Genomic DNA, 56,289 nt, shown 5'->3' on the forward strand with positions numbered 1-56,289 from the left:
CCAAGGGCAAAGCCATCGGGACAATTGCCGTCGTGCAGACGACTTCAAACCCGCAGAGCAGCCAGCGCATCGCGGCTTTGAACGAAAGCAACGGCTATCCTGTGATGATCCGTGGGCTTGTCGACGGCAAGCCATCCGAAACGGAACATCAGGCGAAGGGCGTTACCGCTGCCTATTCCGCACATCACGACTGGGCGGCGATTCTCGACCTCGGTGCCAGCGTCGATGTGATCCTCTCCAACACCGGCGACAAGGGCTACGAACTCGACAGAAGCGATGACAGCTCGCTTCTTGCGAACCCGGATGCCTTGCCGAAGAGTTTTCCAGCCAAACTTCTGGTGCTCCTACATCACCGCTGGCAGCACAATCCCGATGCGCCATTGTCGCTGTTTCCCTGCGAGCTGATCTCGCGCAATGGCGACAGGTTGCGCTCGATCCTCATCGATCTTGCCCATGACTGGAAACTGCCGGACGGTTTCGTGCAATGGCTCGAAACCCGATGCATTTTTGCCAACAGCCTTGTCGACCGCATCGTTTCCGAACCCATCGAGCCAATCGGCGCCATCGCCGAGCCCTATGCGCTCTGGGCAATCGAGAAGGCCGATGGCCTGACGCTTCCTTGCGAACACGAAGATATCGTCGTCACCGACGATCTTGCGCGCTATGAGCATTTGAAACTCTACTTGCTCAACCTTGGCCACACATTCATCGCGGAACAATGGCTCAAGGGCAGCCGTCCGAAAGACGAGATCGTACTGGAAGCCATGCAGGACGAAACGATCCGGAATGAACTGGAAGCGGTATGGCGCGAGGAAGTCCTGCCGGTATTTGCTGCGGACGGCCTTGGCGAACAGGCCGAAGCTTACGTGGCTTCGGTGCGGGAGCGGTTTCTCAACCCTTTCCTCAAGCATCGCATCGCAGACATTGCTTCCAACCATGACGAAAAAAAGCGGCGTCGCTTCGCTCCGGTCATCGCCCTTGCGTCGGAACTCGGCCTCAATCTCGCACAGAGCCGTTTGAAGGCAGCTGTCGGCTAAGCCATTCGTTCAGTTCGATTTCTGCGCGTTCCAGCGCACTGTAATTCAGTAGTTTGCGCAAAAGCGCTACCGTCACGGCACGAGCCCGGAGGTTGAAACGCCCTTCCTCCGGCTCACCTTTTTCCTGATAAACGCCAAGTTTTTCATAGAGTTGCTGCAATCTGTTCTGAACGCTTCTCAGCGACAGATTGCGGCGGCGCGCAATAACGCGATCCGTAAGCCCCAGCGCGATATCGACCAGAATTTCATACTCACTTTCGCTGAAACCGCTGGCATGACCGAGGCTCTTTTGCTGCAGGCCGCGCACCTCGCGGTCGATGACGCATTGTGCTTCGACAAAGATACTGCGCAATGCCAGCCGCAGCTTATCGTCGGACGCCGATTTCAGCACATAGCCATAAGCCGCCCCTTCCGGCACGATGCGCGACACACCGCGCACATAGGCTTCGTCGGCATAGTTCGACCAGAACAGGATGCGCGTTTCAGGATTCTCCTTCCAGATGGTGCGGGCGGCCTCAATACCATTGCGCCCGCTCATCTGCAGGTCCATGACAATATGGGCTGCGCGGTGCTGACGGGCCAGCTTCTCACCTGCCGAGCCGTTGTCGGCTTCCAGCACATCGCTACATTCAGGCAATGCCGCAAGCACAGCCTCGCCAAGATAGGCGCGATGCAATGGATCATCTTCCACGATCAGAACATGCATTTTACCCTCCCGTCTCCCGGCACATTTCCACAGGCAGATGGATCGTCACGCTGGTGCCACCGCCTTCCCCATTTTTCCTGATAGCAAAACTTGCAGAAATCAACCGCGCGCGCGTGCGCATATTGTCGATCCCATGTCCGACGCCATGCCCGTCACTAGAACGTTGCACCTGGCGATCCATGCCGATACCATTGTCAGCGACTTCGACGTGCAGGCGACCGCCCTTGTCGCGAAACGTAACCCGCAACCGGCTGGCATGAGCATGGCGGATCGTATTGTTGATCGCTTCCTGCACGATGCGGAACAGCGAAGTCGCAACTGTTTCCTCCAGCCGATCGGCCATGCCGTCGCTGCGGTCGTCCAGCGTCCACTCGATGGACGATCCACTGTCGCGCACCGAACGGTCAAGATGGTTTTCCGTCGCTTGCACAAAACCGAACAGCTGAAGAATTGAAGGCTTAGCTTCTTCAATGATTTGCCTGAGATCGTGCATGCAATGCTGCAGCCCGCGAAACAGCGGTTCAAGCTGCTCGCCCGAGAGGTCCGGTGCATGGGTAAGCCGCTCCACGTGACGCGCAAGGCGTGTCAGGTCGGCCAGCGTCTGATCATGCAAATCCATACCGATGCGATGGCGCTCTGTCTCCAGCGCTTCGGTCAGCTTCAACGCGCCGAAACGCAAGCCTTCCTCGCGAGCGCGCGCTTCCGTTTCCACGATAGCGGAACGCTTGGCCTGTTCCGCCGCGCGGATCGCAAAAAAATATGGTGCAAGCAGATCGGCAATCGACTGGGCGTTTTCCACGTCCCGCATGGTGTAGCAGGCGGGCGCGAGACTGGAGCAGCTGAGCGCACCGATAATATCGCCCTGCGCCTTCAAGGGCACATGCAGGCGGCCTTTCAGATCATGCTCGATGATCGGACTGGAAAAGGAACCATCAAAGTGAAAACGCTGATCGGTGCGCGCATCGTCGGTCAGTAGATGATCGACTTCGCCGGAGAGCACCGTTCGAATGGGACTGCCCGACAACAGGGCGGGAGGATTACGACTCCAGGCCGTCGATATGCCGCTCTCATAGGCGATGTGGAACTTGCCATCGACCATCTTGATGCAAACGTCCAGATGATCATAGGGCACGATATGCGTGATTTCCGCCGCCACCGCCTGAATAATGGAATCGAAGTCGAGCTGTCCCGCCAGCAATCTGGAAATATTCAGATAGTGGTCGAGCAACCTCTGGGGCACGAGTTCGGCCAAGCGTTTCTCCTCCAAACGCAAATTGCTCCTGAAGCACTATAATACGCCGTCACATCCTCGGCGCGTCTTGCGGGTTCCCGCAATTTTGCTGCGGGAACCCGCAAGACAGTTGCTTCATTCGGCCTTCACAGAAGGCTTGTCTTCTTTCATCCTCGCTTCACCAGAAAATTGCCCGCAAGACAAGAGCGTAAAATCGCGTCAGGTGCAGACTGGTGCCGTTGAGGAGCGGCGGTGCGGGAGGCTCGCATCATAATCAATTCAGACGATCCGAAGTGCCGGGGCGCTGCGGGTCGTACACTGGCAACCGGGAGGAAAGAATGAAACTCGCAAGAATCCTTTTCGCATCCGCAGCACTGGCAGGCGTTCTCGCCGCTGGCAGCGCGATGGCTGACACATCGTCGAAGAAGATTGCATTCTCCAACAATTATGCTGGCAACTCATGGCGCCAGGCCATGCTGCAAAGCTGGGACAAGATCACCAAGGAAGCCGTGAAGGCCGGTGTGGTCGCTGCGGCTGACCCGTTCACGACGGCTGAAAATCAGGCCACAGAGCAGGCCGCACAGATCCAGAACATGATCCTGCAAGGCTATGATGCCATCGTCATCAATGCCGCTTCGCCAACCGCTTTGAACGGTGCAATCAAGGAAGCCTGCGATGCGGGCATCACGGTCGTTTCCTTTGACGGCACCGTCACGGAGCCTTGCGCATGGCGCATCGCGGTCGATTTCAAGGCAATGGGCGAAGGCCAGATCGATTATCTCGCAAAGCGCTTCCCCGATGGCGGCAACCTGCTTGAAATTCGCGGTCTTGCCGGTGTTTCGGTCGATGACAATATCCATGCTGGCATCGAAGAAGGCGTGAAGAAGCATCCGAAATTCAAGATCGTCGGCTCCGTCAATGGCGACTGGGCGGCGGACGTGGCACAGCGTGCCGTCGCTGGCATCCTCCCAAGCCTGCCGAAAATCGACGCAGTCGTGACGCAGGGCGGCGACGGTTATGGTGCTGCGCAGGCCTTCGCCGCCGCCAAGCGCGAAACGCCGATCATCATCATGGGCAACCGTGAAGACGAACTGCAGTGGTGGAAGCAACAGAAGGACGCCAATGGCTACGAAACCATGTCGGTTTCGATTGCACCCGGCGTTTCAACGCTTGCTTTCTGGGTTGCCCAGCAGATTCTCGACGGCAAGGACGTGAAGAAGGACCTCGTGGTTCCGTTCCTCAGCGTCAGCCAGGAATCGCTCGACAAGGATCTGGCCAACACCCAGAAGGGTGGCGTCGCCAATGTCGAATATTCGCTGGAAGACGCGCAGAAGGTCATCGACGCGGCCAAGTAAGCCGGGCCTCACATAATCGAGCGATTGGGGCGGGTTTCGTTCCCGCCCTTTTCCATCGTCTATTCTTCAGCATTTCCAGCAATCAGTTGAGCGTATGACAGAAACAGCAGAGAAACGGGAGGTCGTCGCCGCGCGCAATATTCGCGTGCAGTTCGGTGCGGTGAAAGCACTGGATGGCGCTGAGCTCGTGATCCGCGAAGGTGAATGCGTCGGGCTGGTCGGCCACAATGGCGCGGGCAAATCCACCATCGTCAATGTCATCAATGGCGGGTTGTCGCCACATGAAGGCAGCGTTTCCTATCATGAGGAAGCAGGACACGGCGTAGCGATGGCGCGCAAGCACGGCGTGCGCTGCGTCTTTCAGGAATTGTCGCTGTTTCCGAACCTGACCATTGCCGAAAATGTCCGCATCATGCAGCGCGATCTGACCGGCGCTGGCTGGCGCGGCAAGGCCGTCGAACTGATTTCCAAAAAGCTCGACGAGATTTTCCCCGGTCACAAGATCGACAGCGGCGCCACCATCGACGAGCTTTCCATCGCCGAGCGGCAGATGGTCGAAATCGCCATCAACTTTACCGCGCCCGGCACTGCGCCAAAACTGGTTATTCTCGATGAGCCGACCTCTTCGCTTGATGCAGGCATTGCCGCGCAGCTCATGGCCTATGTGCGCCGTTTTGTCAGCACCGGCGGCGCCGTTATCCTGATTTCGCATATGTTGGGTGAAATCCTCTCAACCTCCGACCGCATCGTGGTGATGAAGGACGGAAAGGTGGTCGCCAACCGCGCTGCGGGCGATTTCACCAATCGCAGCCTCGTCGAAGCCATGGGCAGCGTCGAGCGCGAAAAGGCTGCGCGCCGCGTTGCAAAGACCGACACGAGCGGCACGCCCGTTCTGTCCTTTGCCAAGCGCGCCAGCGACATCAAGCCGTTTGAGGCATTCAGGGGCGAAGTCATCGGCCTCGCCGGGCTGGCCGGACACGGACAGACCAGGATGCTGCTCGATCTCTACTATGCGCGGCGACCGAACTGGGTTCCGGCACGCAATTGCGAAATCGCCTTCGTTGCTGGCGACCGCAGCCTCAACGGCACCTTCCCGCTGTGGAGCATCCTGCACAATCTCACCATCGGCTCGCTGGACCGGCTGTCGTCGCTGAAACTCGTGGACCAGAAGCGGGAAGATGTCCTCGGCAGCGACTGGAAAGACCGTATCCAGATACGCACGCCGGATATGGGTAACCGCATCCTGTCACTGTCGGGTGGCAACCAGCAGAAAGTGCTTTTCGCCCGCGCACTGGCAACCAGCGCCAACACTATTTTGATGGACGATCCAATGCGTGGCGTCGATGTCGGCACCAAGCAGGAAGTCTATGAAATCCTGCGCCATGAGGCTGACAACGGACGCACCTTCGTCTGGTACTCCACCGAAATGGACGAAATCGAACTTTGCGACCGTGTCTATGTTTTCCGCGACGGCGCTATCGTTGCGGAACTGACCGGCGAAGACATTACGGAAAAGAACGTGCTTGCAGCATCATTTGAGGGAGGTCACGAATAATGCGCCTTTCCTCTTCCTCCATCCGCCTGCTGACGCCGGTTTTCTCGCTGGTTCTGCTGCTTGCCGCCGTCTTCTACATGCAACCACGCGCCATGAGCTATACCGGGCTGAATCTGCTGTTCAATCTGGCCGTCCCCATTGCGCTAGCGACCATCGCCCAGATGCTCATCATGGCGGTCAACGACCTCGACCTCTCGATGGGCACCTTCGTGAGTTTCGTGGTCTGTGTTGCCGCAACCTATCTCAACACTGCGCCCATCATCGGAATGCTGATCCTTGCCGCAGCCATTGCAGCTTATGCGGCGCTTGGCGCGCTGATCCACCTGCGCAATCTGCCTTCCATCGTCGTCACGCTTGGCATGAGCTTCGTCTGGGGCGGGTTTGCCGTTCTGCTGCTGCCCTCGCCCGGCGGACAGGCGCCGGACTGGGCGCGCTGGATCATGACCGCCAAGCCGCCTTTCATGCCGATGGCCATTGTCGCCAGCATCCTGATCGCGGTCGTCACGCATTTCATCGTCATGCGTTCGACCTTCGGCGTGCTGATGCGTGGCGCGGGCGGTAACAGCCGTTCCATAGAACGTGCGGGCTGGTCTGTGACCATGATCCGCGCCGGAACCTATGCACTGGCGGCCTTCTTCGCAGTGCTGGCCGGGATTGCACTCGTCGGTCTCACCACATCGGCCGATGCCAATATCGCGTTACGTTATACGCTTCTGTCTATCGCAGGCGTTATTCTCGGCGGTGGTGAATTCGTCGGCGGACGCGTATCGCCTATCGGAGCCGTCATCGGCGCACTGACGCTGACGCTTGCCGGATCGTTCCTCTCCTTCATGCGCATTTCGCCGGACTGGCAGATCGGTGCACAAGGCGGCATTCTCATCGTGGTGCTGGCATTGCGCCTCTTCCTCAATCGCCTCGAAAAGAGGGAGAAAAAGCAATGAGCGGTCTCACCATCCTGACCAACCGTCCGTGGATATGGTCGTTCATCGCCACTGCCGTCGTCTGGATCATCACCATCCTCTTTACCGGCGGCGCTGGCGCGCACGGGCTCTCCCACGCAGCTTTCACTTTCGCGTCCTTTTCGGTGATTGTCGGCCTCGGCCAGATGTTCGTCATCACGCTCGGACCCGGCAATATCGATCTGTCGGTCCCGGCCAATATGACGCTCGCCGCAACACTGGCGCTCAAGCTCATGGATACGCAGGACGGCATGGTGCTTGCGGGGCTTGGTGTTGCCATTCTGGTTGGTGTTGCCATTGGCATCTGCAATTATACACTGATCAAGCTTCTGCGCATTCCGCCCATCATCGCCACCTTGTCGATGAGCTTCCTGATCCAGTCCACCGCCATCTGGAGCAATCGCGGCCTGCGCGTGAAACCGCCGGAAAGCCTAGCGCAGTTCACGACATCCTCCACGCTTGGCGTTCCCAATGTCGCCCTCGTGGCGCTGATCCTGTCAGTCATTGGCTGGGTACTGTTGAAGAAGAGCATCTATGGACGCTGGATTTCGGCAATTGGCCAGAATCCTTTCGCTGCGCGCATGGCGGGCGTTCCGGTCGATGGCACCCGCTTCATCACCTATCTGCTCTGTGCAGTGCTCGCTTCGCTATGCGGCTTCCTGCTTGCCTGCTTCTCGGGAGGCGCAGCGCTGAACATGGGCGCGGAATATCTTTTGATGTCGATTGCCGTCGTCATCATCGGCGGCACGGCGGTTGCAGGTGGTGATTCCAACATCCCTGGTATTTGGGGTGCCGCCCTCTTCATGTTCCTCATAGTTTCGATGCTCAACACCTACGGCTTCGGCGCCGGTGTCCGTCTTGTCCTGACTGGCCTCACCATCATTGCGGTGATCGTCCTCGCCAGTGGTCGACGCGCCGAGCGCTAATTATCTTCGGAGTATCTCCCTTGTCTCAGACTGTTTCGATTTACGAAATCCACGACGAACGCTTCAAGCAGATGATCGTGCCGAGCGCCGATCTGGACGAACTTTATAGCGGCTGCCGCTGGGCGGAAGGCCCGGTGTGGTTCGGTGACCAGAACTGCCTTTTGTGGAGTGACATTCCGAACCAGCGCATCCTGCGCTGGGTCCCAGATGGCGGCGTTTCAGTGTTCCGCCAGCCCTCCAATTTCTCCAACGGCAACACCCGTGATCGTGAAGGACGCCTCGTCACCTGCGAGCATGGCGGTCGCCGCGTCACCCGCACGGAACCAGATGGCAGCATCACTGTGCTGGCGGACAGCTATCAGGGCAAGAAGCTCAATGCGCCTAACGACGTCATCGTGCGCTCGGATGGAACAATCTGGTTCACCGATCCCACCTACGGCATCATGGCCGATTACGAAGGCTACAAGGCTGAGCCGGAACAGCCGTCGCGCAATGTCTATCGCCTCGACCCGAAGACCGGCAACATCGATGCGGTCATAACTGACTTCCACCAGCCGAATGGTCTCGCCTTTTCACCGGACGAAACAAAACTCTACGTCGCCGACAGCGCCTATAGCCACAATGAGGATGCGCCCCGTCACATCCGCGTCTTCGACGTTGTGGATGGCGGTAAGCGCCTGACGGGCGGCACGGTTTTCTGCACCATCGACATGGGCCTGCCGGATGGCTTTCGTTTCGATACGGACGGGAACTTGTGGACCAGTGCTGGTGATGGTGTGCACTGCTTTTCGCCGGAAGGGGCGCTTCTCGGCAAGATCAGGACGCCGCAAACGGTCGCCAATGTGACTTTCGGCGGTCCACGCCGCAATCGGCTGTTCATCACAGCAACGAAGTCGCTTTATGCGGTCTATCTCACCGTCACCGGTGCCCAATATCCTTGATAAAACAACGGCGGCTTTCCAAAACGAAAAGCCGCCGCTCTTTATAAGTATAATAATTCATTGAAAAAACTGCATTCGCCGCAAGTCGCATTCATGCGAACCTGCCAATAAGGTTTCTTTATTTAAAACGGATCTTCCCGGCCCAAAAACCGGAGCGACCCGCATATCAGAACCGTGAATGACGGAACAAATCAAAGAATGATCTCTTCTGTCCTTCAGCCTGCACTCAGCAAGAAAGGCCGCAGCCTTACAAGTGAATGCATGCCCTGATGCGCTGAGGTTGTATAGCGCAACCGTCAACGCGATGGAAACAGTTTGTCAACAAAATCACTCACATTACTGTGAGTAAACTCTGAAAAAGCTACAACTTTTCATGATGTTACCCGAAATCATCAATCTTAATATTAGTAATACCTATTTCATGATCCTATTTATTTCCCGTTTATTAGAAGTACCGCAGCAACCGAAACAATGACTTGCAGCCTGACCGATCATGCAGAATGTCTGAGTTCCAACGGGCGCTGGCCCGGAGCACGATAGCGGATGTGACAGCCGCTGATGCCCTGATATTCGACGTCGACATCGACACCGAAGACTTCGGCGATGCGCTCTGCCCGCAACACCTCTCGCGGTGTGCCGAGCGCGACGAGATTGCCCTTGTCCATCACCGCGATTCGGTCGCAGAACATCGCGGCATGGTTCAGGTCATGCAAGGCGGCCACGACTGTCAGTTTTTGGCGGCTGACAAGATCAAGCAACCCGATCTGGTGCCCGATATCGAGATGATTGGTCGGTTCGTCCAGAAGCAAAATCCGCGGCTCCTGCGCCAGGGCGCGCGCTATATGCAGGCGCTGCCGCTCTCCGCCGGAAAGCGTGTGCCAATAGCGGTCAGCCAGATGGACCATATCGACATTGACCAGCGCCTGGTCAACGATTGCATCGTCTTCCGCCGACCATGGCGACAGGGCCCCAAGATAGGGCGTTCGCCCGAGTTCGACCGCCTGACGCGCCGTAATGCGCTCGGTTGTTCCCGCCTGTTGCTCGACCAGCGCCAGTTGGCGCGCAATCTCGCGACGACTAAAACTGTCGATGGATGCACCGCAGAGGTTCACTTCGCCAACGCGGCATCTACGAACACCGGAAAGCAAAGACAGAAAGCTGGTCTTTCCCGAACCATTCGGCCCTATGATGCCAAGAAACTCACCTTCCGCCACTTCCAGCGAAACATCGCGCAAGATTTCGACACTGCCCGTCGACCAGCCGATATTGCATGCTGAGAGGATCATGACGACGCCCTCCTTTGTCCAAGCAACAGGGCGAAGGCCGGCGCACCGAACAACGCCGTGATAACCCCGATCGGCAGAACCTGACCCGGAATAATGATACGCGACAGAATATCCGCAACGATCATGAAGATTGCTCCGATAAGGGCCGCCGCGGGCAACAACCTGCCGTGCCGAACTCCGACCACCATTCGCGCCGCATGGGGAATGACGAGGCCTATGAAGCCGACAGAGCCGACGATGGAAACCATGACCGCCGTCATCATGGCGCTGACGCCGATCAGCACCGCGTAGACGCGGCGCACCGGTATGCCGAGAGAAGCTGCGGATTCCGTTCCGAAGGTGAAGGCATCGAGCGCACGCGCATGCCACAGACAGATGGCAAGACCGATCAAACAGGCAGGCAAAGCGAGTGTTACGTCCGGCCAGCGCACGCCGGAAAGGTTGCCAAGGAGCCAGAACATGATACCGCGCGCCTGTTCGGCATTTGCTGCTTTGGTGACGATGAATGACGTCAACGCGTTGAAAAGCTGTGAACCGGCAATACCCGCCAGAATGATAGCGCTGCTGCCTCGCCCCGCCCGCAGCGCCAGCAGGGACACGAGACAGAAAGCAACAATAGCGCCAATGAACGCACCCAGCGAGAGTGTCAGCACGCCAGCGCCGATGCCAAGAATGGCAACGGCGACGGCTCCAGTCGAAGCGCCGGCGGAAATGCCCAGAATGTAAGGATCGGCGAGCGAGTTTCGGAGCAGCGACTGCAGAATGACGCCGGATATTGCGAGAGACGCGCCGCAACATGCAGCGATAACCGCACGGCTGAGGCGATAGCTCCAGACAATCCCTTCATCGATGGGTTCGAGCGGATATCCGGCATTCCACACCCGATTGGCTACGGTTTTCGCAACCACATCGAGTGGTATCGCCGTTTCGCCTATCGCCGCTCCGAGCCAAAGGGCAAGAAGAAGCAGGACAAGCGAAAAGGCCAGGAAGAACACGCCGGAGCGGGTCCTTCCCTTCTGTTTGAAGCCTGTTGTCGCTACCCGCGCCGTCACTTGTTCAGGCCCGAGGCGGCGATATCGGCTGCAAGTGTTTCGATGCCTTCGATCACGCGAAGCGACGTGCTCATCGACTGCGCATCCATGTCGAAGACATGCTTGCCCTTAACCGCAGGCATCAGCTTCGTGACCGCATCGTTCTCGAGAAACTGGTGCTTGACGGCAATGTCGTCAGCCGGATAGCGGCGGCGATCCAGCTTTGCAGCCACGATCATCGAAGGGTTCGATTTCGCAATCGTTTCCCATCCGACCGTCGGCCATTCTTCCTCGCTGTTGATCACATTCTTGATGCCGAGTGCCGAAAGAATATAGGCGGGTGCGCCGAACTTGCCTGCGACGTAAGGATCGGCATCGACCTGCGTGCTGGAGAACCAGACAACGGCAGACAGCTTGCCGCCAGCAGACCCAATTTTTTCGCGCGCGGCCGCTTCGCGCGCCTTCAGGTCGGCGACGAGTTTCTCGCCGCGATCCTGCACATTGAAGATTTCCGCCAGTTCGGTGATTTCCTGATAGACGATATCCATCTTGAAGGCTGCCGTACGAACACCGTCGCCACCGCCGGAATTGTCCTTGCCAACGCAATCGGAAGGCGATGTATAGGCCGGAATGCCCAGTTCCTCGAATTGTTCAGGCTTCGCAACAATGCCGGTCGGGCCGACATGCCACTGAAAATCCGCCGTTACGATATCCGGCTTCTGCGCCAGAACGCTTTCGAAGCTCGGATCGTTATCGGCGAGCCGCTTTACCTTGGCATTCACCTCCTCAAAACCTTTGAGAACAGGCCCGAACCACACTGCCGTGCCGACGACCCTGTCGCTGAGACCAAGGCTGTAAAGAATTTCTGCGCTGCTCTGGCCGACCGCAACCGCGCGGCTCGGTGCCTGCTTGAAGGTAACGTCACGACCGCAATTTTTCAGCGTCAGCGGATATTGCGTTTCCGCTGCCTGTGCAGCCAAACCGCCTGCGAGAAATGCAACCGCACAGAGGGCGGCGCGAAACGGCATCTTGCCGAGAATATTCATGAAAGTCCCCGAAATGATGAGAAAAAGACGCCCTGTCAGCTGGCGGAAAAAATCCGATACGGAAGACGGACAGGCATATCCGGGGACATGTCGAAATCATGCGATGACGATGGAAGGATGCGTCCTGCGACGCGGAAATCTGTCATAACCGGCTCCTGCTCCGGGCATCCCCGCCCGTGACAATGGACAACACTAAACGGCAGGTCTCCTGGCTCACGAATATCTGCTGTTCATCTGCCTTCCCGCGCTTCTCCGGCACAGTGGCATGACGCTTTCAACGTCACGAGGATGAACGGCAATCCGCTTACAGTTGCGGGGGCAGCCACGGTCTTGGCCCCTTTTCGGGTCGTCCTCACCGTGTTCCCTATTAATCCCCTTCGCTCTCGGTCGGGGAACCGTCGTTACACTATTACGTTGACCCGATGTCGCCGTCAAGCAGGTCTCGATGGCTATTTCCAACGCACGGTTTTCAAGCGATTCGAAAGCCCGTTATTTAAATTGCGGCCAAACTATCGTCGCATGCGCTGGCCTATTGAATTTGTTTTCGCTAATCTCCATGTAGTTTTCTCCCGCTAGAGGAGCGGGACTTTGGGGAGGTCCGCCGGGAGGCGGCATACATTCTATTTGGGAGGACATATGCGTAGATTTATTCTGGCCCTGACGTCGGTAGCGGCGTTGGCTATGGCAGGCTCTGCTTCCGCAGAAGACTACAAGGTGCTGGCGCCTGCGGCTCCGGGCGGCGGCTGGGACCAGACGGCGCGCACGATGCAGAGCGCGCTTCAGGACGAAAAGATTTCCGGCAGCGTGCAGGTCATCAACGTTCCGGGCGCTGGTGGCACTATCGGCCTTGCCCAGTTCGTGAACCAGAACAAGGGCGACCCGAGCCAACTCATCGTCGGTGGCTATGTCATGGTCGGCGCTATCCTGACCAACAAATCGCCGGTTACGCTCGACGCCATCACGCCGATTGCACGCCTCACCGGTGAATATGAAGCCATCGTCGTGCCTGCTTCTTCCGACATCCAGAACCTTGGCGACCTTGCGGCAAAGCTGAAGGCTGATCCAGGCTCCGTTTCGTGGGGCGGCGGTTCTGCGGGCGGCACCGATCACATCACCGCTGGCCTCTTTGCCAAGGCAGCAGGCGTCGACCCGACCAAGGTCAATTACATCGCCTTCTCGGGCGGCGGCGAAGCACTGGCAGCCATTCTCGGCAATCAGGTAACCGTCGGCATTTCCGGCTATGGCGAATTCGACGCCCAGATCAAAGCCGGTACGCTGCGCATCATTGGCATTTCGAGCGACGAGCGCGTGGAAGGCATCGACGCACCGACCTTCAAGGAAGGTGGCGTGGACGTTTCTATCCAGAACTGGCGCATGGTGGCCGCTGCTCCCGGCATCACTGCCGAACAGGAAGCTGCCATCAATGCCGATATCGAGAAAATGGTGAAGTCGGAATCCTGGCAGAAGGCTCTGAAAGACAAGGGCTGGGCGGATACTTATCTCGCCGGCCCGGCGTTTAAGGAGCAGCTTGCCAAGGACGTCGCTGCGACTGAAACCATCCTCAAGGAAATCGGCCTCGTCAAATGACAGGAACAGAACCGCAGGAAAAGCGCCGCCCGGAAGGGGCGGCGCCAGATTTCGCCGCTCTTGTCATCGCCCTTGTTCTTGCCGCTGTCGCCATCGCCATTGCCTGGTCGACAACCTATGGAAACGACGTGACGAGCTACTCGCCGGTCGGCCCGAAAACCGTTCCCTATGTCGTCGCAGCCGGATTGTTCGGCCTTGCCATCTGGACCGTATTCGAGGCGCTTCGCGGTGATTTTCCAGAGCGAGAGCATCAGGAGATCGCCCCGATGGCATGGATCATCGGCGGTCTGGCCATCCAGATGCTGACGATGAAGACTGTCGGCTTTTCCTTGTCCACCGGCCTGCTTTTCGCAGCAACCGCACGTGGCTTCGGCTATCGCAAATTCTGGATCAGCGTTCCCGTCGGCATCGTCTTCGCCTTCGTGATCTGGTTCATCTTTGCACGCGGCCTGCAGCTATCGCTGCCGTCCGGCTGGCTCGAACAATTCGTTTAGAGCATTCCCAGTTTTGACTGAAACATTGGAAATGCTCTAAGTCCTTGTTTTGTCGCATTATCCTACGCAAAACCGCTTCGCATTTTTGCTGGAAATGCTTTAAAGGCTCAGTGCCATCATGGATACTGTCGCACTTCTCGCCAACGGACTTCTGGTGGCGCTTGAACCATCGAACCTTCTTTACGCGCTGATCGGTGTCACGCTCGGCACCGCCGTCGGTGTTTTGCCCGGCATTGGCCCGGCGCTGACCGTCGCGCTCCTCCTGCCCGTTACCTACAAGCTGGATCCATCCGGCTCACTCATCATGTTCGCGGGCATTTATTATGGCGGCATGTATGGCGGGTCGACCACGTCGATCCTGCTCAATACGCCGGGAGAAAGCGCCTCCATCGTCACCGCGTTGGAGGGCAACAAGATGGCCCGGGCCGGGCGTGGCGGACCAGCGCTTGCAACGGCGGCCATCGGCTCGTTCATCGCAGGCCTGCTCGCCACTCTGGCGCTTGCCTTCGTCGCACCATGGGTCGTGAAATTCGCCCTGTCCTTCGGACCGTCCGAATATTTCGCGCTCATGCTTCTGGCCTTCATGACGGTCTCGGCAGCATTCGGCGATTCCACGCTTCGCGGATTGACGTCCCTGTTCATCGGACTGGCGCTCGGCCTGATCGGCATCGATCAGCTGACGGGTCAGGCACGTCTCGTCATCGGAACGCCGAACCTGCTCGACGGGATCAATGTCACGACATTGGCGGTGGCGCTGTTCGCCATCGGTGAAACCCTTGCGGTCGTGTCGAAGAAGCTTCGACCGGAAGATGAAGTCATCGCCGTCAAGGGTTCCGTCTGGATGACCAAGAATGACTGGAAACGCTCATGGATGCCGTGGTTGCGCGGCACCGCCATCGGCTTTCCAATCGGAGCCATGCCTGCAGGCGGCGCCGACGTGTCGAGCTTCCTTTCCTATTCGGCGGAACGGCAGTTCTCGAAACATCCGGAAGAATTCGGCAAAGGCGCCATCGAAGGCGTTGCGGGACCGGAGGCGGCCAATAACGCTTCGGCTGCGGGCACCCTCGTGCCGCTTCTGACGCTCGGCCTGCCAACCACGGCAACGGCAGCAATCATGCTTGCCGGTTTCCAGCAGTTCGGCCTGCAGCCCGGCCCTCTCCTGTTCGTGACCAATGCCACGCTGGTATGGGGTCTGGTGGCGAGCCTTCTCGTGGCCAATCTGATGCTGCTGGTTCTCAACCTGCCGCTGATCGGCCTGTGGGTGAAGATGCTCACCATCCCGCGCCACTGGCTCTATGCAGGTATTCTGGTTTTCGCAACGCTTGGCACAATCGGTGCGAATGCCTCCACCTCGATGCTGTTCGGCCTGCCGGTCTCATTCGAGCTCGGCCTGCTACTGGCATTCGGTGTGCTGGGCTATGTGCTGCGACGCTTCTCATATCCCATCGCGCCGGTTGTTGTTGGCCTGATCCTCGGGCCAATGGCAGAAAAGAGCCTGCGTCAGGCATTGCAGATCAGTCAGGGCAACCCGATGGCTCTGGTGCATTCCTGGGTATCGATCGTGCTGATCGCACTGGCGATTGCAGCAGTCGTTGTGCCGATGATCATGCGCCAGCGCGGCAAGGGTGCCCTGCTGAGCCAGATGGCAACGGACGAAGACTAAAAACAAAAGCCCCGGAAATCCGGGGCTTTTTTACTCAGATACGCATACGCTTACTTGATTGCTCAACCCTGAATACGACGGAACTGGTCAACGTCGATGCCAAGCGTCTCAAGGTCCTGGGCAGTAGGCTTCTGACCAGCGCGCACAGCAGCAGAGGCACGAACGGCGCTGCCGAATTGCGCGAATGCACGACCGAAACGATTATTGAAGCGGGTAAACATTTTTCTCTCCATCACGGACACTTCATTGGTCCGTGCCCATGAGATGGGGATCGCACTGACAACTTAGAAGATCGGCATTTGCATGCCAGCCATGCAGTTTCCGCATATTCCTTTCCGCTCAACTTGATCGCGATCAATGCCTTTGGCTCGCTGGCTTGCGAAGCTCTTTTCAACAAAGGAAGGAGCTAAAGAATGTCGAACACCCCCCATACACTTGGAGAAGAGTTTCCCGGCCAGCTCGACGCCATTCACGCATTGAAGGCAAAGGATGCGCATTTTGCCCGCATTCTGGAAGAATACGATTCCGTCAATGACCGCATCCACCGCGCTGAAACGAAGATTGCGCCAGTAAGCCAGGAAGAAGAAACAAACCTGCGCAAACAGCGCCTTGCCCTGAAGGACAGCATCGCCGAAGCGCTCGCCGACGTTTGATCCGTCACTCCGGCAAACTGTTGGCTCGGTAACAGCTCAGGAGCTTTTGTCCTCGACTTTGCTGTTGTCCGGGCCAACCGAGTTTTCCATCCTGCCCACTACGACCAGAACCGTGACGGCAATCAATGTCGCCATGATTGCGATATGCCAGAGGCCCAGACCACTGGCGAGCCCCACTGAGGCTGCAAGCCACATGCCGGCGCCGGTCGTGATGCCGGTTATTTTTCCGCGTGCGAAGATGATGAACCCCGCCGCCAGAAAGGCGACCCCGCTGGTGATTGCTTCAACGAGCCGCGAAGGGTCCATCCGGATATTCTGATCGTTGAATACCGGCACATTGACCAGTTCCAGCGAAACAATCGTGAAGGTAGCGGAGGCGAGACAGACGAGCATATGGGTTTTCAACCCGGCCGGTCGCCGACGCCATTCCCGCTCCAGACCGATAATGGAACCGAGCAGTGTTGCCAGCAGCATCCGCGCCAGAACCACCGGCAAACTGATTACATTCTCATGCGTAAATTCAGCCCAGAATTGTTCCATGCTTCACAACGGGCACCATTGGGTTTGGTTCCGCTATAGACGAATGTACCAACGACGCGCACTCGCAAGCAAACGATCATTTCGCCGACGCCGGTGGGACCGATTCCGTCGTGGCGGGTGGCAGGGAGTTCTCGCCATTAGGCGTATTCTCATCGGGAGAAATAACGGTGCCGTAGATTTCGACCAGCACCCACACGACCAGTGCCGCCGCGATACTGACCAGCAGCACGATGAGAACGGGCTTGCCTTCGCGCCCCTGCCTTGCCTCAGTCGGGTTGACCTGTTTCATGGATCAAATCCTCCTGTTGGTTTCAGCGGCATAAGATTTGCCGCTACAGACCTAATGGCAGGGTAGGCTATTGGTTCCAATTAAAGCATCAAGCGCGCTATCGCATTCCTGCAATTCGCATTAAACTGTTGTTTTTATGAATTTTTCGCAGCTCGACGAACCAGCGTTTTATCGTTGATTTAAACTCGCAACGAATATATGAGAGACAATGGTACGGTCGGTTGGAGTTGAACCAACGACCTCAGGAGCCACAATCCTGCGCTCTAACCAACTGAGCTACGACCGCGTACCTTTGTGTCGGCTGCGTAACGCTCTGGCGTCGCCGACAGGGGGTCACATACGGAGAATCGATCCATATTGCAAGTGATTATAGCTCTCTTTTTTGAGAAATTCCCAATTGCGGGATTCAATATCAAATCCTGCTGTTAACGGTCACCGGCTGGTAACCATTATAGGTGACCGGCTGTGCACAACCCGGATATTGGCCCGAGCCTGTAAAATTGCCTTTCCCGTATTAACTAATGAAACAGAAAATGCAGCCCATACCAAATGGCAATGTGGACCCGCGCCCATAAGAGGCTTATTAACAGGGTGTTAACGAGCACTGCGGGCGGTCGAAAGAACAGGTAAGGACAGGTATGTCAGGATCATACCCCTTCATCGATATTGCCGCGCTGGATTCTATCCGCGAGGGCTTTGCAAAGGGCGATGCGCAGCTCGTGCTGACGCACGACCTGTCGGCAGTGCTTTGGGTCAACGGCCCCGGCGCGAAGCTTTTCGGCTTCGATCGCGTGGAAGACATGATCGGCGGCGGCCTTGATCTGCCCATCGCCACACGCCGGCAGATCGCCTCTTCGAACAGCAATGCGGAGGGTGAAACCCGAACCGTTTCCGTTCGCCTCGGCGGCGGACTGCGTTCCGACCTTACCCGGTTCAGCGTGTCACATATTACGCTTCCCGACGGCGTGTCCGGGCTGCTGCTGACTGCCGATGGCAAGGACGCAGAAGCTGAAGACATCATTTCCGGCCTCAGCGACGACAGCACGCATATTGCGCTGATCGACGCGAACAGCCGGGTGATTGCCGCGAGCCCGCGTTTTGCTGCACTCGACATTTCCTCCACGACGCTGGAAGACCTTGTCATTGAAGCTGCAGATGCGACTGACCGTATCGTCAAGCGCCGCATCCGCGCCGGAAAGCATTCCGTGCCGGGAGCGATTGCGCGACTGACCGATACGCCGCCCATGCATCTTCTTTGCATCATCGGTGATGCTCCCGTCGCGACATTGGAAGCACCCGCCGCTCTGCAGGGTGAGGCCGAAGAAATTCTGGAAGAGATACTTCCAGAGCCCGTGGAGAGCGCAAATACTGAAGATGCTTCCACCGATCAGCAGAAGCCCCGTAGCTTTGTGTTCGAACAGGATGCTCCGCCCGCGCGCTTCATCTGGAAGGTGGGACCGGACGGCACATTCAGCGAAATATCGCCGGACCTTGCCGCGACGATTGGGCCGAATGCGGCTGATGTCGTCGGGCGTCGCTTTGCCGATGTGGCCAATGTCTTCGGCTTCGATCCCGATGGCAGTATTGCGGCACTGCTGGACAAGCGTGACACATGGTCGGGAAAACGGTTGATGTGGCCGGTAGAGGGCACGGATTTGCGCGTGCCGGTCGAGCTTGCCGCCCTGCCCGTTTATTCGCGCGATCGGGAATTTACCGGTTTCCGCGGCTTTGGCCTGGTGCGTCCGGCTGAGGCCGAAAAGGACCCGGAAGAAATCGGGCTGGTGCTTGCAGGCGGCATTCCGCAGGCGCGCAAGCCCGTCAGCGAACCGGTCGAAACGGCAACACCTGTCGAAGACGACGATGTTCTGGCGCTAGGCGAAGAAGTTGCCAATGACGACAGCCCTGTCGCAACGCTGCCCAAGCCGCCGCTGGATATCGCGCCGACACCGGGACGTCGGGAATCCGATAAGGTGATCAGCTTACTGAACGCTTGCGCAGAAGAGAAAGTGGCTGCGGACCAGGCGCGGATGCTGAAGGAACGGGAGCGCGAAGAGCGTCCCGAAGGCGGGCTGACCAAGACCGAGCGCAACGCATTCCGCGAAATTGCTGATCGTCTGCGCAAGCAGGGTCTTGCCAATTCGCGCGCCGAAACCGAAACGGTCGCCATATCGGACGAGCCTGTTATTGACAGCTCGCAGCCGGTCGAAAAGACCGAAGTGAAAGCGTCGCTCATCGACGAAGTTACCGCCGACGAAGCATCACTTCCGTCATCCGGAATGGCCTATGGAGATGAAACGGCCCTGCTGGCCAATCTGCCTGTGCCGGTCATCATTCATTCGGGCGATAAGATCCATTACGTCAATCAGGCCTTGCTCGATCTCACCGGCTATGAATCGCTTGATGATATTCGCGGTGCGGGTGGCGTCGATGTGCTGTTCAACAGCGAAAGCGACGATGGCGAAACGCGACAGGGCATGGTGTTGCGCCGCGCCAATGGCAGCGAAGAACCTGTCGATGCGCATCTCAACGCCATTTCCTGGCGCGAAGGCCGCGCACTCATGCTGAGCCTGATGCCGGTGGCAGCTGCACCGGTATCCGTTGAAGCCGTTGCCGCCCCGGCTGAAGCGCCGGTTGCGATCGACAAGGACGACGAGAAGCAGGCACTTGCGGATCATGTCGAGGAACTGAAGACCATTCTCGACACGGCGACGGATGGCGTTGTCCTTATTGACCCTGAAGGCCGCATCCGCTCGATGAACCATTCGGCCTCGGCTCTCTTCGGCTATGAACGCGACGAGACGGAAGGCAAGTTCTTTTCTATGCTGTTTGCCATCGAAAGCCAGCGCGCCGCCATGGACTATCTGCACGGCCTTTCCGGCAACGGCGTTCTGAGTGTCCTCAATGATGGGCGCGAAGTGATCGGCCGCGAAGCCAAGGGCGGCTTTATTCCGCTGTTCATGACCATCGGCAAACTGCCGCACACGCGTGGGTTCTGCGCCGTCCTGCGGGACATCACGCAGTGGAAACGCACCGAGGAAGAACTAACCAATGCGCGCAAGGAAGCTGAACGCGCTTCAAGCCAGAAAACAGAGTTTCTGGCACGCATCAGCCACGAAATCCGCACGCCGCTCAATGCAATCATCGGTTTTTCCGAGCTGATGGCCGACGAGAAGTTCGGCTCCATCGGCAATGATCGCTACCGGGATTACCTGCGCGACATTAACCGTTCCGGCAATCACGTGCTGGCATTGGTCAACGATCTGCTCGACATTTCAAAGATCGAAGCTGGTGCTCTCGACATGCAGTTTGAAGCGGTCTCACTCAACGATGCCATTGCCGAAGCCATCGCACTGATGCAACCGCAGGCCAATCGCGAGCGTGTCATCATCCGTTCGAGCTTCCAATCCAACCTGCCCGACATCGTTGCCGATACGCGTTCGATCAAGCAGGTGGCCCTGAACCTTCTGTCCAACGCTGTGCGCTTCACAGCTCCGGGCGGTCAGGTGATCGTGTCGACAAGCTATGAAATGAACGGCGATGTCGTGATGCGGGTGCGCGATACCGGCATCGGCATGACCAAATCCGAGGTCGAGCAGGCACTGAAACCATTCCGGCAGGTCAACGCGCTGGAACGCCGCAAGGCCGAGACCGCGAAGGACTGGCGCAGCGAAGGCACCGGGCTGGGCCTGCCCCTGACAAAAGCCATGGTAGAAGCCAATCGGGCGCAATTTGCCATCGATTCCACTCCGGGACACGGAACGGTGGTCGAGATTGCCTTCCCGCCGACACGCGTACTGGCTGACTGATCGGCACCTTGAAAGGCTAAAGAACCTCCCCTTGCGGGAGGTTTTTTCATGTCCTTGTTCAAGCTCAAAAAAAAGCGCCGGACGAACCGGCGCTATCAGAATCTCAGAGACAAAGGACACAAAAGCAATTCGCAATGGAGCACCGGAAACGGCAGCTCGATCATCACTCAGTGTTGCATTCCTTATCGCGTGAAGCCGGTTAACGACGCCTTAAGTTCTTCGTTCAGAATTTACGCATTAGTAGCGACTGTAAAATCAGGGTTAATTTCCGCGCAGCAATTGATTAACCATAGGAAAGAAGCAGCGCTGTTGATTTGATTCCGTTCTCTGCAACCGTAGACGACTTATCATAAAACTAGCGTCTTTGCTTTGACCCATTGCTGGTTTACAGCTTGAAATATGTCGCGCAAAAGTGCTCAGCAATTTTGCGATAACGATATGCAAAAAAACGAATACCAGAGGCGCGGCGCGAAGAAAAAACGTGGCGTGTTTCTATGAAACTTCACTGATTGGACGGTTGATGCGCTGGCCCCGATTTACGCGCCTCATAATTGCGCTCGTCATTCTCTGCGCCGCGGCTGCAGCAACCTTGCTGGCCGTGGTACCTTTTATTGTCTCTACCGATGCCATCCGTATCCGCGTTGCACAGGAAATCAGCGCCTGGACCGGCTATAGCGTTGAACTGCGACAAGCCCCTCGCCTGAAGGTGTTCCCCGTTCTGCGCGCATCGTTGAACGGCGTGACGCTCAGCAAACTTACCGATCAGGGTCAGAAACCACTCATGAGCGCTGATCGCATCGATGTGGAGCTTTCTCCGCTCGATGCTATCATGGGACATATCTCGTTTTCCGAAACGCAGATCGTCCGTCCGCATGTAAACCTCGACGGACCGATTTCGAATTTCTCACAGCTCCTCGATGCCATCGCCAATTCCAACGGACGCCTCGGCACCGCGATCCGTGCGCAGCGCGCCCTGCAGAAAGACGGTTCCGGGGATAATGCACAGGCAACGCAGCAGGCTTCACAACCGTTTGGCCGTGTCGTGGTTCGTGATGGGACGATTGCCTTCAACCGTCCGGATAGCGAGCCGGAAATCACCAGTGACGAGCAGATAACCGATGTCAACGCAACACTGGAATGGCCGCGCACATCAAGCGCCGCAACGCTGAAGGGCAGCGCCAAATGGCGCGAAGAGACCTCCCAGTTCAGCCTGACTGCCGCACAAGCGCTGCCGCTTCTGGCGGGCGGCACATCGGATGTGACCGCAAGCCTGACCGCCAATCCGCTAAGCCTCACATTTCAGGGCAAGGCGAATATTTCCAAGGATCGTTTTTTCGAAGGCGATCTGACTGCCAAAACCCCGTCACTCAGCGGCGCGGTACGCTGGCTCAGCCTTCCGCCAATTGCGGGCAGCGCCGAAATTGGTGCATTCTCGCTGGAATCCACCATAACCGCGACACCGAAACGGCTGAAATTCGCCGATGTGGAAATGACCGCCAGCGACAGCCCGGCCAAGGGCGTGATCGAGATCGGTCTGGAACAGGAACAGCCTGCGGTAACCGGAACACTGGCTTTCGACAAGCTTGACCTTGGTCGCCTGTTTTCAGCCTTCATTCCACTGCCCGATAGCGGCGCGCGCTCGCCGAACGAGCGCAACAATCACGACCGCGACGTGGTCGATACGAGCTTCATTGATCGCGCAGAAGTCGACCTTCGCCTTTCCGCGCAGAGTGCCACGGCGGGCCCGGTGAACATGACGGGTGTAGCTGCTGCGGTTCAGATACGAGGCGGACGTGCCATCTTCGACATCGGCGACGCCAAAGCCTTCAACGGCATCATGCAAGCCAATGTGCAGATCGTGCGTGACCTGAAAAGTGCGAGCGGCGAATTGCGTTTCAACGCCTCGGATATCGACAGTTCGCAGTTCTTTACGGCACTTGGCTTCGACAAGCCTTTCGTAAGCGGCAAAGGCAATGTTTCCCTGTTCATGAAAGGTCCGGCCAATCGCTGGTCCGGCCTTTTGACCAACGCGCAGGGCAATGTTTCCATCCAGCTCAACAATGGTCAGATGCAGGGCTTTGCCGTGCAGGATTTTCTGACCAAGGCGCAGAGCCAGCGCTTCTTCGCTCTGGAGCGAAAGGAAAACGTCGCGCTTGCCTTCAATCGTCTGGATGTGAAAGCCAATCTGTCCGATGGTGTGGCGACGCTGGAAAATGCGCGTCTCGACACTTCCGATGGCACGCTGACGCTGGCAGGCATTGTGCCTTTCGTGGATCGCAGTCTGGCGCTGAGTGGTGAAGTCGTTTTCCCGAACAGCCAGCCGCAGCAGCCACAGGAAGGCAGCACAGACGGTCAGGATAGCCAGCCGCCAGCCGAAACTCCGCCCGCCAAGCCGCCGCTCAATTTCTTCGTCGGCGGCTCGTGGGATCGGCCATTTATTTCACCGTCATCCATGGAAACGGGGCAGTAAGCCCCGTTTTTCATTATCCCATACGGAATGCCGCCTGCTCGTCGCGGCGGCGCTGCACTTCACGACGCTTGTTGACGACCGAGGCGATGATGACACCGATCGTCACCAGCGCGATCAGGATTGTACAGACAGCGTTGATTTCCGGCGTCACACCAAGGCGCACCTGGCTGTAGATCTTCATCGGCAGCGTGGTTGCGCCCGGACCAGAGGTAAAGCTTGCAATCACCAGATCGTCGAGCGACAGGGTGAATGCAAGCATCCAGCCCGAAACCACCGCAGGCAGGATGACCGGCAGAGTTACCTTCATGAACGTCGTGACCGGCGGCGCGCCCAGATCCATTGCCGCTTCTTCCAGCGAACGATCAAAGCTCACCAGACGCGACTGCACGACGACCGCCACGAAACACATCGAAAAGGTGATGTGCGCAAGCGTCACCGTCCAGAAGCCACGGTCGAAATTCATCGCCACGAACAGCAGCAGCAATGAAAGACCGGTGATGACATCCGGCATGACCAGCGGTGCGTAAACCATGCCCGAAAACAGGATGCGTCCGCGAAAGCGCGTATAACGTGTCAGCGCCAGCGCTGCGAGCGTACCCAGAACCGTCGCAATCGTTGCGGACAGAAGGCCGACGCGGATCGTCACCCATGCCGCATCCATCAGCGCCTGATTGCGAAACAGCTCGACATACCATTTGGTCGAGAATCCGGCCCAGACCGTGACCAGTCGGGATTCGTTGAACGAGTAGATAACCAGCAGGACGATGGGCAGATAGAGGAAGGCAAAGCCCAGAGCCACCGATGCGATATTGAAGCGGGACCAGTTGTTCTGCATCCTATTTCCCCTTTTCCTGCGCCCGCGCCTGCGCCTGCTGGAAAATTACGATCGGAATGATCAGCAGGATCAGGAGCACCACAGCCACCGCCGACGAGACCGGCCAGTCGCGATTGGAGAAGAACTCACTCCAGATCGTCTTACCGATCATGAGTGTCTGCGAACCACCGAGAAGGTCCGGAATGACGAACTCACCTACGGCCGGAATGAACACGAGGAAACAACCGGCCAGCACACCCGCCAGCGACAACGGGAAGGTGATTTTCCAGAAGGCGGCAAACGGTGTGCAGCCCAGGTCCTGCGCCGCTTCGATGAGCGAATAGTCCATCTTTTCCAGCGAGGAATAGATCGGCAACACCATGAACGGCAGATAGGAATAAACGATCCCGATGAAGATGGCCGTATCGGTATTGAGAATATTGAGCGGCGTATCGATGACGTTGAGCCACATCAGAAACTGATTGAGCAGGCCTTCCGGCTTCAAAATACCGATCCATGCATAGACGCGGATCAGAAACGACGTCCAGAACGGCAGGATCACCAGCATCAGCAATGTCGGACGGATTGTCGTTGGCGCGCGCGCCATGCCATAGGCCATCGGATAGGCGACAAGCAAGGTCAGGAAGGTGGAGATAGCCGCAATGCGGACACTGGACAGATAGGCTTTGTAATAAAGCGGATCATCCAACAGCCAGAGATAATTGTCGAAGGAGAGTTGTTTGATTTTCTCCCACGTTGCTGCGAACCCCTGTGCCAGATCGAAAGTTGGCATATAGGCCGGGATCGCCATCGCGACTTCCGACAGGGAAATCTTGAAGACGATGAAGAACGGGACCAGAAAGAATACCAGCAGCCAGAGATAAGGCACTGCGATGACGAGACGGCTGGCAATGGAAGCGACGAGCTTCTGCATGGTGGCCTCCTCAGGCGGTCAGCACCAGACCGGCATCGGTATCGAAGGAAACCCAGACGCGCTCGTCATAGGTCAGCGGATTTTCCGTCTTGCGCACGGCATTGAGGCTTGCAGCCTTGATCGTGCGCCCATTTTCCAGCCGCACATGGAACACCGTCATATCGCCGAAATAAGCGATATCCCAAAGCTCGCCTTCCACCGCATTGACCGAAGCATCGTCCGGCTTTTCGCGTGTGATGCGTGTCTTTTCAGGACGCACCGCATACCAGACCTTCTGGCCCGGATCGAGTTCTTCGCGGGTCTCGGTCTGAATGTGAAAGCCGAATTTTTCCGTGGCGATTTCTGCCTCGCCGTTCGCGGCTTTCACCACTTCGCCTTCGATGATGTTCACATTGCCGATGAAGTCAGCCACGAATTTGGAGCGCGGCGCCTCATAGACTTCCGCCGGCGTCGCCACCTGCTTGATGCGGCCCTTGTCCATCACCGCGATGCGGTCGGACATGGTCATTGCTTCTTCCTGATCGTGGGTGACGACCATGAAGGTCATGCCAAGCTTGACCTGCAAATCCATCAGTTCGAACTGGGTCTCCTCGCGCAGCTTCTTGTCGAGCGCGCCGAGCGGCTCATCCAGCAGCAACACCTTGGGGCGCTTGGCAACGGAGCGGGCAAGCGCCACGCGCTGGCGCTGGCCGCCGGACAACTGATGTGGCTTGCGCTTGCCATATTGCTCCAGCTTCACGAGCTTGAGCATTTCGGCCACGCGCGCGTCTATTTCCGATTTCGCCATACCGTCCTGCTTGAGGCCGAAAGCGATATTGTTCTCGACCGTCATATGCGGAAACAGCGCATAGGACTGGAACATCATGTTGACCGGGCGCTTATAGGGCGGGATGCCGCGCATATCCTGGCCGTCGAGCGTGATGCGACCCGATGTTGGCTCCTCGAAACCTGCCAGCATGCGCATCAGCGTGGTCTTGCCACAGCCGGAAGCCCCCAGCAACGCAAAGAACTCGCGATTGAAAACATTGAGCGACAGATCATCGACGGCGGTAAAATCGCCGAATATTTTCGTCACATTCTCAAAAGAAATGAAGGGCTTGGCCGCCGGATCGTTCCAGGGCGCAAATTTGCGGCGAAAACTGCCAAAAGATTCCATTCCGTTCCCCTATCCGATCTACCCGGAACCAAAAGCCTGTCTTTAAAGCGGGACCGCTCTCGATAATTATGCTGTATTACAAGACGCAGAGCGGCCCTCCGTCTGCACAGTGGGCCGCTCTTCACGATGTCGGGCGGGACATATCGGTCCCATAGTATTTCGGCTCTTACTGGCCGGTGACGATCTTGGTCCAAGCGCGGGTGACCACGCGCTGGGTCTTGGTGTCATAAGGCGTGGGCACGAACAGCTTCTTCATGACGTCTTCGGTCGGATAGATTTCCGGATCGTCAAGAATTTCCTTGTCGATGAACTCCTGCGAGGCCTTGTTGCCATTGGCATAGAACACGTAGTTCGAAGCCTTGGCAGCCACTTCCGGACGCATCATGTAGTTCATGAATTCAAGCGCTTCCGGCACATGCTTGGCGTCTGCCGGGATCGCCATCTGGTCGAACCAGATCAGCGCGCCTTCCTTCGGGATCGAATAGCCGATCTCGACGCCCTGCTTTGCTTTTTCAGCGCGATCACGTGCCTGGAAGATATCGCCCGAATAGCCGATGGCCATGCAGATATCGCCATTGGCCAGCGCATTGATATATTCAGACGAGTGGAACTTGCGGATATTCGGGCGGATCTTCAGATAAAGATCCTGAGCCTTCTGCAGATCGTCCGGCGACGGCGAATTCGGGTCGAGACCCAGATAATTCAAAGCCGGGCGCAGCATTTCGCTGGCCGAATCAAGAAGATAGATGCCGCAACCTTTAAGCTTCGCAGACTTTTCCGGGTCGAAAAGCACGTCCCAGGAGTCGATTGTGTCGGTGCCGAGCGCTTCCTTGATCTTGGCCTTGTTGTAGCCAATGCCGGTCGTGCCCCACATGTAGTTGACGGAATATTCGTTGCCCGGATCGTAGGTTGCCGCGCGGTTGGAGATTTCATCCCACATGTTCTTGAGGTTCGGCAGCTTGTCCTTGTCGAGTTTCAGGAACACGCCTGCCGGAATCTGACGGCCAAGGAATTCGCCCGATGGCACCACGAGATCGTAGCCGCTGCCACCGGCCAGGAGCTTGGTCTCCAGAATTTCGTTGGAGTCGTAAACGTCGTAGACGACCTTGATCCCCGTTTCCTTGGTGAAATCCTTGAGAATGGAGTCGTCGATATAATCCGACCAGTTATAGATATTGACCACCCGCTCCTGCGCGCTCGCGGAAAATGTGGCAGCCGCTACAAAGCCCGTCACGACGGTCGTTGCCAGAAGGAAGGATTTGATCCCCATCGTTTGCTCCAATCTGCACGATAAATTCCGGTGCAGGTTCAAGGTGTATATACTGTTTCTTTATTGCACTTTTTTAGATTGCACAGCATTCGTCAACAGGGTCGTGACAGGACGAACATAAAAATTGCATCGCAGGACCCATCCGCCCCCATCCGTGGGGCAATGAGATTTCGGTTATGCCTGACAAACACCAGCTTACTATTGGAAGTCGAAGGCCGATATCCCCGCCACCATCTCATCCAGCCCGAGCGGACGTGTCAGCGGTGGCTCGGCACGAGTGATGCAGCCCTGCCTTTCGCACAGACGACAGGCCGGACCGATCTCGGTATTACCAGCCTTTGAAAGTGACGCGCCATAGACCGTGTCGGCCCCCGCTTCCAGCGCACAACCAAGCAACAGCGCTGTCCGGCGCGGACGCTCGCTGAATGCGCCCTGCGGCCCCTCCAGCGTGCGGGCAATTGTCAGGAAAGCCGAGCCGTCCGGCAGTTCCGCCGGTTCCACCAGCACCTGCCCTGCCTGAGCGAAAGCCGCATAGACCGGCAGCTTTGGGCATTGACCGCCGAAGCGGGTCGGAAAACCTTCCGCTCCTGCAACGCGCAGTCGATTGCCTGCATGATCGATTTCCATCACGAAGAAGGGCAGCGCACTTGCCCCCTGTCGCTGCAAGGTGGTCAGCCGGTTTGCCGCCTGCTGGAATGAAACCCCGAAACGCGTGCGTAGCACATCGACATCATAACGGGCCCGCACAGCTGCATCGCGAAACTGGCGATAGGGCATCATCAAGGCCTGCGCCGCATAGCGCGCCAGTTCGAACCGCGCGATGCGCTTCGCCTCGCCCGATGACAGTTTCAAGCCCTCCGTTTCTGCGCCGATCACCACCTGCATCCGGATCAGCGCCGCCTCCATGGCAATTTCCTGCAGCTGATCGAAGGGCGACAGACGCTCCGAGATGAAAAGCCGCTGCGAATGCCGGTCATAACGCCTGCGCCAGTTCGGCATGGTGGCGACCGGCAACGTGCGAACCGTGATGCCATGCTCGCGGCGCAGCCAGTCCTTCAAGGCGCTGGGTAAATCCCCGTCCGGCTTAAGGAGGGTGTAAAAGCTCTCCGCCTCTTCCTCGATACGCGGATAATGGTTGGCCCGCCGCGCCATCACATCGCGCACTTCATCGAGCGGCAGGCGCGTCGCGGAAAGCTCAGCCCCGCTTCCCTCATGCGACAGCAATTGCGACAAATCGGACAAGCGTTGCTGCTGCTCGCGATAGGCACGGTAAAGCTTCATGATGCCGACGGCAGCATTGGGCGCGGCCTCGCCGATTTCGACCAATTCCTGATCGCCCGGCAGTTCACCGGTCAGAAGTGGATCGGAAAACACTTCCTTCAGCCCCGTGATCGTGGAGCCGCTTTCGGCCTGAAGACTGTCGAGGTCGAGCTTGTAAACACTGGCGAGCTTCAGCAAAAGCTGCACCGTCAGCGGTCGTTGATTGCGCTCGATCAGGTTCAGGTAAGACGGCGAAATACCGAGCGCCTCGGCCATCGCCGTCTGGGTCAAGCCCCGCTCGTTGCGGATGCGCCTGATGCGTGGGCCGGCAAATATCTTGCGTTCGCTCACCTGGTCCTCCCGACCCATAACGGCAGTTTTACAATTCATGACAAAATAGCTGTAAAATTCATCTTTGACAAGATTTACAAATTTACAGTGCCATCCAGTCAAAACTCCGACAGCATTACCTCAATTATAAGCTCTTTTTATTGGTTTTTCTGGCGCACTAACAATCTCGATTGTAAATCTGGTCACAGAAAGAGCGCAGACAAATTGCTCTTCCAGAACCAGTCCAAAGTGTGAGGAGACACCGAAATGACAGATTTTTACAGCCTTATTCCTTCGGCACCAAAGGGTCGCTTCGACGGCATCCAGCGTGCGCATACGGCCGAAGATGTAAAAAGGCTGCGTGGTTCGGTGGAGATCAAGTATTCGCTGGCCGAGATGGGCGCCAACCGCCTCTGGAAGCTGATCCATGAGGAAGATTTCGTCAATGCGCTGGGCGCACTTTCCGGCAATCAGGCCATGCAGATGGTTCGCGCCGGACTGAAGGCAATCTACCTCTCCGGCTGGCAGGTTGCAGCGGATGCGAACACGGCTTCGGCCATGTATCCGGACCAGTCACTCTATCCGGCGAATGCCGCCCCAGAACTGGCCAAGCGCATCAACAAGACGTTGCAGCGTGCCGACCAGATTGAAACCGCCGAAGGCAAGGGACTTTCGGTCGATACCTGGTTTGCCCCCATCGTTGCCGACGCTGAAGCAGGCTTCGGTGGCCCGCTGAACGCTTTCGAGATCATGAAAGCCTTCATCGAGGCGGGTGCAGCAGGCGTTCACTACGAGGACCAGCTCGCCTCGGAAAAGAAGTGCGGCCATCTTGGCGGCAAGGTTCTGATCCCGACGGCAGCGCACATCCGCAACCTTAACGCGGCGCGCCTGGCTGCTGACGTGATGGGAACGGCAACGCTGGTTATCGCCCGCACGGATGCGGAAGCCGCCAAGCTTCTGACTTCGGATATCGATGAGCGCGACAAGCCTTTCGTCGATTACGATGCGGGCCGCACGGCGGAAGGCTTCTATCAGGTGAAGAACGGCATTGAGCCATGTATCGCCCGTGCGATTGCCTATGCGCCTTATTGCGATCTGATCTGGATGGAAACATCCAAGCCTGATCTCGAACAGGCCCGCCGCTTCGCGGAAGCCGTGCACAAGGCACATCCGGGCAAGAAGCTCGCTTATAATTGCTCGCCGTCGTTCAACTGGAAGAAGAACCTCGACGATGCCACGATTGCCAAGTTCCAGCGCGAGCTGGGCGCGATGGGCTACAAGTTCCAGTTCATCACGCTGGCCGGTTTCCACCAGCTCAACTTCGGCATGTTCGAACTGGCACGCAGTTACAAGGATCGGCAGATGGCAGCCTATTCCGAATTGCAACAGGCGGAATTTGCAGCCGAAGCCAACGGCTACACCGCGACCAAGCATCAGCGTGAAGTCGGCACCGGCTATTTCGATGCCGTATCGCTCGCAATCACCGGCGGCCAGTCTTCGACCACCGCCATGAAGGAATCGACTGAAACAGCACAGTTCAGACCGGCTGCTGAATAACAGCCCGGCGACAAACAGGAGGAACAGTTCCATGAATTCGCCAGCACGCGTCAAGGAAAGAGCAGAAGAACAATCTTCAAGCATGACCACGGATCAGCAGACCGTTATCCGTATGCTCGCCAACGATCTGCATCGCCTCAACTACACCGTCATGAAGGCGGTCGAGGCAGGCGTTTCCGTGGAACTGGTCCGCTCGGCCCGGCATCATGGCGGCGACGGCAACTGGGGTGATCTATTGATCCCAGTCATCGTCACCCACGACAAATGATGATGCTTTCGACAATCGCCGTCGCCGCCATGTTCCTTCATTTTGTGTGCCTTCGGCAGCACGGGAACGGCGACGGCAACTGGGGTGATCTACTGATCCCAGTCATCGTCACCCATGACAAATGATGACGGTCCTCGCTCTCATGCTCGCTGCCATGCTCACACACTTCTCTTTTGGCAGCGACACAATGTCCAAACTGGCAGTTGCCCGTAAAATTCGATGAAACAGGGTTGATCTGCCACTCGCTTTATGGTCGGATTTCCTCAACTGACCTCCCCGGCTGGCCCTGCCAGTCGGGGCTTTTTTTTACATAAGAAGATAATCGACTGGTTGAGGAAGGTCGGGCAGGTTTTCCTCGCCCAATGCTTCCCGCAGATTGATTTCGATTGTATCGGCGATAGCCCCGATGGGCAGATCGTTGGGCAATGTTCCGAACGGCTCCTCCAGCTCGTCGCCCAGCGCATCCAGCCCAAAGAAAGTATAGGCCACCAGTGTCGTCACAAATGGCGTTCCCCAACCAAGCATATCGGCAAAGCCGAACGGTATGAAGAAACAGAACAGATAGGCCGTGCGATGCAGAAGCAGCGTATAACCGAAGGGAACCGGCGTGAACCGCAACCGCTCGCAGGCCGCCTGAACCTCTGCCAATGCAGACACTGAACTGTCAAGCGTCTGGAAATCGACCGGATGCAGAGCGTCTTTCACACGCATATCCGCCAGAGCTGCACCAAGCCGACGCAAGATGAAATCAGGCTTGTTGCGGCTTTCCGCCAACGCTTTCCGCTCTTCCGCAGACAACCATTTGTCGTATTTGTTTGAGCCACCGGTTTCCTCTGGCCGAAGATGGCTGACCATGGCCTGCGAAAACGCAATCGCATAACGGAGCAGCTTTTCCCGTCCGCCTTCCAGTCCCGGCACATTCTCCAGCAACAGCGTCTGACGCCCCAGACCGCGTGTCGTATAGACGAGTTTACCCCAGATTTTGCGAGCCTCCCACCAGCGGTCATAACAGGCATTGTTGCGGAAGCCGAGAAAGATCGAAAGCGCAATGCCGAGCAGCGCCAAAGCCGTCCCGTTGTTGACGGCTGGCACCCAGCCGGGAAACGCGCGATGCGCCCACACAACCAGCACCGACAGAAGGAAAACCGCAAAAATCTGCGGCAGGATACGCAGGATGATGGAGCCCTTGAGTATGAAGAAGAGCTTCCACAAAGGAGGGCGCGGGCGAACGATCATTTCAAGTGGGTCCGACGAAGATGAGCAAATGCAGCCTATACGCCTTCTTGCAACACACGACCAGAAGCACCCTGTATTTTCTTACCGTATAAGAGAATACAAAATTATATTATTCTAAATAACAGTATTACTTCTCATAAAATTGTTCTGACAAATATTATTTTATCAATTTTCATGGGTGAGAAATGTCAATCCAATCCTTGATAGACAATATTGCCTCAAACGCCAATATAGATCCTGGAACCGCCGAGCAAACAGTTGGTATATTGCTCTCCATCATCCAACACGAGGCTCCCATTGTCGCGCCGCAAATATTCAACCTGATTCCCGGAGCGCCCGCACTGGCACGCGCCAATGATGTGCTCAACCCTGAAAATCATCATGCAGATGGGATCCTCGGAACAGTTTCGAATGTGGCCGGAAATTTTGCGGGCGAGCGAATAGGCGCTTTGGTCTGCGGTCTGGCGGCATTGAAATCCACCGGCATGAGCATGGATCAGGCCAATCAGGCATTCCTGACAGTCATCCGTCATATCAGGCAAAAAGATCGCGAACTTGTGCGAAAGCTCTTTGCTTTCGTCCCGGCACTGAAAAGCCACTTCAATATTCCGCAAACTGAATCTTGACCGAAAATTCACCGAACTCCAACAAAGCCGCGCCTCATGCATTGACGCCGGTGCACCATTGGTGGTCCCTGCACCCCGATCCGGCGCACAAGCCTGCGGGTCACTTGTAAATGGTTGGTCGTGGAAGCCATAGGGTTTGCTCGCCGACTGCGGTTTGAACCGCCCCTTGCGGGGGCAAGGAATTTGGAATTTTCATGTCTGTTCAGTCTCTCATTGACAGTATCGCCACCAAGATCAACATCAATCCGCAGCTTGCAGAAAAGCTGGCTGGCTCGGTGTTTTCCGTTCTGCAGCACAGCGCACCGGAAATCGGCAACAAGATCTTCGCACTCCTGCCGGATGCCCAGCAGCTCGCCAGCGCCCACGACGTGCTTGCCTCGAGTACCGGCGGCATTATGGGTGCGCTGTCGGGACTGATGGATAATGTGGCCGGCGAAAAGATGAGTGCGCTTCTCAAAGCCGCTGCCACGCTTCGTTCCAGCGGCCTCTCCAGCGACCAGATCACCGAAGCAGGCGGGCAGGTGATCAATTATGTGCGCGACCATGACCCGCAGCTGGTCGACCAGCTGGTTGCAAACGTACCCGCTCTCAAGGGCCATTTCGGTCTCTGACACATTGATTTTCTTTTGTGTGCGCTTTCTGCGATGGCGCACACAAAAGCTTGCCGGACCCATTTGTCATTGAGGCCGGTCGCAGCTATCATGCCGTTATCGAAATCATTTTCTGGTGATTGATGTCTGCTGATACGACGGAAAAGAAGGTTACGCGCGCCCCGCGTCGCCGTACGCCTGCCTATGTCAAATCTCTTCGCGGTGTGAAGAACTGGAAGCAGGCGACCGAATGGCTTGCCTGGCGTGACATCGAAGACATCGAATGCATTACCCCCGATCAGGCGGGGGTTGCCCGCGGCAAGATGATGCCGTCGAAGAAGTTCACTTCCAATACCTCGCTGGCATTGCCTTCGGCCGTCTTCATGACGACGATTTCCGGCGACTATCCGGAAGACGGCTACGGCTTTCATTACCCGGAGGATGACGGCGACCTCAAGCTGGTGCCGGACCTCTCGACCCTTTCGGCTGTGCCGTGGGAATCCGATCCAACGGCACAAGTTATCTGCGATCTCGTCTATCAGGACGGACGCGGGGTGGAATTCACTCCGCGCAACGTGCTGCGCAATGTCGTTGCCGCCTACAGCAAGCGCGGCCTGAAACCGGTCGTTGCCCCGGAAATCGAGTTCTATCTGGTCCGCAAGAACCCCGACCCCGACTATCCGCTGACGCCACCTGTCGGTCGCTCGGGTCGCGCCATTGGCGGCGGACAGGGCTATTCGATTGCAGGCGTGAACGAGTTCGACGAACTGATCGACGACATCTATCATTTCTCCGAAGGCCAGGGGCTGGAGATCGACACGCTGATCCACGAAGAAGGCGCTGGCCAGCTTGAGATCAACCTGCGCCATGGCGACCCGGTGGAACTCGCCGACCAGGTTTTCATGTTCAAGCGCACCATCCGCGAGGCGGCGCTCAAGCACGACATGTATGCCACCTTCATGGCCAAACCCATTCAGGGCCAGCCCGGATCGGCAATGCATATCCACCAGTCCATCGTGGACAAGAAGACCGGACGCAACATCTTCACCAATGAGGATGGCAGCGAAAGCGAGGCTTTCCGCCATTTTATCGGCGGCATGCAGCGTCATGTGCCGAATGCGCTTGTCATGTTCGCGCCCTATGTGAATTCCTATCGCCGCCTGACGCCGGATGCTTCCGCACCCGTCAACGTCAAATGGGGCTACGACAACCGCACCACCGCTTTCCGCGTGCCGCGCTCCGACCCCAATGGGCGCCGCGTGGAAAACCGCATCCCCTCCTCCGATGCCAACCCCTATCTCGCGCTGGCGGCTTCACTTGCCTGCGGCCTGATCGGCCTCGTGAACAAGATTGAAGCTGAACAGCCTGCGACCACCAGCGTCAACACCAAGGAAATCGAACTGCCCCGCGGCCTGATCGACGCGGTGGAACTGTTTGAGGAAGACACGGAGCTGCGCAATCTGTTCGGCAGTTCCTTCGTCACGACCTATGCCGCCATCAAGCGTGCCGAGTTCGAAACCTTCATGGAAGTCATCAGCCCGTGGGAACGCGAGTTCCTGCTGCTCAACGTCTGACCGGTTCCACATGCCCTACCAAAGCCCAATCTCGCCCGGCATTTCCTGGTACGAAGCGAGTGTCCCTGATCGGCCGCAATATCCTGAAATGGATGGCTCGCGGCAGGCCGATGTCGTTGTCATTGGTGGCGGATATACAGGGCTTTCGGCTGCCTACCATCTGGCGAGACAGGGCGTGGACGTCACACTCATCGACGGAGCGCGGTTCGGCGATGGGGCGTCGGGGCGCAATGGTGGCCAGTTCGGCACCGGCCAGCGCACATGGGCCGAAGACCTTGAAGCCGAATATGGCTTTGAGCGCGCCAAGGCTCTGTTCGACGTGGCGGAAGAGGCCAAGGCCTATCTCCTTGCCTTTGCCGACGAACACAGGATCGATATGGAATATGTGCCCGGCCAGATTTCGGTCGTGCACAAGCCGCGCTATCTGAAGTCGTATGAACGCCATGTCGAGCTGATGGCGAGTCGCTTCAACTATCAGCACCTGCGTCTGCTCGACCGCGCTGAAACAGCGAGTCTGCTCGGTTCAGAACGCTATTTTGGCGGCGTTTATGATGCAGGCACCGGCCATATTCATCCGCTGAAACTGCTAGTCGGAACTGCAAAAGCCGCCCATGCGGCGGGCGCAAAGCTGTTTGAAGACACCAGAGCCACCAAAATCAGCACCGCAAGCGGACGGGTCGAAGTCGAAACCAATCGCGGAACCATATCGGCGCGAAATGCCTTCATCGCTGTCAATGCTTATGGCGGTCTGCTGGAACCGGTCAGCGCATCGCATGTCATGCCGATCCGCTCATTCATCGGCGCAACAGTGCCGCTTGGCGACGACAGCCCCATTATTCCGGGCGGTGAATCCATCGACGATTCCCGCTTCGTGGTGCGTTATTTCCGTCGTTCAAAGGACGGAAGGCTGCTGTTCGGCGGGCGCGAAGCCTACACTGCCGACAATCCGCGCGATATCAGCACCCACATCCGCCGCCAGATAGCCGAGATTTATCCGGCGCTGGACAAGGTCGAAATCACCCATGCATGGGGTGGCTCGGTCGGCATCACCATGCCGCGCCAGCCCTTCGTGCGCGAAGTGATGCCCGGTGTCATTTCCGCAGGTGGCTATTCCGGTCATGGCGTCATGCTGGCAAACTATATGGGCAAGCTCTATGCCGAAACCGTTGCTGGCAATCGCGACCGATTGAAACTGTTCGAAGAACTGCGGATTCCCGCCTTCCCCGGCGGTCGCACCTTCCGCTCACCGCTGCTGTTCCTTGCCCTGTCGTGGTATGCACTGATGGACAGGATTTAGAGCGCATCCCGAAAAGTGTGAAACGGTTTTCGGAACAAGATGCGCGTATTGATCTGATTGAATAAGATCGATACGCGCTCTAAGCCGTTACTTCGGCTTGTTCGCTGCACGCTCCAGCTTGGTCAACACATCGATCAGATTGGGGGCAAGCTCGCGTATCTCGGCAAGGTGCGCGGCGCTGAGCCGCTCAAGAACCTGCTCGGCCTTGTCGGTCAGCGCCAATGTGTGGCGGCGGCGGTCCGAAGGATCGACCATCCGCATCACCAGATCAGCATCCACCAGCCTGCCGACCAACTCCGTTGCCGTATGCGGAGCAATGACAAGCCATTCCGCAAGGTTGCCAACCGTCAACGGTGCATCAGCGGCATGGGCCTTGATCGCAAGCAGCGCCTGATGCTGTTGCGCCGGAAGCCCTTCCGCTTCCGCAGCCGTTGCACTGAAACTCATGAACCGGCGCAAACGATAGCGAAGTTCCGCAAGCGCCTGATAGTCGGCTTGTGTCAAAGCATCCGGATTTTGTTTCACAACAGGCTTCTTCCCTGACCTCGATATAAACACGCCCGTTCGGCTTTTCCGAAGGCGCTTTGCAGCAATCCCTTCCCCAATAGCAAGCCCCTTGCCCAAACACAAAGATGGCAATTGATTTATATCGTATTACGATATATTTAACCCGCCGTTTAGAGTGCGTCCCGAAAAGTGTGAAGCGGTTTTCGGACAAGATGCGCGTCAAAACAAACATCAAGACGCGCCGGTCTGATTCAATCAGATCGATACGCGCTCCAAGACGCTCTCCCCCAAGCTAGCGTATCCGCCGAGAAAGACAGGAGTTTGCTATGGCCCGGCAAAACGAGTTTCGAAGACCGCACGATTTCACCGGCGGCGTCGCGCGCCGCGTCGCGGGCGATTTTACCGCCGACAGGCGAATGCTGCTCCTGATCGCGATGGCGATCGTCATCGGTGCCGCCAGCACCGCTGCCGCATGGGTGCTTGTAAGCCTGATCGCCCTGGTCACCAATCTGGTCTGGTTTGGCCGCATCAGCATTGACCCGGCAACACTGGCGCACCTTTCGCCGTCCTTCTGGATCGTGCTCATCCCCGTGGTGGGTGGTCTCGCAATCGGGCTGATGGCACGTTACGGCTCCGAGAAAATTCGCGGGCACGGTATTCCGGAAGCAATCGAAGCCATCCTGATCGGCGGCAGTCGCATGTCGCTCAAAGTGGCGATACTGAAGCCACTTTCATCGGCGATCTCGATCGGTACAGGCGGCCCCTTTGGCGCCGAAGGTCCGATCATCATGACGGGCGGAGCTATCGGATCGCTTTTTGCGCAATTGTTTCAGATGAGTTCAGCCGAGCGGAAGACCTTGCTCGTGGCCGGTGCCGCCGCAGGCATGACCGCCATTTTCGGTACGCCCATTGCCGCCGTGATGCTGGGCGTCGAATTGCTGCTCTTCGAGTGGAAGCCCCGCAGCTTCATTCCTGTGGCAGCTGCAGCAGCAGTCGCTCACACAAACCGACCCTTGTTTTTCGAAACAGGTCCGCTGTTCCAGACCCATTTTCATCTGGCATTGCCCTGGTGGGGAATAGTCGCATGTGCCCTGATCGGCATTGTCGCCGGCCTGCAATCCGGCTTGCTCACGACCCTTCTCTACAAGCTGGAAGATGCATTCGAGCGACTGCCCATTCACTGGATGTGGTGGCCGGCAATCGGCGGCATCGCCATCGGCATTGGCGGTCTGATCGAACCGCGCGCGCTTGGTGTCGGCTATGATCTCATCGACGGTTTCCTCAATGATAAATTTCTGGCAACCACAGTGCTGGTGGTCCTGCTTGTCAAAAGCGCAATCTGGCTCTGCGCTCTGGCATCGGGCACGTCCGGCGGTGTTTTGGCCCCGCTTCTGATCTTCGGCGGCGCGATGGGCTGGCTGCTGGGCTTGATCTTGCCAGGCGGCGAACCCGGCTTCTGGGCGCTGCTCGGAATGGCCGCCATGATGGGCGGCACGATGCGCGCACCGCTGACCGGCACGTTCTTTGCAGTTGAAGTCACTGGCGATTTCGGCCAGATCGTTCCGGTGTTCGTGGCGACGGTAACCGCCTATGCGGTCACGGTTCTTCTGCTCAAGCGTTCAATCCTGACCGAGAAAATTGCGCGGCGCGGACAGCACATCACGCGCGAATATGGCGTAAGCCCGTTCGAGTTCGCCCGTGTGCATGAAGTCATGGTGACGAATGTGGACACGCTACCGGGAAGCATGACCGTGCAGGAAGCCTCTGCCTTTTTTGCCTCGGAAGCGGCACGGCATCGACTTTATCCGGTCATCGATAACGACCGGATACTGATCGGCATGGTGACGCGCGCTGATGCGCTGGAATGGCAGCGGAAGACGGATTTGTCCAGCCAGACGCTTGCAGATGCCGTTTCCGACACCTCCACACCTGTCGGCCATCAGGACGACAGCGTGGCGTTCATCACCGACATGATGATCGCGACTGATTGTGGACGTATCCCGATTGTGACACGCGACGGAAAACTCTGCGGACTGGTCAGCCGAAAAGACCTCTTGCAACTGAGAGGCCAGATCAACGGCAGTGAAATGGAACGGAAATCCTTCCTGCGCACGGCAGAAGCTGGCTAAACTCGGTTCACGAGAAAGGCGGGGCACCACAATCAGCGCCCCGCCTTTCTTACCACCGCCCGGTACTATTCATTATTCTACGCTACGCTTTCACTCGTCTTTGCTGCCAGACGCTGATAGGTTTCCTCAACCACGTCGCGCAGCGGAAGAATGCCGCTCATGCACAACAATGCATGCATGTGCTGGCGGGCACCTTCGTAGCCCATAAGCGGCGCATAGGGCCGCATGATGATATTGGCTTCGTCCGGATATAGTTCCTGATACTCGGCAAAGTTGGTGAAGCCCTTGTAGCTGTCGCCGCGCATCAGATAGGTTTCGACGGCTGCCCCTTCCGCCAGCACGGCATCATGACTGTCGAGAACGATGTTGTAATAGTCGATTGTCGTATCCATCGACACGCGCGCTATGCTCTGGCCGTTGACCAGATCCTTCGCGCGGATCAGAACGCCGTCGATAAGCAGCGCATGGTTGGGCGAAAGGTAAAGGTCGCGCTGCGGGGTTTTGCTGTCGATGGCATAACGTTTGACACGGATCGGCATCACGCTCTCATTCCATTGCGTGCCGCCTTTTCTGCAGCTCTGCCATCCGACCCACTTGACCGGACGCGTTTCACCGCAAGCCGTAGTCACAAGATCGCCAACGGATAATGTCTCCACCGCCACCGGGCCGGTGGGCGTTTCGATAAGTGTGCCTTTCAAAAGGCAGTGCGATCCGGAGCCTCCTCCGCCACCATGACCACCATGCCACCATTTCGTGCCCAGGGCTTGCGACGGGCGTGATGACATTGTTGAAGCCAGAGCACCCAGTGCCACAACCTTGGCGGCAGTGGCTGCTGTGAGACCCAGAAAATGTCGTCGCGCACGACTTCGCGGCGAATGCCCGTTCTTTTCTGAAGACATGAATCCCTCCGCTCTTCTCGTTACGGCACCGGCCTGAAAATCAGCGTGGATTTCTAGCAAAGCACGATGCACAGCTTCAAAATCTGAAGCGTCGTTCCGTGTTGCCCGGATCAGCGGCGCTTCAGTGCTTTGCCCCAAGTTAACAAGTCTGATCTTAACTGATCCCGACCTCGAAAAGATTCCGGCAATCAGGTCTAAAGCCTCCTCGAATAGGCGTAAGCCCTACATCGAAAGGTGAGTTTTTCTGCCGTTGAAAGGCGTTGCCAGCGGTTGCCCCTGCTGATCGAAGTTAAGTCGGCTCCTGAAAGTGTGATTTGTAGCGCTCCAGAAAATAGTATACCCCCCTATTCTAATAGAGAGGCTGTTTTCATGAGCGCACATCATCACTCCCACCATTCCGGGCATCAGCTGAGTTCCAGACACGACCATGTCTTTCTGGGAGAAAACCACCGACGCAATGAGAAGCGAACCTGGATCGTGATCGCCATCACGACAGCGATGATGATAATCGAGATCACAGCCGGAAGCCTTTATGGCTCCATGGCGCTCACTGCCGATGGCTGGCACATGTCCACCCATGCAGCGGCAATGCTGATCGCGGCCCTTGCCTATCTCTATGCGCGCAAGCACGCACATAATTCGCGGTTCACGTTCGGCACAGGCAAGCTCGGCGATCTCGCTGGCTTTGCCAGCGCCATCGTTCTCGCACTGATCGCCCTCCTGATCGGATGGGAAAGCTTCTGGCGCTTCAGTTCCCCGGTAAACATCAATTTTCACGAGGCTATTCTCGTCGCAATCATCGGACTGATCGTCAACCTCGTCTGCGCCTGGCTTCTCAGGGACGATCATTCACACCATCATGGCCATCACCATGACCACGATCACGATCACGCGGGTGGCTATGACCAGAACTTGCGTGCAGCCTATATGCATGTGCTCGCCGATGCGCTGACATCGGTGCTTGCCATCGCAGCGCTCCTGCTAGGCAGCCTTTATGGCTGGCTCTGGCTCGACCCGGCAATGGGCATTGTCGGCGCTGCGGTGATCGCACACTGGTCATGGGGGCTGATCAAAGACACCGGCTCAACCCTTTTGGACTATCTGCCCGAAGACGAAGACCTGCCGGACGAGATCGCGGAGATCATCAGCCGCGAAGGCGGAGAGATCGCTGACCTGCATGTCTGGCAACTCGGGCCAGGCCATCACGGTGCCATTGTGTCGATCGTCGCGGAGCAGCCGAAGACACCGTCCTACTATCGGAACAAGCTTGCGGCGATCCATGATTTGTCGCATGTGACGGTGGAGGTGGAAACGCGCGCTGCCTGAAAATCGCAACATTGCCATGAAGGACCGAAGTTCCCATGACCCACACTATCCGTGAAAAGCAGAAGCTCATCAATCGCGTGCGTCGCATTCGTGGCCAGCTTGAAGGCGTGGAACGGATGCTTGAGGAAGAAAAGGGCTGCGCCGAAGTCATGCAGGTGATTGCAGGCGTCCGTGGTGCGGTCAACGGGCTGATGGCGGAAGTGATCGAAGACCACATCCTGATGCATGTTGCCGATGGCGCCCTTCCGCAAAAGGAACGCGACGAAGGTGCCGGCGAACTCGTCGACGTGGTTCGCGCCTATATGAAATAGACGGTGTGTTGACATCGACCAAAAGCAGGAATAGCTAGGCGGCATGAACAAAGCACTCATCAGCACCCGGTCTTATTACGCCCCGCTCATATAGCGGCGGGTTTGCTTTGTCATAGTTCAACCGCTGCATTGCCAGCGGTTGAGTTTCAAGGACAGCACCTCTGGCCATGCGGCCCTAAAGAGGTCAGTCCATGTCTTGCGACAATAATCAGCATATAAAAATTGGCATTATCGGCTTTGGTGCATTCGGGCAGCTTATCGCCCGCCACCTGAACCCGTATTTCCAGTTGTATGCCTACGACCCCGTCGCAGACCTTGAACAGACGGTGCTAATGCATGGCGTTACCCTGACCTCCATGGAACAGGTCGCCCGGTGCAATATCGTCATCCTCGCAACGCCGGTCGCGACGCTCGACCGCGTGGTGGCGATGATCGCGCCGCATCTGCGCCCCGGTGCGCTTGTTCTCGACGTCGGTTCAGTCAAGGTCGGGCCCGCCGATATCATGCAGCGCGGCCTGCCCATGCATGTCGATATTGTCGCCACACATCCGCTCTTCGGTCCGCAGAGCGCGCGTGACGGCATTGCCGGTCTGAAAATCGCCGTCTGCCCCGTGCGCGGTACAAAATTTCGCCGCGTTGCAGCCTTCCTGAAAAAGCATCTTGCCCTCGACGTCATCGTCACGACACCAGAAGACCACGACCGCGAAGCTGCAATGGTTCAGGGTCTGACGCATCTGATCGCCAAGGTTCTGGTGCAGATGGAGCCGTTACCAACCCGCATGACGACAAAGAGCTTTGACCTTATGATGCAGGCGGTTGGCATGGTCCGCCACGATGCGCCGGAAGTGTTTCAGGCCATCGAGCGCGCCAATCCTTATGCTCCGAAGGTACGCAAACATTTCTTCGCACTTGCCGACCGCATCAACGAAGAACTGGATCATCAATCCCGTCGACACAGCTCGCTTGACGACATGCAACCAATACTCAACGAGAATACAGCTAAACTGCTGAATATGGCCGACGCCTATCCGAAATAATAGGAGTTTATTACTCATCTTTTTTCGCACTGTGCTAACAGCTTGATAATTCCTTCGGCAGATTCGGGTTTTCAACATGGCATCCACTCAGAAAACCGCATCCATACCGTCAACGGTATGGATTCTTGGTTTCGTCAGCCTGCTGATGGATATCTCTTCGGAAATGGTACAGACGCTGCTGCCACTCTATCTGGTGGCCGGTCTCGGCGCTTCGGCCATGATGGTCGGATTCATCGAAGGGCTGTCAGTCGCCATCGCAACGGTGACCAAGCTTTTCTCGGGCGTCATCTCCGACTGGACAGGCCGAAGGAAACCGCTTGCCGTCGCAGGCTATGGGCTGGCCGCCATTTCCAAGCTTATCTTCCCGCTGGCAACGACAGCGGGCGGTATCGTAATGGCCAAGGCGATAGACCGTGTTGGCAAGGGCATACGCGGCACGCCGCGCGATGCCTTGATTGCTGATGTGACACCGCCGGAAATACGCGGCGCAGCCTTCGGGCTGCGCAAGTCGCTCGACACGGTCGGCGGCTTCGTCGGTCCGCTCATTGCCATAGGGCTGATGCTCGTAACCGGCGGCAACATCATCACCATTTTCTGGATTGCAGCCATTCCGGCTTTCATTGCGGTCGCGCTTCTGATTTTCGGCATTCGTGAACCGGAAACGCCCCCTAAACGCCCCCTTGCTCGCTCCAAGGGATTTCCACGATTTGCCGATGCGGGCAAGCTGAACGCGACCGTATGGATCGTGATTGCAGTCGCATCGATCCTTACCATGGCTCGTTTTAGCGAAGCATTCCTGCTCCTCAAGGCGCAGGAAGCCGGGTTTGCAGCCGCATGGGTCCCGATCACCATGGTTGTCATGCATGCCGTCTATGGGCTGACAGCCTATCCGGTTGGCGCGCTCTCGGACAGGTTGGGGCGCAAGGGCCTGCTTGCCGCCAGTCTCGGCTTCCTGATCGTCGCCGATCTTGTGATTGCCCAATCGACCACGATCTATCCGTTCCTTGCCGGCATCGTTCTTTGGGGCCTGCATATGGGTTTTTCGCAGGGCATTCTCGCAACGCTCATCGCCGACACGGCACCAGGCCACCTCAAGGGTACGGCCTTTGGCATGTTCAACGTGATAACGGGTCTTGTCATGCTTGTCGGCAACATCGGCGCCGGTTGGCTGTGGGAAAGCTATGGCTCCTCCGCCACCTTCCTTGCCGGTGCAATTCTATCCGCCGTCGCCCTGCTTAGTCTGGCGCTGCTGCCCGGCATCGCCGCCCGCAAGACAGGTTAGAGCGGCATTTCGGAAGTCTGCTTGACCGTCTGGCTCGGTACGTCGGTCTTCAGATTCTGAACGCCCTTGATCCGGCTCAGATATTCCGACTGGAAGCGGCGGTAATCCTCGATATCCGCCGCCACCACGCGGATCATCGCATCATAATCGCCGAGCATGAAATAGCATTCGAGCACCTGCGGCAGCTTCAGGATTTCCTTGGCGAAAGTCTGAAGCGTTTCCTCATCCTGCTGGTCGAGCCGGATGCGCGTGAAGAAAGTCAGCCCTTTGCCAACCTTGGCCGGGTTCAGCACGGCGACATAACGGTCTATCACGCCCGCCTCTTCCAGAAGCTTCACCCGCCGCAGGCATGGTGACGGCGAAAGGCCGACCTCGCGTGCGAGATCGTTATTGGCGATGCGGCCATCGCGCTGCAACACGCGCAGAATCCGTTTATCGATATCATCCAGCTTCATTGGCGTTCGATTCCATTTATGCTGACCTTACTGGCATTATCTGCCAAATATTGATGCATAAGGGCATAATTCGCAACCAAATTGCTCAAGAGATTGGTTATAGTCGCGAAACTTCTCAAGCAAACACGCAAGAGACTGAGCAAGGGGCAACCAGTTACCGGTTGGTCAACGGGAATTTTATGGATATTTCACAGGCCTATGTGCCTCAAAAAAGCAGATCCGGGCGCGGCTCGGAATTCCGTCGCGGGGCCGCAGCCGGTCTGCCGGTTCTGCTTGGCATTATTCCCTATGCGCTGGTTCTGGGCGCGCAGGCCGCACAAAAAGGCCTCAGCGTCATCGAAGTCCCCCTGATGACCGGACTGAACTTTGCAGGCGGATCGGAATTCGCAGCCATCCAGCTCTGGACCTCGCCGCCGCATGTCCTGCTGATTGTTGCGATCACCTTTCTGGTCAACAGCCGCCATCTGCTGATGGGCGCAGCTCTGGCCCCCTTCATCCGCCATCTGCCCAAGCGCAAGGCTTTTGCGAGCCTGTTTCTGATGTGCGATGAAAGCTGGGCGCTCGGACTTGCCGATGCGAAACGTCGCCAGTCGAAAGGCGTCAATCCGGCGCTGAGCCTCACCTTCTATGCCGGCGTGGCCATTCCTTTCTATCTCGCATGGGTTCTATTCACCACGCTGGGTGCCGCCTTCGGGCCGATGATGGGAGACCTGCGCCCCTATGGTTTCGACATGGCATTTCCGGCAGTGTTTCTGGTTCTGCTGGCGGGCATGTGGAAAGGTTTTGCGGCAGCGCGCCCGTGGCTGGTCAGCCTTGTGGTGGCCGCGCTGACCTATCTCACCATTCCCGGCGCCTGGTATGTCGCCGCGGGTGCCTTATCCGGTCTTGTTGCAGCCTATCTGCTGGCAGGTGAAGAATGATCGATCCATTGGCCGTTCTGACCATCGTTCTGATGGCAAGTGTCACCTATCTCACGCGGATCGGCGGCTATGTGCTGCTGCGCAACCGCACGCTCAGCAAACGTGCGACGGCGGTGATGGAAGCAGCTCCCGGCTGTGTTCTGATTTCGGTTATCGCGCCCGATTTCGTGTCCGACAAGCCTGCCGACCTGATCGCGCTTGCAATCACGATCTTCGCCGCAACGCGCTTTTCCATGCTGCCAACCGTGCTGATCGGCATCGGCGCGGCAGGCGCCTGCCGCTACCTGATCGGGTAAAGCATGTCTCCAAAAAGTGGAAACCGGTTTCGGGACAAAGACATGTTTGAAAACAAATAAGCATGTCGCCCGAAAGCGGGGCCCAGTATTGCTCAGTGCAGATGCTTTAGCTTGTCTGGGTTGCGCACCACATAGATACCGACAATCTTGCCGTCTTCTATATCGAGAGCTGTCGTCTGGATTTCGCCATCGGCTTCACGCGTGATGATGCCGGGCAAACCATTGATGAAAACCGTACGCAAAAGCGTGGACTGGTTGCCACGGAAATAACCCGCCAGTTTCTCGTGGGTCTTCATCACCTCTTCGAAGCCGAAAACAGGCTTCGGGAAAGCCGGGCGCTTGCCGCCACCATCGGCCTGAAGGTTGACATCTGCTGCCAGCATCGCACCAAGCGCATTCATGTCGCCGCTGCGCGACGCATTGAAGAAGGCCTGCGCGAGTTCGAGCCCGCGCTGCTTGTCGACCTGAAAACGCGGACGCTCCTCGCGCACATGCTTGCGCGCCCGTGCAGCAAGCTGGCGGCAGGCAGCGGCATCGCGCTGGATTGTCCTGGCTATCTCGTCGAAATCCAGCCCGAAGACATCATGCAGCAGAAAGGCGGCGCGTTCCAATGGCGAAAGACGCTCCAGCGCCAGCATGAGCGGAAGGGTGACATCGTCATCCGCTTCCTCTTCGACAACCGGATCGGGAATCCACGGCCCGAAATAGGTTTCGCGCTGGTTGCGACCGGATTTCAGAAAATCAAGGCACAGGCGGATAACAGTGCGACGCAGAAAGGCCTCCGGCTCGCGCACTTCGCTGCGATCAGCGTTCATCCATCGGATGAACGCCTCCTGCACCATATCCTCGGCATCGGCGACCGAACCCAACATGCGATAGGCAACGCGGATCAGTTTCGGGCGCAGCGGATCGAAGCTGTCAGCTGCATCGCCTTGCAAGGATGTGTCAGCCATCAGACGGCTGCCTTTACTGCCGGCTTCTTGGCTTCCGGCTCGAACCAGAGGCCGAAGCCAACCGCCATGCGGTTCCATCCATTGATGATGTTGATCATCAGCGTAAGGTTCACTTGCTCCTCCTCAGTGAACTGTGCCTGCATGGCAGTGCGGGCGTCTTCCAGATCGTGACCTTGTGACAAACGGGTCAGCGCATCGACCCATCCCAGAGCCGCACGTTCGCGCTCAGAGTAGCACGGTGCTTCGCGCCATGCGGACAACAAATAGATGCGTTGTTCGGTCTCGCCAAGAGAGCGTGCTTCAAGCGTATGCATATTGATGCAATTGGCGCAGGCATTGATCTGCGATGAGCGGATTTTGACAAGCTCGATCAGGCTCGCTTCCAGACTGGATGCGATGGTCATCGAAGCGTTCAACCAGGATTTCATCGTGGCAGGGGCAACATCGAACGGGTTGAGCAGAGGGGTCATGGTATTGTTCCTTTCGGTTCAAGGGGTTCGATAGACATGACGAGACAGCAACGCCGAATGTGACATCCGGTGGAAAAAAAATTAAATGCCCGACATTTTGGTTCTTATGCGATGGAACAAACTACCTCCCACGAAACCAATCGACGGAACTAATCGACGGAACTAATCGACGGAACTAATCGCCACGTTATGGAGAAATTGATGCATGAGAACGCTACAAGATAGGCTGCTTTTCCGTGATCTGTTTAAATCCAAACAGCACCAATCCGCTCCTCCTTTCCCCGTTTCCTTTCACCTGCTCCCACCTTTCCAACGCCCATCTCCCGGTTTCCTCCTTCTACCCTCGCTCCGCCCCCTTGTCCCATCTTCCTGTCTCTCCACATTGACAACATACCAACCGGTCGGTATTATTTAATAGAGGAGATTTTCCCGATCATATCGGGAACCGCTCAGAGCAAGCGGCAGCAGGCTGCCACTGAACCGGCGCACGGTTTGCAACATACCTTGCGAACAGCCTGTGCTGTAGTGAGGAGGAACCATCATGAAAAACGCGTCCACCAACAGCAACAGTCCGAAACGTCCCGTCATCACCGCATTTGAAAATTCGCCTGATCGCGGCCGAGGGATGGCGCGTGACACGCCCGTTCGATGGGCGCTTGAAGAGACCGGGCAGGACTATGATGTCCGCCTCGTCTCGTTTGAGGCGCTGAAAGCCCACCCCCATCTCGATCTGCAACCTTTCGGGCAGATACCCACCTATGAAGAGGGTGATCTGGCCCTGTTCGAATCCGGCGCGATCGTGCTTCATATTGCGGAGCAGAACCCCGGCCTTCTGCCGGATGACGCCAATGGTCGGGCGCGCGCCATCACATGGATGTTCGCCGCGCATAACACCATCGAGCCAGTGATCCTCGAAAGGGAAGTTGCCGGTTTCGTAGAGCGCAAGGAAAGCTGGTACGAGCAGCGCATCCCCATCGTGGAAGCGCGTATCCGCAAAAGACTGGATGCCCTTTCCGCCTGTCTTGTCAACAATGACTGGCTGGAGGGTGCGTTCAGTGCCGGTGATCTTCTGATGGTGACCGTGCTGCGGAGGCTGAAGAGTTCAGGCATATTGAACGATTATCCGAACCTTGCAGCCTATGTCGCGCGCGGAGAAGCCCGACCGGCCTTCAAGCGTGCATATGACGCCCAGCACGCGGTTTTCCTCGCCGTGTCGAAAGATTGAGCCTGTCTTGGCAGGCATCTATCCACAGTCGAGCTCGCTCAATATCCATTCCCTGAATGCGCGCACCTTTGGCGTATTGCGACGGGATTTGGGATAGACGAGCCAATAAGATCGCCCATCATCGCCAAGAATATCGAACGGCTGGATAAGCTGGCCGGTAGCGATTTCGATCTGGTGGAAAGCAGGCGTGAGAATGCCCACCCCCTGCCCTGCGACTGTCGCCCGACCTTCGATATGCTGCGCTCCGAGCCGGCTCTGCGTATTGCCTTGCATTTGCGGGTTTTCGATCCCCGCCGCCTTGAACCAGATATTCCACCACGGATCGCTCACATCGATGATCTTGAGCCGCAGGAGGTCCGCAGGTTCTTTCACCCCGCCTATAGTGGCCGCCAAGGCCGGGCTCAGCATGGGCGTGAAACTCGCCTTGATGAGCTGATGTGCCTCCAGCCCCGGCCATTTGCCGAAGCCGCTTCTGATCGCGATGTCCACATTAGTCGTCGCAAAATCGATCATGCTGTCGGACGTATCGAGCCGGACCGCGAGTGACGGATGCCGCATCTGGAACGAGCCGAGCCGATGCGCCAGCCAGTTGGCGGCAAAAGTGGCGAGAACGCTGATCGACAGCGTACCTTCCGCATCTTCCCGCAGGCTGGCAAAGGCATTGCGCATCGTCTCGAACGCTTCCGTGATCGCGGGAGCAAGCTGCCTGCCAAGTTCGGTCAGTTCCACCTGTCGCGGCATACGCAGAAACAGGGGCGCGCCGACACGCTCCTCCAATATCTTTATCTGATAGCTGACCGCAGCCTGTGTCATGCCCAGCTCCTCCGCAGCGCGGGTAAAACTTGCATGGCGGGCGGCGGATTCAAAAACGCGAATGGCCGATAAAGGGGGAAGCGCTGTCGTCATGATGCATAAGTCCTCCTTATGCATACTAATCGAGGTTCGATTGGAAAACAAAGGTTTTCAGGCGCATACCTATAGGCAGAGTTTAACGAGCAGCTGCCTCCCACAGCCGCTTCATTCGATAGGTGAGATCATGAAAAACGTCGATTCTGCCTGCACAACCGCCACAGCGCCCACGGTCAGCCACGGATCGGAAAGCGGCTGGAGCGCACTATTCTCCCGCCTGTTTTCGCGCAAACGTACTCATATCGTCGTTACCGAACATTCGCCGGAATATCTCTTGCGGGATATCGGCATCGGTGATGGGCGCACGCAATATTATTCGCGAGACGGCCATAAGCTGCCCGAATGGTAATGATTGCGTCACGTGCTGATGACGGCAAAGCCCCGCGCCTTGAGGCCGCGCCGGTCCTCGTGCAGACTATTGACGAGGCGGCTGCGGCTTCCGTCCAGATGCGCGCTCATCAACGCCGTCGCCTTATCGGTATTTCCTTCGCGCACCGCATCGAGAATGGAGCGGTGTTCGGCCCATGCGCGAGCGAGCGCCGCCTCGTCGCGCACTTCCAGCCAGCGCGCCCGGGAGAGGCGCTGCATAGCATCGCGCACGCCACGGCTGAGAAACTCGTTGCCGGACAGGCGCGCCAGTTCGATATGAAAATCCATGCCGATCCGGTGCCATTCCTCGCGCGATGTGTCCGCATCACAGCTGTCCAGCATCGCTAGAATCAGCTCCACACCACTGCGATCTTCAAGCGCGCAGGTGAGCTTTAACGCGGCAATTTCCAGCGCTTCACGATAGACACCGATTTGTTCAATTTCGCTGAGATTGATTGGCGAGACCGTCCAGCCGCGCCCTTCACGACAGATCAGGCCTTCCGCCTCCAGCCGCAGAAGCGCTGCCCGGATCGGCGTGCGTGAGGCTTCAAACTGCGCCTCGATCCAGCGCTCGGTCAAACGTTCGCCCGGCCCCAGTTCCAGACCGAGGATCATGTCGCGAAGCTGCGTCTCAACCTGCCTCATCTGTGACATTGGCGACCATTCTCCATTTTAGAGCATAATCCGACCGGAGTGAAACGAGGATCGATAAGATTATGCTTCAAATAAAAGGGCTTAGAGAGCGTTTTGATCTGATACAATCAGAACAAAACGCTCTCTAAGGCAGCGCTGCAATTGACAAGCCTCATCAACAGGCGCATTCATGCATACCGTTTTGGTATCCCAAAATGGAATACATTGCAATCGCGAGACATGACATGAGCACCGCCCAAGCCGCTGCAAGCGACGAAACCGTCGCTGCAGCCCGCCAGGAAAATATGGCCGTCGAAGATAATCACGAGCGCTACTGGAAGCAGAATCTGCTGATCTGCCTCATCGGTTCGTTCACGACGCTCATTGCCATGTCGCTCCTCCTCCCCTTCCTGCCGCTCTATGTGGAACAATTGGGCGTCACCGATCACGCGGCAATCGTGCAGTGGTCAGGTATCGCTTACGGCGCCACCTTTCTGGCAGCAGCCTTCGTCGCGCCGCTGTGGGGCAGGCTCGGCGACCGCTATGGACGTAAGCTGATGCTGATCCGCGCCAGCCTCGGCATGGCCATCGCCATGTCGCTGATCGGCATGGTGACGAGTGTCTGGCAGCTGGTGGCGCTGCGCCTGTTCGTGGGCATCGCAGGCGGCTATTCGTCCGGCTCGATGATCCTCGTCGCTACCCAGACGCCAAAAGAAAAGACCGGTTGGGCGCTGGGCGCGCTTTCGGCTGGCATCATGGCGGGCAATCTGGCCGGCCCGCTGCTCGGCGGCGCTTTGCCGCCGCTGATCGGCATTCGCGCAACCTTCTGGCTAGCTGGTGGCGTGATCTTTCTCACCTTTCTGGCCACCACCTTTCTGATCCGCGAAGAGCGCAAGCCACCGAAGCCGACCAAAGAGCAGAAGGCGGAATCCATCTGGGCTGCCATTCCTGACAGGAAACCGGTTATCGCCATGCTGGTGACGGGTATGCTGCTGCTTTTTGCCAATATGTCGATTGAGCCGATCATCACCGTCTATGTGATCCAACTGATGGACGATCAGACGAAAGTGACACTGATTTCCGGCGTGGTGATGGCTGCTGCAGCCCTCGGCAGCATCATGTCGTCCTCGCGACTGGGGCGCCTTGCCGACCGCATTGGCCACACCCGCGTCATCATCGGGGCACTGTCAGTTTCCGCGCTGCTTCTGATCCCGCAGGCTTTCGTGACGGAAGCCTGGCAGCTGATCGGCCTGCGTTTTCTGATGGGGCTGGCGCTGGGCGGATTGCTGCCCTGCATCACCAGCGTCATCCGGCACAATGTGCCCGACCGCGTAGCGGGCGGCATTCTGGGCTATTCCGTCTCGGCCCAATATGTCGGGCAGGTTGCTGGCCCCGTTGCTGGCGGTTTCGTCGGCGGTCACTTCGGCATGCGTTCCGTTTTTCTCGGCACATGCCTGATTATGGCTCTCGGCGCATTTTATAACTGGACCGTCCTGCGCAAGAACCGATAATTTCGGCCATCTCCCGAATCCGCAAAACCCACGGCAGAATCAGAATGACAGCACATATCTTCGCGCCTTTCGCAACGCTTGCCGAAAGGCTGCTGCCTCATGCGCTCGAACACGGCGAGGACGGGTCACATGACCTGTCCCACCTTGCCCGTGTTTGGAAAAATGCCGCTGCGATCCAGCGTCAGGAAGGCGGCGATGCCGAAGTGCTTTGCGCCGCAGCCCTGCTGCATGACTGCGTGAGCGTGGAGAAGAATTCGCCCGACAGAAATCGCGCCTCGCGTCTGGCGGCAGAAAAGGCAATAACCTTGCTGCGGAACCTCGGCTGGAATGACGCTCGCATCGACCTCGCCGCCCATGCCATCGAGGCGCACAGCTTTTCAGCCAATATCGAGCCTGTCACGATGGAAGCGAAAATCCTGCAGGATGCGGACCGGCTTGATGCCATTGGCGTGATTGGAGCTGCCCGGTGTTTCTACATTGCGGGCCGCATGGGCAGTGCGCTTTACGACTGGCGCGATCCACACGCCGAAAACCGCCCGCTGGACGACAAACTTTTCGCGCTCGACCATTTCCGCACCAAACTGTTCGGCCTCGCCTCCGGTTTCAAGACGGAAACCGGAAAGCTCATGGCCGCCGAACGGCACAGGCGGCTGGAAGCCATTTTTGATGACTTCCTTGCCGAAGCCGATGGCTAGATTGAGTAACCACCGTCGATATTAAGTGCCGTACCCGTCACCATGGAGGCGGCGTCCGAGGCCAGCCAGAGTGCAGCTTCGGCCACATCCTCCGGCGTCGAAAACCGATTGAGGGGAATGGTGGCCTTGAGTGCTGCACGAGCCTCCGGCGTGTCCTCCTCCAGAAACAGTTTCAGTGCCTCACCGTCGCTTTCGGCCGGGCAGATGCAGTTCACGCGGATATTCTTGTCCGCGAGTTCCAGCGCCATCGCCTTGGTCGCGCTGATGATCCAGCCCTTGGACGCGCTGTACCAGACGAGACCCTTGCGCGGACGCAGCGCGGTTGCCGAAGCCGTGTTGATGATGACGCCTCCGCCCTGATGCTCCATGATCGGTACAACGATCTGCGTCGAATAATAAAGCGCCTTCATATTCACGGACGCGATCAGGTCGAAACTGTCCTCCGTCACTTCGGTCAGCGGCATGTTGCGATGCGTAAAACCGGCATTGTTGATCATGATGTCGATGCGGCCGAACGTTTCGAAGGCTGTGCGCGCCACGCGCTCCATGTCGTCCTTGCGCGAGACATCGGCCTGCACGGAAAGAGCGTTCTTGCCGATATCGGCAAGCTCATCCTCGACACGCTTCACGTTCACATCGGCGAGAACGACCTTTGCACCTTCGGCTGCAAATCGGCGCGCCATGCCTGAACCGAAGCCCGAGCCGGCACCGGTGATGATTGCGACCTTATCCTGCAGCCTCTTCATGTCATTCTCCTTTTGAGCATTTCCAGTAAAGTGCAATCACTTGAATCCAGATTATTTGTTTCAATATGGCGTAAAGAGCCTGAACCAAAATGAACATGTCATGTATGCACAACCCGTTAATCCGTCAATTATGGCAGGGCGCCTTCAATTTCGTGCGATTGCAGCATTGCGACTGTTGAATTTAAATCGATTAGATAATAGACAAGGGCAGCTTGAAAATCGCATGCTGCCCACAGGCAGACTGATTTGCGCAAGAAGAGAAGAGAGCGATAGATGACCAGCCAGACAATTCCGGTAGAGCCTTTCGACTGCATCGTGTTCGGCGGTTCCGGCGATCTTGCCGAACGCAAGCTCATTCCGGCACTGTATCAGCGTCAGCGTGCAGGCCAGCTCACCGACCCAACGCGCATCATCGGCGCATCGCGCAGTGCCATGACCGATGAGGAATATCGGCAGTTCGCACGCGATGCCATCCACGAGCATGTGAAGGCTTCGGAAGTCGACGAGAAGGAAGTCGACAAGTTTCTCGCCCGTCTCAGCTATGTGGCGGTCGATGCCAAGTCCGAAGAGGGCTGGGATGCGCTCAAGACGCTGATCGGCAAGAAGCCGGAAAAGATTCGCGCTTTCTATCTCGCCGTCAGCCCCACGCTCTTCGGTGATATCGCCACGCGCCTCAAGGCGCATGGCCTGATTACCCGCGATACACGCATCATCGTGGAAAAGCCGATCGGTCGCGACCTGGAATCCGCCATGGCGCTCAATGATACGCTGGGCAGCGTTTTCCGCGAAGATCAGATTTTCCGCATTGACCACTATCTCGGCAAGGAAACCGTGCAGAACCTGATGGCGCTGCGCTTTGCCAATGCGCTTTATGAGCCGTTGTGGAACTCTGCCCATATCGACCATGTGCAGATCACGGTTGCCGAATCTGTCGGCCTTGAGGGCCGCGCCGGTTATTACGACACGGCAGGCGCGCTGCGCGACATGGTGCAGAACCACATTCTTCAGCTGCTCTGCCTTGTGGCCATGGAACCGCCATCCTCGCTGGAGGCCGATGCCGTCCATGACGAAAAGGTCAAGGTTCTGCGGTCCCTTCAGCCGATTACCAATGCAAATGTCGAAGACTTGACCGTTCGCGGCCAATATCGTGCGGGCGCATCCGCAGGCGGTCCGGTCAAGGGCTATCTGGAAGACCTCGAAAACAACACCAGCAACACCGAAACCTTTGTGGCGCTGAAAGCTGAAATCGCCAACTGGCGCTGGGCTGGCGTGCCGTTCTATCTGCGCACCGGCAAGCGGCTTGCCACGCGCGTTTCGGAAATCGTCGTCACGTTCAAGCCGATCCCGCACTCCATCTTCGGCGAAAGTGCTGGCAAGGTCATCGCCAACCAGCTTGTCATCCGCCTGCAACCGGATGAAGGCGTGAAGCAGTGGATGATGATCAAGGATCCGGGTCCGGGCGGTATGCGCCTGCGTCACGTGCCGCTGGATATGAGCTTTGCCGAATCTTTCAGCGAGCGCAATCCGGATGCCTATGAACGTCTCATCATGGATGTCGTTCGCGGCAACCAGACCCTTTTCATGCGGCGCGACGAAGTTGAGGCGGCATGGCGCTGGGTCGACCCTATCCTTCAGGGGTGGGAATTGAACAGCCAGCCTGTGCAGGGCTACACAGCAGGAACTTGGGGACCGTCATCGTCCATCGCGCTCATTGAGCGTGACGGACGCACATGGCACGAAAGCCTCTAGAGCGCATCCCGAAAAGTGTGAAACGGTTTTCGGAAAAGATGCGCGTCAAAACAAAGAGATAGAGCGGCTTCACGATTTTATCTGATTGAAACCGCTCTGGTTTCTGCTTTGGAAAGGTATGGAATGAGCATTGAACGGCACGATTTTACCAGCGGAACGGAACTGGCGCAGGCATTGTCGGAAGCCATTGCGAACAAGCTGAATGCCGCCATCGCTGAACGGGGACAGGCCACCTTGGCCGTCTCTGGCGGCACCACGCCGCTCAAGCTGTTCGAAGTGCTCTCCCGCAAGATGATCGACTGGAACCTCGTCACGATCACCCTTGTGGATGAGCGTTTCGTCCCCGTCGATAGCGACCGTTCCAACGAAAAGCTGGTGCGCGAGCATCTTTTGCGCGATCATGCGGGCGTGGCCAAATTCGTCGGCCTTTACAATCCGGCGGCGACGGCCGAAACGGCGGCGCTTGCTGCCGCCAGCCGCATTGATGCGTTGCGTCGTCCTTTCGACGTGGTGGTGCTTGGCATGGGCAATGATGGTCATACCGCCTCCTTCTTTCCCGGTGCCGACCGGCTTGATCAGGCGATCAACCCGGAAACAAGGGCGCTTGTGCTGCCGATCCATGCCGAAGGTGCTGGCGAAAAACGTCTGACCCTGACCCTTCCCATCATTGCCGAAGCCGACATGCTGGTTCTGCATATCGAAGGCGCTGCCAAGCAGGCAACGCTGGAAAAGGCGCTTTCCGGCGATGACGAGAATGAAATGCCCGTGCGGGCTGTCTTCCATCATGCGCGCACACCAATCCAGCTCTACTGGACAAGTTAAATTCGATTCAAGCCAGATTGGCACAGGTGATACCCATGCCCACCGAGACGGCACATAAACGCATTCAGGAAATCACCGCGCGCATTCGCGAACGGTCCAAGCCGACACGCGAAGCCTATCTTGGCCGTGTGCGAGAGGCTTCATCCAACAAGCCAAAACGCGCCGTGCTGGGCTGTGCCAATCTCGCGCATGGTTTCGCCGCCTGCGGCCCGCACGACAAGGCGGCGCTGATCGGCGACGAGATTCCGAACCTCGGCATCATCACGGCCTATAACGACATGCTGTCGGCGCATCAGCCATTCGAAACCTTCCCGCAGCTCATCAAGCAGGCTGCACGTGAAGCGGGTGGCGTGGCGCAGGTTGCTGGCGGCGTGCCTGCCATGTGTGATGGGGTTACGCAGGGTTTTGCGGGCATGGAACTCTCGCTGTTCTCCCGCGAAGTGATTGCGATGGCAACCGCCGTCGGCCTGTCGCACGATATGTTCGATGCGGCCGTCTATCTCGGTGTCTGCGACAAGATCGTGCCCGGTCTCATCATTGGTGCGCTGACCTTCGGCC

The 56,289-nt window shown here is 57.5% G+C and carries 55 protein-coding genes, 1 tRNA gene and 1 riboswitch (2 of these 57 running past the window's edge); of the genes, 33 read left to right on the forward strand and 23 right to left on the reverse strand.

The window, feature by feature from the left end; translation table 11 throughout:
- A protein-coding gene (locus tag OANT_RS20145) for a mannitol dehydrogenase family protein (RefSeq protein ID WP_012093259.1) crosses the window boundary here: on the forward strand, positions 1-1,037 show its 3' portion. It extends 85 nt beyond the left edge of the window; 1,037 of the gene's 1,122 nt are visible here — the last part of the coding sequence; its start codon lies off the left edge, out of view; it ends in the stop codon at positions 1,035-1,037.
- Here OANT_RS20145 and OANT_RS20150 read toward each other — a convergent pair.
- Together OANT_RS20150 and OANT_RS20155 are read right to left on the reverse strand one after the other, a co-directional pair.
- Positions 997-1,743 (reverse strand): response regulator transcription factor, encoded by a 747-nt coding sequence (locus OANT_RS20150; RefSeq protein WP_012093260.1) that lies wholly within the window; start codon positions 1,741-1,743, stop codon positions 997-999. The two genes, OANT_RS20145 and OANT_RS20150, sit on opposite strands and share 41 nt — an antisense overlap.
- Before the next feature lies 1 nt (position 1,744).
- Entirely contained in the window at positions 1,745-2,995 is a 1,251-nt protein-coding gene (locus tag OANT_RS20155; RefSeq protein ID WP_040128645.1) for a GAF domain-containing sensor histidine kinase, read from the reverse strand.
- A 317-nt stretch (positions 2,996-3,312) separates the two neighbouring features.
- Between OANT_RS20155 and OANT_RS20160 the strand changes: the two genes are divergently transcribed.
- From OANT_RS20160 to OANT_RS20180, 5 genes are all read left to right on the forward strand, one after another.
- Entirely contained in the window at positions 3,313-4,329 is a 1,017-nt protein-coding gene (locus OANT_RS20160; protein WP_012093262.1) for an ABC transporter substrate-binding protein, read from the forward strand.
- A gap of 94 nt (positions 4,330-4,423) precedes the next feature.
- Positions 4,424-5,884, forward strand: a complete 1,461-nt coding sequence (locus OANT_RS20165) for a sugar ABC transporter ATP-binding protein (RefSeq protein ID WP_012093263.1) — start codon at positions 4,424-4,426, stop codon at positions 5,882-5,884.
- On the forward strand, positions 5,884-6,825 hold the full coding sequence (locus tag OANT_RS20170) for an ABC transporter permease (protein WP_012093264.1): 942 nt from the start codon (positions 5,884-5,886) through the stop codon (positions 6,823-6,825). The genes OANT_RS20165 and OANT_RS20170 overlap by 1 nt, the downstream gene beginning before the upstream one ends.
- A complete protein-coding gene (locus OANT_RS20175) occupies positions 6,822-7,769 on the forward strand; it encodes an ABC transporter permease (RefSeq protein WP_012093265.1) in 948 nt (315 codons plus the stop codon). The genes OANT_RS20170 and OANT_RS20175 overlap by 4 nt, the downstream gene beginning before the upstream one ends.
- Before the next feature lie 71 nt (positions 7,770-7,840).
- On the forward strand, positions 7,841-8,710 hold the full coding sequence (locus tag OANT_RS20180) for an SMP-30/gluconolactonase/LRE family protein (RefSeq protein WP_049768458.1): 870 nt from the start codon (positions 7,841-7,843) through the stop codon (positions 8,708-8,710).
- A 491-nt stretch (positions 8,711-9,201) separates the two neighbouring features.
- Here the strand turns inward: OANT_RS20180 and OANT_RS20185 are convergent, their stop codons facing one another.
- From OANT_RS20185 to OANT_RS20195, 3 genes are read right to left on the reverse strand one after another with little or no spacing between them, the layout of a single operon-like run.
- Entirely contained in the window at positions 9,202-9,996 is a 795-nt protein-coding gene (locus tag OANT_RS20185) for an ABC transporter ATP-binding protein (RefSeq protein ID WP_012093267.1), read from the reverse strand.
- Positions 9,993-11,048, reverse strand: coding sequence for a FecCD family ABC transporter permease (locus tag OANT_RS20190; protein WP_040128643.1), 1,056 nt, complete (start codon positions 11,046-11,048; stop codon positions 9,993-9,995). Before OANT_RS20190 ends, OANT_RS20185 begins: the two co-directional genes overlap by 4 nt.
- Complete coding sequence (locus OANT_RS20195; protein WP_012093269.1) at positions 11,045-12,073, reverse strand: ABC transporter substrate-binding protein; 1,029 nt, start codon at positions 12,071-12,073, stop codon at positions 11,045-11,047. The genes OANT_RS20190 and OANT_RS20195 overlap by 4 nt, the downstream gene beginning before the upstream one ends.
- Positions 12,074-12,254: 181 nt before the next feature.
- A riboswitch (cobalamin riboswitch) is annotated at positions 12,255-12,484 on the reverse strand.
- A 225-nt stretch (positions 12,485-12,709) separates the two neighbouring features.
- On the opposite strand from OANT_RS20195, the gene OANT_RS20200 reads away from it, so the two are divergent.
- The 3 genes from OANT_RS20200 to OANT_RS20210 all read left to right on the forward strand — a co-directional run bounded on the left by OANT_RS20200 (position 12,710) and on the right by OANT_RS20210 (position 15,817).
- A complete protein-coding gene (locus OANT_RS20200; protein WP_010659102.1) occupies positions 12,710-13,660 on the forward strand; it encodes a Bug family tripartite tricarboxylate transporter substrate binding protein in 951 nt (316 codons plus the stop codon).
- Positions 13,657-14,154 carry a tripartite tricarboxylate transporter TctB family protein gene (locus tag OANT_RS20205; RefSeq protein ID WP_010659103.1) on the forward strand — a complete coding sequence of 166 codons (498 nt, stop codon included), beginning with the start codon at positions 13,657-13,659 and terminating at the stop codon, positions 14,152-14,154. Before OANT_RS20200 ends, OANT_RS20205 begins: the two co-directional genes overlap by 4 nt.
- A gap of 118 nt (positions 14,155-14,272) precedes the next feature.
- Positions 14,273-15,817 carry a tripartite tricarboxylate transporter permease gene (locus OANT_RS20210; protein WP_012093270.1) on the forward strand — a complete coding sequence of 515 codons (1,545 nt, stop codon included), beginning with the start codon at positions 14,273-14,275 and terminating at the stop codon, positions 15,815-15,817.
- Between the two features lie 62 nt (positions 15,818-15,879).
- On the opposite strand, the gene OANT_RS26940 is transcribed toward OANT_RS20210, so the two are convergent.
- On the reverse strand, positions 15,880-16,038 hold the full coding sequence (locus tag OANT_RS26940; protein ID WP_100229493.1) for a hypothetical protein: 159 nt from the start codon (positions 16,036-16,038) through the stop codon (positions 15,880-15,882).
- A 192-nt stretch (positions 16,039-16,230) separates the two neighbouring features.
- On the opposite strand from OANT_RS26940, the gene OANT_RS20220 reads away from it, so the two are divergent.
- The gene (locus OANT_RS20220) at positions 16,231-16,470 is read left to right on the forward strand and encodes an HP1242/YdcH family protein (RefSeq protein WP_012093271.1); all 240 of its coding nucleotides are present in this window, start codon (positions 16,231-16,233) and stop codon (positions 16,468-16,470) included.
- A 36-nt stretch (positions 16,471-16,506) separates the two neighbouring features.
- On the opposite strand, the gene OANT_RS20225 is transcribed toward OANT_RS20220, so the two are convergent.
- The 3 genes from OANT_RS20225 to OANT_RS20235 all read right to left on the reverse strand — a co-directional run bounded on the left by OANT_RS20225 (position 16,507) and on the right by OANT_RS20235 (position 17,585).
- Entirely contained in the window at positions 16,507-17,010 is a 504-nt protein-coding gene (locus OANT_RS20225) for an MgtC/SapB family protein (RefSeq protein WP_012093272.1), read from the reverse strand.
- A gap of 76 nt (positions 17,011-17,086) precedes the next feature.
- Complete coding sequence (locus OANT_RS20230; protein WP_010659108.1) at positions 17,087-17,299, reverse strand: hypothetical protein; 213 nt, start codon at positions 17,297-17,299, stop codon at positions 17,087-17,089.
- Between the two features lie 209 nt (positions 17,300-17,508).
- A tRNA-His gene (locus OANT_RS20235) sits at positions 17,509-17,585 on the reverse strand.
- Positions 17,586-17,937: 352 nt separating this feature from the next.
- On the opposite strand from OANT_RS20235, the gene pdhS reads away from it, so the two are divergent.
- The 3 genes from pdhS (at position 17,938) to OANT_RS20250 (ending at position 23,575) form a co-directional block, all read left to right on the forward strand.
- A complete protein-coding gene (gene pdhS / locus OANT_RS20240; RefSeq protein WP_012093273.1) occupies positions 17,938-21,105 on the forward strand; it encodes a cell-division control histidine kinase PdhS in 3,168 nt (1,055 codons plus the stop codon).
- Between the two features lie 48 nt (positions 21,106-21,153).
- Positions 21,154-21,423 carry a hypothetical protein gene (locus OANT_RS20245; protein WP_040128640.1) on the forward strand — a complete coding sequence of 90 codons (270 nt, stop codon included), beginning with the start codon at positions 21,154-21,156 and terminating at the stop codon, positions 21,421-21,423.
- A 202-nt stretch (positions 21,424-21,625) separates the two neighbouring features.
- Positions 21,626-23,575, forward strand: coding sequence for an AsmA family protein (locus OANT_RS20250; RefSeq protein ID WP_012093274.1), 1,950 nt, complete (start codon positions 21,626-21,628; stop codon positions 23,573-23,575).
- 13 nt (positions 23,576-23,588) lie between these two features.
- On the opposite strand, the gene OANT_RS20255 is transcribed toward OANT_RS20250, so the two are convergent.
- The 5 genes from OANT_RS20255 to OANT_RS20275 all read right to left on the reverse strand — a co-directional run bounded on the left by OANT_RS20255 (position 23,589) and on the right by OANT_RS20275 (position 29,360).
- The gene (locus OANT_RS20255) at positions 23,589-24,410 is read right to left on the reverse strand and encodes an ABC transporter permease (protein WP_010659111.1); all 822 of its coding nucleotides are present in this window, start codon (positions 24,408-24,410) and stop codon (positions 23,589-23,591) included.
- Between the two features lies 1 nt (position 24,411).
- The gene (locus OANT_RS20260) at positions 24,412-25,323 is read right to left on the reverse strand and encodes an ABC transporter permease subunit (RefSeq protein WP_010659112.1); all 912 of its coding nucleotides are present in this window, start codon (positions 25,321-25,323) and stop codon (positions 24,412-24,414) included.
- 10 nt (positions 25,324-25,333) lie between these two features.
- Positions 25,334-26,479 (reverse strand): ABC transporter ATP-binding protein, encoded by a 1,146-nt coding sequence (locus OANT_RS20265; protein WP_012093275.1) that lies wholly within the window; start codon positions 26,477-26,479, stop codon positions 25,334-25,336.
- A gap of 166 nt (positions 26,480-26,645) precedes the next feature.
- A complete protein-coding gene (locus OANT_RS20270; protein ID WP_010659114.1) occupies positions 26,646-27,749 on the reverse strand; it encodes a polyamine ABC transporter substrate-binding protein in 1,104 nt (367 codons plus the stop codon).
- 198 nt (positions 27,750-27,947) lie between these two features.
- Positions 27,948-29,360 carry a helix-turn-helix domain-containing protein gene (locus tag OANT_RS20275; RefSeq protein WP_040128638.1) on the reverse strand — a complete coding sequence of 471 codons (1,413 nt, stop codon included), beginning with the start codon at positions 29,358-29,360 and terminating at the stop codon, positions 27,948-27,950.
- Between the two features lie 246 nt (positions 29,361-29,606).
- On the opposite strand from OANT_RS20275, the gene aceA reads away from it, so the two are divergent.
- Together aceA and OANT_RS20285 are read left to right on the forward strand one after the other, a co-directional pair.
- Positions 29,607-30,896: an isocitrate lyase gene (gene aceA / locus OANT_RS20280; RefSeq protein WP_012093277.1), complete on the forward strand. Its 1,290-nt coding sequence runs from the start codon at positions 29,607-29,609 to the stop codon at positions 30,894-30,896.
- Positions 30,897-30,927: 31 nt separating this feature from the next.
- The gene (locus OANT_RS20285) at positions 30,928-31,164 is read left to right on the forward strand and encodes an SMc00767 family acetate metabolism repressor (protein ID WP_010659117.1); all 237 of its coding nucleotides are present in this window, start codon (positions 30,928-30,930) and stop codon (positions 31,162-31,164) included.
- A 306-nt stretch (positions 31,165-31,470) separates the two neighbouring features.
- On the opposite strand, the gene OANT_RS20290 is transcribed toward OANT_RS20285, so the two are convergent.
- Positions 31,471-32,400, reverse strand: a complete 930-nt coding sequence (locus OANT_RS20290) for a bestrophin family protein (RefSeq protein ID WP_012093279.1) — start codon at positions 32,398-32,400, stop codon at positions 31,471-31,473.
- Positions 32,401-32,585: 185 nt separating this feature from the next.
- On the opposite strand from OANT_RS20290, the gene OANT_RS20295 reads away from it, so the two are divergent.
- The 4 genes from OANT_RS20295 (at position 32,586) to OANT_RS20310 (ending at position 36,487) form a co-directional block, all read left to right on the forward strand.
- Positions 32,586-33,026 carry a hypothetical protein gene (locus OANT_RS20295; RefSeq protein WP_012093280.1) on the forward strand — a complete coding sequence of 147 codons (441 nt, stop codon included), beginning with the start codon at positions 32,586-32,588 and terminating at the stop codon, positions 33,024-33,026.
- A 194-nt stretch (positions 33,027-33,220) separates the two neighbouring features.
- Positions 33,221-33,637 (forward strand): 3-hydroxyacyl-CoA dehydrogenase family protein, encoded by a 417-nt coding sequence (locus OANT_RS20300; RefSeq protein WP_012093281.1) that lies wholly within the window; start codon positions 33,221-33,223, stop codon positions 33,635-33,637.
- A 122-nt stretch (positions 33,638-33,759) separates the two neighbouring features.
- Complete coding sequence (locus OANT_RS20305) at positions 33,760-35,190, forward strand: glutamine synthetase family protein (protein ID WP_010659122.1); 1,431 nt, start codon at positions 33,760-33,762, stop codon at positions 35,188-35,190.
- Between the two features lie 10 nt (positions 35,191-35,200).
- Positions 35,201-36,487 carry an NAD(P)/FAD-dependent oxidoreductase gene (locus OANT_RS20310; RefSeq protein ID WP_012093282.1) on the forward strand — a complete coding sequence of 429 codons (1,287 nt, stop codon included), beginning with the start codon at positions 35,201-35,203 and terminating at the stop codon, positions 36,485-36,487.
- A gap of 87 nt (positions 36,488-36,574) precedes the next feature.
- Here OANT_RS20310 and OANT_RS20315 read toward each other — a convergent pair whose 3' ends face one another.
- The gene (locus tag OANT_RS20315; protein ID WP_231771608.1) at positions 36,575-36,934 is read right to left on the reverse strand and encodes a MarR family winged helix-turn-helix transcriptional regulator; all 360 of its coding nucleotides are present in this window, start codon (positions 36,932-36,934) and stop codon (positions 36,575-36,577) included.
- Between the two features lie 386 nt (positions 36,935-37,320).
- On the opposite strand from OANT_RS20315, the gene OANT_RS20320 reads away from it, so the two are divergent.
- The gene (locus OANT_RS20320; RefSeq protein WP_012093284.1) at positions 37,321-39,123 is read left to right on the forward strand and encodes a chloride channel protein; all 1,803 of its coding nucleotides are present in this window, start codon (positions 37,321-37,323) and stop codon (positions 39,121-39,123) included.
- Positions 39,124-39,200: 77 nt separating this feature from the next.
- On the opposite strand, the gene OANT_RS20325 is transcribed toward OANT_RS20320, so the two are convergent.
- The gene (locus OANT_RS20325; RefSeq protein WP_012093285.1) at positions 39,201-40,022 is read right to left on the reverse strand and encodes a Hint domain-containing protein; all 822 of its coding nucleotides are present in this window, start codon (positions 40,020-40,022) and stop codon (positions 39,201-39,203) included.
- A gap of 369 nt (positions 40,023-40,391) precedes the next feature.
- Between OANT_RS20325 and dmeF the strand changes: the two genes are divergently transcribed.
- The 4 genes from dmeF (at position 40,392) to OANT_RS20345 (ending at position 43,978) form a co-directional block, all read left to right on the forward strand.
- Entirely contained in the window at positions 40,392-41,348 is a 957-nt protein-coding gene (gene dmeF / locus OANT_RS20330; protein WP_012093287.1) for a CDF family Co(II)/Ni(II) efflux transporter DmeF, read from the forward strand.
- Positions 41,349-41,383: 35 nt separating this feature from the next.
- A complete protein-coding gene (locus OANT_RS20335) occupies positions 41,384-41,659 on the forward strand; it encodes a metal/formaldehyde-sensitive transcriptional repressor (RefSeq protein ID WP_012093288.1) in 276 nt (91 codons plus the stop codon).
- Positions 41,660-41,850: 191 nt separating this feature from the next.
- Positions 41,851-42,696: a prephenate dehydrogenase/arogenate dehydrogenase family protein gene (locus OANT_RS20340; RefSeq protein ID WP_012093290.1), complete on the forward strand. Its 846-nt coding sequence runs from the start codon at positions 41,851-41,853 to the stop codon at positions 42,694-42,696.
- Between the two features lie 76 nt (positions 42,697-42,772).
- Complete coding sequence (locus tag OANT_RS20345; protein WP_012093291.1) at positions 42,773-43,978, forward strand: MFS transporter; 1,206 nt, start codon at positions 42,773-42,775, stop codon at positions 43,976-43,978.
- Here OANT_RS20345 and OANT_RS20350 read toward each other — a convergent pair.
- Positions 43,975-44,433, reverse strand: a complete 459-nt coding sequence (locus tag OANT_RS20350) for an Lrp/AsnC family transcriptional regulator (protein ID WP_010659131.1) — start codon at positions 44,431-44,433, stop codon at positions 43,975-43,977. The two genes, OANT_RS20345 and OANT_RS20350, sit on opposite strands and share 4 nt — an antisense overlap.
- Before the next feature lie 179 nt (positions 44,434-44,612).
- On the opposite strand from OANT_RS20350, the gene OANT_RS20355 reads away from it, so the two are divergent.
- Together OANT_RS20355 and OANT_RS20360 are read left to right on the forward strand one after the other, a co-directional pair.
- Positions 44,613-45,353, forward strand: a complete 741-nt coding sequence (locus OANT_RS20355; protein WP_010659132.1) for an AzlC family ABC transporter permease — start codon at positions 44,613-44,615, stop codon at positions 45,351-45,353.
- Positions 45,350-45,649 (forward strand): AzlD family protein, encoded by a 300-nt coding sequence (locus OANT_RS20360; RefSeq protein WP_010659133.1) that lies wholly within the window; start codon positions 45,350-45,352, stop codon positions 45,647-45,649. The genes OANT_RS20355 and OANT_RS20360 overlap by 4 nt, the downstream gene beginning before the upstream one ends.
- Before the next feature lie 92 nt (positions 45,650-45,741).
- On the opposite strand, the gene OANT_RS20365 is transcribed toward OANT_RS20360, so the two are convergent.
- A complete protein-coding gene (locus OANT_RS20365) occupies positions 45,742-46,602 on the reverse strand; it encodes a sigma-70 family RNA polymerase sigma factor (RefSeq protein ID WP_012093292.1) in 861 nt (286 codons plus the stop codon).
- Positions 46,602-47,072 carry a carboxymuconolactone decarboxylase family protein gene (locus OANT_RS20370; RefSeq protein WP_010659135.1) on the reverse strand — a complete coding sequence of 157 codons (471 nt, stop codon included), beginning with the start codon at positions 47,070-47,072 and terminating at the stop codon, positions 46,602-46,604. The genes OANT_RS20365 and OANT_RS20370 overlap by 1 nt, the downstream gene beginning before the upstream one ends.
- Before the next feature lie 541 nt (positions 47,073-47,613).
- On the opposite strand from OANT_RS20370, the gene OANT_RS20375 reads away from it, so the two are divergent.
- A complete protein-coding gene (locus OANT_RS20375; RefSeq protein WP_012093293.1) occupies positions 47,614-48,297 on the forward strand; it encodes a glutathione S-transferase family protein in 684 nt (227 codons plus the stop codon).
- Between the two features lie 18 nt (positions 48,298-48,315).
- On the opposite strand, the gene gcvA is transcribed toward OANT_RS20375, so the two are convergent.
- Complete coding sequence (gene gcvA, locus OANT_RS20380) at positions 48,316-49,203, reverse strand: transcriptional regulator GcvA (protein WP_010659137.1); 888 nt, start codon at positions 49,201-49,203, stop codon at positions 48,316-48,318.
- A 130-nt stretch (positions 49,204-49,333) separates the two neighbouring features.
- Between gcvA and OANT_RS20385 the strand changes: the two genes are divergently transcribed.
- A complete protein-coding gene (locus tag OANT_RS20385) occupies positions 49,334-49,555 on the forward strand; it encodes a hypothetical protein (protein ID WP_040128636.1) in 222 nt (73 codons plus the stop codon).
- A gap of 8 nt (positions 49,556-49,563) precedes the next feature.
- On the opposite strand, the gene OANT_RS20390 is transcribed toward OANT_RS20385, so the two are convergent.
- Positions 49,564-50,229, reverse strand: coding sequence for a GntR family transcriptional regulator (locus tag OANT_RS20390; protein ID WP_012093294.1), 666 nt, complete (start codon positions 50,227-50,229; stop codon positions 49,564-49,566).
- 224 nt (positions 50,230-50,453) lie between these two features.
- On the opposite strand from OANT_RS20390, the gene OANT_RS20395 reads away from it, so the two are divergent.
- Positions 50,454-51,719, forward strand: a complete 1,266-nt coding sequence (locus OANT_RS20395; protein WP_040128633.1) for a multidrug efflux MFS transporter — start codon at positions 50,454-50,456, stop codon at positions 51,717-51,719.
- Positions 51,720-51,763: 44 nt separating this feature from the next.
- On the forward strand, positions 51,764-52,414 hold the full coding sequence (locus OANT_RS20400; RefSeq protein ID WP_012093296.1) for an HD domain-containing protein: 651 nt from the start codon (positions 51,764-51,766) through the stop codon (positions 52,412-52,414).
- Here OANT_RS20400 and OANT_RS20405 read toward each other — a convergent pair.
- Positions 52,411-53,160 (reverse strand): SDR family oxidoreductase, encoded by a 750-nt coding sequence (locus tag OANT_RS20405; protein ID WP_010659142.1) that lies wholly within the window; start codon positions 53,158-53,160, stop codon positions 52,411-52,413. The genes OANT_RS20400 and OANT_RS20405 overlap by 4 nt on opposite strands.
- Positions 53,161-53,433: 273 nt before the next feature.
- On the opposite strand from OANT_RS20405, the gene zwf reads away from it, so the two are divergent.
- From zwf to edd, 3 genes are all read left to right on the forward strand, one after another.
- Entirely contained in the window at positions 53,434-54,909 is a 1,476-nt protein-coding gene (gene zwf / locus OANT_RS20410; protein WP_012093297.1) for a glucose-6-phosphate dehydrogenase, read from the forward strand.
- 123 nt (positions 54,910-55,032) lie between these two features.
- Positions 55,033-55,731, forward strand: coding sequence for a 6-phosphogluconolactonase (pgl, locus tag OANT_RS20415; protein ID WP_012093298.1), 699 nt, complete (start codon positions 55,033-55,035; stop codon positions 55,729-55,731).
- A gap of 35 nt (positions 55,732-55,766) precedes the next feature.
- Positions 55,767-56,289 carry the beginning of a phosphogluconate dehydratase gene (gene edd / locus OANT_RS20420; protein WP_012093299.1) on the forward strand. 1,301 nt of this gene lie beyond the right edge of the window, so the window shows 523 of its 1,824 coding nt (coding positions 1-523); it begins with the start codon at positions 55,767-55,769; the stop codon falls past the right edge of the window.

This window comes from Brucella anthropi ATCC 49188 (assembly GCF_000017405.1).
GTDB lineage: Bacteria > Pseudomonadota > Alphaproteobacteria > Rhizobiales > Rhizobiaceae > Brucella > Brucella anthropi.

Bases quoted from the DNA above. Each gene is read 5' to 3' on its own strand.
- OANT_RS20150 (WP_012093260.1), bottom strand. From the start codon at position 1,743: ATGCATGTTCTGATCGTGGAAGATGATCCATTGCATCGCGCCTATCTT.
- OANT_RS20160 (WP_012093262.1), top strand. From the start codon at position 3,313: ATGAAACTCGCAAGAATCCTTTTCGCATCCGCAGCACTGGCAGGCGTT.
- OANT_RS20165 (WP_012093263.1), top strand. From the start codon at position 4,424: ATGACAGAAACAGCAGAGAAACGGGAGGTCGTCGCCGCGCGCAATATT.
- OANT_RS20170 (WP_012093264.1), top strand. From the start codon at position 5,884: ATGCGCCTTTCCTCTTCCTCCATCCGCCTGCTGACGCCGGTTTTCTCG.
- OANT_RS20175 (WP_012093265.1), top strand. From the start codon at position 6,822: ATGAGCGGTCTCACCATCCTGACCAACCGTCCGTGGATATGGTCGTTC.
- OANT_RS20180 (WP_049768458.1), top strand. From the start codon at position 7,841: ATGATCGTGCCGAGCGCCGATCTGGACGAACTTTATAGCGGCTGCCGC.
- OANT_RS20185 (WP_012093267.1), bottom strand. From the start codon at position 9,996: ATGATCCTCTCAGCATGCAATATCGGCTGGTCGACGGGCAGTGTCGAA.
- OANT_RS20195 (WP_012093269.1), bottom strand. From the start codon at position 12,073: ATGAATATTCTCGGCAAGATGCCGTTTCGCGCCGCCCTCTGTGCGGTT.
- OANT_RS20200 (WP_010659102.1), top strand. From the start codon at position 12,710: ATGCGTAGATTTATTCTGGCCCTGACGTCGGTAGCGGCGTTGGCTATG.
- OANT_RS20205 (WP_010659103.1), top strand. From the start codon at position 13,657: ATGACAGGAACAGAACCGCAGGAAAAGCGCCGCCCGGAAGGGGCGGCG.
- OANT_RS20210 (WP_012093270.1), top strand. From the start codon at position 14,273: ATGGATACTGTCGCACTTCTCGCCAACGGACTTCTGGTGGCGCTTGAA.
- OANT_RS26940 (WP_100229493.1), bottom strand. From the start codon at position 16,038: ATGTTTACCCGCTTCAATAATCGTTTCGGTCGTGCATTCGCGCAATTC.
- OANT_RS20220 (WP_012093271.1), top strand. From the start codon at position 16,231: ATGTCGAACACCCCCCATACACTTGGAGAAGAGTTTCCCGGCCAGCTC.
- OANT_RS20225 (WP_012093272.1), bottom strand. From the start codon at position 17,010: ATGGAACAATTCTGGGCTGAATTTACGCATGAGAATGTAATCAGTTTG.
- OANT_RS20230 (WP_010659108.1), bottom strand. From the start codon at position 17,299: ATGAAACAGGTCAACCCGACTGAGGCAAGGCAGGGGCGCGAAGGCAAG.
- pdhS (WP_012093273.1), top strand. From the start codon at position 17,938: ATGTCAGGATCATACCCCTTCATCGATATTGCCGCGCTGGATTCTATC.
- OANT_RS20245 (WP_040128640.1), top strand. From the start codon at position 21,154: ATGTCCTTGTTCAAGCTCAAAAAAAAGCGCCGGACGAACCGGCGCTAT.
- OANT_RS20250 (WP_012093274.1), top strand. From the start codon at position 21,626: ATGCGCTGGCCCCGATTTACGCGCCTCATAATTGCGCTCGTCATTCTC.
- OANT_RS20255 (WP_010659111.1), bottom strand. From the start codon at position 24,410: ATGCAGAACAACTGGTCCCGCTTCAATATCGCATCGGTGGCTCTGGGC.
- OANT_RS20260 (WP_010659112.1), bottom strand. From the start codon at position 25,323: ATGCAGAAGCTCGTCGCTTCCATTGCCAGCCGTCTCGTCATCGCAGTG.
- OANT_RS20265 (WP_012093275.1), bottom strand. From the start codon at position 26,479: ATGGAATCTTTTGGCAGTTTTCGCCGCAAATTTGCGCCCTGGAACGAT.
- OANT_RS20270 (WP_010659114.1), bottom strand. From the start codon at position 27,749: ATGGGGATCAAATCCTTCCTTCTGGCAACGACCGTCGTGACGGGCTTT.
- aceA (WP_012093277.1), top strand. From the start codon at position 29,607: ATGACAGATTTTTACAGCCTTATTCCTTCGGCACCAAAGGGTCGCTTC.
- OANT_RS20285 (WP_010659117.1), top strand. From the start codon at position 30,928: ATGAATTCGCCAGCACGCGTCAAGGAAAGAGCAGAAGAACAATCTTCA.
- OANT_RS20290 (WP_012093279.1), bottom strand. From the start codon at position 32,400: ATGATCGTTCGCCCGCGCCCTCCTTTGTGGAAGCTCTTCTTCATACTC.
- OANT_RS20295 (WP_012093280.1), top strand. From the start codon at position 32,586: ATGTCAATCCAATCCTTGATAGACAATATTGCCTCAAACGCCAATATA.
- OANT_RS20300 (WP_012093281.1), top strand. From the start codon at position 33,221: ATGTCTGTTCAGTCTCTCATTGACAGTATCGCCACCAAGATCAACATC.
- OANT_RS20305 (WP_010659122.1), top strand. From the start codon at position 33,760: ATGTCTGCTGATACGACGGAAAAGAAGGTTACGCGCGCCCCGCGTCGC.
- OANT_RS20310 (WP_012093282.1), top strand. From the start codon at position 35,201: ATGCCCTACCAAAGCCCAATCTCGCCCGGCATTTCCTGGTACGAAGCG.
- OANT_RS20315 (WP_231771608.1), bottom strand. From the start codon at position 36,934: ATGAGTTTCAGTGCAACGGCTGCGGAAGCGGAAGGGCTTCCGGCGCAA.
- OANT_RS20320 (WP_012093284.1), top strand. From the start codon at position 37,321: ATGGCCCGGCAAAACGAGTTTCGAAGACCGCACGATTTCACCGGCGGC.
- OANT_RS20325 (WP_012093285.1), bottom strand. From the start codon at position 40,022: ATGTCTTCAGAAAAGAACGGGCATTCGCCGCGAAGTCGTGCGCGACGA.
- dmeF (WP_012093287.1), top strand. From the start codon at position 40,392: ATGAGCGCACATCATCACTCCCACCATTCCGGGCATCAGCTGAGTTCC.
- OANT_RS20335 (WP_012093288.1), top strand. From the start codon at position 41,384: ATGACCCACACTATCCGTGAAAAGCAGAAGCTCATCAATCGCGTGCGT.
- OANT_RS20340 (WP_012093290.1), top strand. From the start codon at position 41,851: ATGTCTTGCGACAATAATCAGCATATAAAAATTGGCATTATCGGCTTT.
- OANT_RS20345 (WP_012093291.1), top strand. From the start codon at position 42,773: ATGGCATCCACTCAGAAAACCGCATCCATACCGTCAACGGTATGGATT.
- OANT_RS20350 (WP_010659131.1), bottom strand. From the start codon at position 44,433: ATGAAGCTGGATGATATCGATAAACGGATTCTGCGCGTGTTGCAGCGC.
- OANT_RS20355 (WP_010659132.1), top strand. From the start codon at position 44,613: ATGGATATTTCACAGGCCTATGTGCCTCAAAAAAGCAGATCCGGGCGC.
- OANT_RS20360 (WP_010659133.1), top strand. From the start codon at position 45,350: ATGATCGATCCATTGGCCGTTCTGACCATCGTTCTGATGGCAAGTGTC.
- OANT_RS20365 (WP_012093292.1), bottom strand. From the start codon at position 46,602: ATGGCTGACACATCCTTGCAAGGCGATGCAGCTGACAGCTTCGATCCG.
- OANT_RS20370 (WP_010659135.1), bottom strand. From the start codon at position 47,072: ATGACCCCTCTGCTCAACCCGTTCGATGTTGCCCCTGCCACGATGAAA.
- OANT_RS20375 (WP_012093293.1), top strand. From the start codon at position 47,614: ATGAAAAACGCGTCCACCAACAGCAACAGTCCGAAACGTCCCGTCATC.
- gcvA (WP_010659137.1), bottom strand. From the start codon at position 49,203: ATGACGACAGCGCTTCCCCCTTTATCGGCCATTCGCGTTTTTGAATCC.
- OANT_RS20385 (WP_040128636.1), top strand. From the start codon at position 49,334: ATGAAAAACGTCGATTCTGCCTGCACAACCGCCACAGCGCCCACGGTC.
- OANT_RS20390 (WP_012093294.1), bottom strand. From the start codon at position 50,229: ATGTCACAGATGAGGCAGGTTGAGACGCAGCTTCGCGACATGATCCTC.
- OANT_RS20395 (WP_040128633.1), top strand. From the start codon at position 50,454: ATGAGCACCGCCCAAGCCGCTGCAAGCGACGAAACCGTCGCTGCAGCC.
- OANT_RS20400 (WP_012093296.1), top strand. From the start codon at position 51,764: ATGACAGCACATATCTTCGCGCCTTTCGCAACGCTTGCCGAAAGGCTG.
- OANT_RS20405 (WP_010659142.1), bottom strand. From the start codon at position 53,160: ATGAAGAGGCTGCAGGATAAGGTCGCAATCATCACCGGTGCCGGCTCG.
- zwf (WP_012093297.1), top strand. From the start codon at position 53,434: ATGACCAGCCAGACAATTCCGGTAGAGCCTTTCGACTGCATCGTGTTC.
- pgl (WP_012093298.1), top strand. From the start codon at position 55,033: ATGAGCATTGAACGGCACGATTTTACCAGCGGAACGGAACTGGCGCAG.